51 protein-coding genes and 1 tRNA gene (1 of these 52 only partly in view) are annotated in these 51,387 nt (G+C 71.3%); 29 read left to right on the top strand and 23 right to left on the bottom strand.

What is annotated here, in order from left to right; all coding sequences use genetic code 11:
• The coding region (locus ACIGXP_RS36505) for a homocysteine S-methyltransferase family protein (protein ID WP_399775785.1) at positions 1-942 on the bottom strand (942 nt) is incomplete at its 3' end.
• Between the two features lie 328 nt (positions 943-1,270).
• Here ACIGXP_RS36505 and ACIGXP_RS36500 point away from each other — a divergent pair.
• The 6 genes from ACIGXP_RS36500 to ACIGXP_RS36475 all read left to right on the top strand — a co-directional run bounded on the left by ACIGXP_RS36500 (position 1,271) and on the right by ACIGXP_RS36475 (position 8,548).
• A complete protein-coding gene (locus ACIGXP_RS36500) occupies positions 1,271-2,035 on the top strand; it encodes an IclR family transcriptional regulator (RefSeq protein WP_363219358.1) in 765 nt (254 codons plus the stop codon).
• Between the two features lie 347 nt (positions 2,036-2,382).
• On the top strand, positions 2,383-3,177 hold the full coding sequence (locus ACIGXP_RS36495) for an MIP/aquaporin family protein (protein WP_363219357.1): 795 nt from the start codon (positions 2,383-2,385) through the stop codon (positions 3,175-3,177).
• A 64-nt stretch (positions 3,178-3,241) separates the two neighbouring features.
• Entirely contained in the window at positions 3,242-4,780 is a 1,539-nt protein-coding gene (glpK, locus tag ACIGXP_RS36490; RefSeq protein WP_399775783.1) for a glycerol kinase GlpK, read from the top strand.
• Between the two features lie 47 nt (positions 4,781-4,827).
• The gene (locus ACIGXP_RS36485; protein WP_399775781.1) at positions 4,828-6,444 is read left to right on the top strand and encodes an FAD-dependent oxidoreductase; all 1,617 of its coding nucleotides are present in this window, start codon (positions 4,828-4,830) and stop codon (positions 6,442-6,444) included.
• A 347-nt stretch (positions 6,445-6,791) separates the two neighbouring features.
• Positions 6,792-7,463, top strand: a complete 672-nt coding sequence (locus ACIGXP_RS36480) for a FadR/GntR family transcriptional regulator (protein ID WP_399775779.1) — start codon at positions 6,792-6,794, stop codon at positions 7,461-7,463.
• A 164-nt stretch (positions 7,464-7,627) separates the two neighbouring features.
• A complete protein-coding gene (locus ACIGXP_RS36475) occupies positions 7,628-8,548 on the top strand; it encodes a PAC2 family protein (RefSeq protein ID WP_363219353.1) in 921 nt (306 codons plus the stop codon).
• 244 nt (positions 8,549-8,792) lie between these two features.
• Here ACIGXP_RS36475 and mshC read toward each other — a convergent pair whose 3' ends face one another.
• From mshC to ACIGXP_RS36455, 4 genes are all read right to left on the bottom strand, one after another.
• On the bottom strand, positions 8,793-10,022 hold the full coding sequence (gene mshC / locus ACIGXP_RS36470; protein ID WP_399775777.1) for a cysteine--1-D-myo-inosityl 2-amino-2-deoxy-alpha-D-glucopyranoside ligase: 1,230 nt from the start codon (positions 10,020-10,022) through the stop codon (positions 8,793-8,795).
• Between the two features lie 93 nt (positions 10,023-10,115).
• Positions 10,116-10,955: an SCO1664 family protein gene (locus ACIGXP_RS36465; protein WP_363219351.1), complete on the bottom strand. Its 840-nt coding sequence runs from the start codon at positions 10,953-10,955 to the stop codon at positions 10,116-10,118.
• On the bottom strand, positions 10,919-11,509 hold the full coding sequence (locus ACIGXP_RS36460; RefSeq protein WP_351242613.1) for a DUF3090 domain-containing protein: 591 nt from the start codon (positions 11,507-11,509) through the stop codon (positions 10,919-10,921). Before ACIGXP_RS36460 ends, ACIGXP_RS36465 begins: the two co-directional genes overlap by 37 nt.
• Positions 11,510-11,635: 126 nt before the next feature.
• A complete protein-coding gene (locus tag ACIGXP_RS36455; protein WP_399775774.1) occupies positions 11,636-12,322 on the bottom strand; it encodes a histidine phosphatase family protein in 687 nt (228 codons plus the stop codon).
• Positions 12,323-12,384: 62 nt separating this feature from the next.
• Between ACIGXP_RS36455 and corA the strand changes: the two genes are divergently transcribed.
• The gene (corA, locus tag ACIGXP_RS36450) at positions 12,385-13,380 is read left to right on the top strand and encodes a magnesium/cobalt transporter CorA (RefSeq protein WP_363219349.1); all 996 of its coding nucleotides are present in this window, start codon (positions 12,385-12,387) and stop codon (positions 13,378-13,380) included.
• Positions 13,381-13,473: 93 nt separating this feature from the next.
• Here corA and ACIGXP_RS36445 read toward each other — a convergent pair whose 3' ends face one another.
• The gene (locus tag ACIGXP_RS36445) at positions 13,474-14,262 is read right to left on the bottom strand and encodes a ferritin-like domain-containing protein (RefSeq protein WP_399775772.1); all 789 of its coding nucleotides are present in this window, start codon (positions 14,260-14,262) and stop codon (positions 13,474-13,476) included.
• 179 nt (positions 14,263-14,441) lie between these two features.
• Positions 14,442-15,497, bottom strand: coding sequence for an LLM class F420-dependent oxidoreductase (locus ACIGXP_RS36440; protein ID WP_363219347.1), 1,056 nt, complete (start codon positions 15,495-15,497; stop codon positions 14,442-14,444).
• A 162-nt stretch (positions 15,498-15,659) separates the two neighbouring features.
• Between ACIGXP_RS36440 and ACIGXP_RS36435 the strand changes: the two genes are divergently transcribed.
• Together ACIGXP_RS36435 and ACIGXP_RS36430 are read left to right on the top strand one after the other, a co-directional pair.
• A complete protein-coding gene (locus ACIGXP_RS36435) occupies positions 15,660-16,643 on the top strand; it encodes an aldo/keto reductase (RefSeq protein WP_363219346.1) in 984 nt (327 codons plus the stop codon).
• Positions 16,640-18,976 (top strand): helix-hairpin-helix domain-containing protein, encoded by a 2,337-nt coding sequence (locus tag ACIGXP_RS36430; protein WP_399775769.1) that lies wholly within the window; start codon positions 16,640-16,642, stop codon positions 18,974-18,976. The genes ACIGXP_RS36435 and ACIGXP_RS36430 overlap by 4 nt, the downstream gene beginning before the upstream one ends.
• A gap of 129 nt (positions 18,977-19,105) precedes the next feature.
• Here ACIGXP_RS36430 and ACIGXP_RS36425 read toward each other — a convergent pair whose 3' ends face one another.
• Complete coding sequence (locus tag ACIGXP_RS36425; protein ID WP_399775767.1) at positions 19,106-19,807, bottom strand: hypothetical protein; 702 nt, start codon at positions 19,805-19,807, stop codon at positions 19,106-19,108.
• 47 nt (positions 19,808-19,854) lie between these two features.
• Here ACIGXP_RS36425 and ACIGXP_RS36420 point away from each other — a divergent pair, with 47 nt between their 5' ends.
• On the top strand, positions 19,855-20,043 hold the full coding sequence (locus tag ACIGXP_RS36420; RefSeq protein ID WP_014671721.1) for a DUF5703 family protein: 189 nt from the start codon (positions 19,855-19,857) through the stop codon (positions 20,041-20,043).
• A gap of 84 nt (positions 20,044-20,127) precedes the next feature.
• On the opposite strand, the gene ACIGXP_RS36415 is transcribed toward ACIGXP_RS36420, so the two are convergent.
• The 3 genes from ACIGXP_RS36415 to ACIGXP_RS36405 all read right to left on the bottom strand — a co-directional run bounded on the left by ACIGXP_RS36415 (position 20,128) and on the right by ACIGXP_RS36405 (position 22,947).
• Positions 20,128-21,090 (bottom strand): chaplin, encoded by a 963-nt coding sequence (locus tag ACIGXP_RS36415; protein ID WP_399775765.1) that lies wholly within the window; start codon positions 21,088-21,090, stop codon positions 20,128-20,130.
• A gap of 151 nt (positions 21,091-21,241) precedes the next feature.
• Positions 21,242-21,475 (bottom strand): chaplin ChpH, encoded by a 234-nt coding sequence (gene chpH / locus ACIGXP_RS36410; protein WP_363220488.1) that lies wholly within the window; start codon positions 21,473-21,475, stop codon positions 21,242-21,244.
• Positions 21,476-21,621: 146 nt separating this feature from the next.
• On the bottom strand, positions 21,622-22,947 hold the full coding sequence (locus ACIGXP_RS36405) for a M20/M25/M40 family metallo-hydrolase (RefSeq protein WP_399775763.1): 1,326 nt from the start codon (positions 22,945-22,947) through the stop codon (positions 21,622-21,624).
• A gap of 215 nt (positions 22,948-23,162) precedes the next feature.
• On the opposite strand from ACIGXP_RS36405, the gene ACIGXP_RS36400 reads away from it, so the two are divergent.
• The 3 genes from ACIGXP_RS36400 to polX all read left to right on the top strand — a co-directional run bounded on the left by ACIGXP_RS36400 (position 23,163) and on the right by polX (position 25,808).
• Positions 23,163-23,247 (top strand) — tRNA-Leu (locus ACIGXP_RS36400).
• 113 nt (positions 23,248-23,360) lie between these two features.
• Entirely contained in the window at positions 23,361-24,002 is a 642-nt protein-coding gene (locus ACIGXP_RS36395) for a TetR/AcrR family transcriptional regulator (RefSeq protein WP_399775761.1), read from the top strand.
• Positions 24,003-24,086: 84 nt separating this feature from the next.
• Positions 24,087-25,808, top strand: coding sequence for a DNA polymerase/3'-5' exonuclease PolX (polX, locus tag ACIGXP_RS36390; protein ID WP_399775760.1), 1,722 nt, complete (start codon positions 24,087-24,089; stop codon positions 25,806-25,808).
• A gap of 6 nt (positions 25,809-25,814) precedes the next feature.
• Here polX and ACIGXP_RS36385 read toward each other — a convergent pair whose 3' ends face one another.
• Positions 25,815-26,129 (bottom strand): dsRBD fold-containing protein, encoded by a 315-nt coding sequence (locus ACIGXP_RS36385; RefSeq protein WP_363214957.1) that lies wholly within the window; start codon positions 26,127-26,129, stop codon positions 25,815-25,817.
• Between the two features lie 85 nt (positions 26,130-26,214).
• Between ACIGXP_RS36385 and ACIGXP_RS36380 the strand changes: the two genes are divergently transcribed.
• Complete coding sequence (locus ACIGXP_RS36380; protein ID WP_399775758.1) at positions 26,215-26,589, top strand: YchJ family protein; 375 nt, start codon at positions 26,215-26,217, stop codon at positions 26,587-26,589.
• Between the two features lie 34 nt (positions 26,590-26,623).
• Here the strand turns inward: ACIGXP_RS36380 and ACIGXP_RS36375 are convergent, their stop codons facing one another.
• Positions 26,624-27,325, bottom strand: coding sequence for a FadR/GntR family transcriptional regulator (locus ACIGXP_RS36375; protein ID WP_363214959.1), 702 nt, complete (start codon positions 27,323-27,325; stop codon positions 26,624-26,626).
• A gap of 140 nt (positions 27,326-27,465) precedes the next feature.
• Here ACIGXP_RS36375 and ACIGXP_RS36370 point away from each other — a divergent pair, with 140 nt between their 5' ends.
• The gene (locus ACIGXP_RS36370; RefSeq protein ID WP_363214960.1) at positions 27,466-27,984 is read left to right on the top strand and encodes a gluconokinase; all 519 of its coding nucleotides are present in this window, start codon (positions 27,466-27,468) and stop codon (positions 27,982-27,984) included.
• A 39-nt stretch (positions 27,985-28,023) separates the two neighbouring features.
• Positions 28,024-29,421, top strand: a complete 1,398-nt coding sequence (locus ACIGXP_RS36365; protein ID WP_399775755.1) for a GntP family permease — start codon at positions 28,024-28,026, stop codon at positions 29,419-29,421.
• A 52-nt stretch (positions 29,422-29,473) separates the two neighbouring features.
• On the opposite strand, the gene ACIGXP_RS36360 is transcribed toward ACIGXP_RS36365, so the two are convergent.
• From ACIGXP_RS36360 to ACIGXP_RS36350, 3 genes are all read right to left on the bottom strand, one after another.
• Positions 29,474-30,100 carry a cytochrome b/b6 domain-containing protein gene (locus ACIGXP_RS36360; protein ID WP_363214962.1) on the bottom strand — a complete coding sequence of 209 codons (627 nt, stop codon included), beginning with the start codon at positions 30,098-30,100 and terminating at the stop codon, positions 29,474-29,476.
• Positions 30,084-30,812 (bottom strand): molybdopterin-dependent oxidoreductase, encoded by a 729-nt coding sequence (locus ACIGXP_RS36355; RefSeq protein WP_399775752.1) that lies wholly within the window; start codon positions 30,810-30,812, stop codon positions 30,084-30,086. Before ACIGXP_RS36355 ends, ACIGXP_RS36360 begins: the two co-directional genes overlap by 17 nt.
• Positions 30,813-30,929: 117 nt before the next feature.
• Entirely contained in the window at positions 30,930-31,907 is a 978-nt protein-coding gene (locus ACIGXP_RS36350; RefSeq protein WP_399775750.1) for a hypothetical protein, read from the bottom strand.
• Between the two features lie 328 nt (positions 31,908-32,235).
• On the opposite strand from ACIGXP_RS36350, the gene ACIGXP_RS36345 reads away from it, so the two are divergent.
• The 4 genes from ACIGXP_RS36345 to ACIGXP_RS36330 are packed head-to-tail and all read left to right on the top strand — an operon-like array spanning position 32,236 to position 34,402.
• The gene (locus tag ACIGXP_RS36345) at positions 32,236-33,132 is read left to right on the top strand and encodes a DMT family transporter (protein WP_399775748.1); all 897 of its coding nucleotides are present in this window, start codon (positions 32,236-32,238) and stop codon (positions 33,130-33,132) included.
• A gap of 23 nt (positions 33,133-33,155) precedes the next feature.
• Entirely contained in the window at positions 33,156-33,671 is a 516-nt protein-coding gene (locus ACIGXP_RS36340) for an NUDIX hydrolase (protein WP_399775746.1), read from the top strand.
• A gap of 21 nt (positions 33,672-33,692) precedes the next feature.
• Positions 33,693-34,085, top strand: a complete 393-nt coding sequence (locus tag ACIGXP_RS36335) for a DUF202 domain-containing protein (RefSeq protein WP_363214967.1) — start codon at positions 33,693-33,695, stop codon at positions 34,083-34,085.
• Positions 34,073-34,402, top strand: a complete 330-nt coding sequence (locus ACIGXP_RS36330) for a DUF202 domain-containing protein (RefSeq protein ID WP_399775744.1) — start codon at positions 34,073-34,075, stop codon at positions 34,400-34,402. The genes ACIGXP_RS36335 and ACIGXP_RS36330 overlap by 13 nt, the downstream gene beginning before the upstream one ends.
• 63 nt (positions 34,403-34,465) lie before the next feature.
• Here the strand turns inward: ACIGXP_RS36330 and ACIGXP_RS36325 are convergent, their stop codons facing one another.
• A complete protein-coding gene (locus tag ACIGXP_RS36325) occupies positions 34,466-35,419 on the bottom strand; it encodes an NADP-dependent oxidoreductase (RefSeq protein ID WP_399775742.1) in 954 nt (317 codons plus the stop codon).
• A gap of 135 nt (positions 35,420-35,554) precedes the next feature.
• Here ACIGXP_RS36325 and ACIGXP_RS36320 point away from each other — a divergent pair, with 135 nt between their 5' ends.
• The 3 genes from ACIGXP_RS36320 (at position 35,555) to ACIGXP_RS36310 (ending at position 38,268) form a co-directional block, all read left to right on the top strand.
• Positions 35,555-35,854 (top strand): hypothetical protein, encoded by a 300-nt coding sequence (locus ACIGXP_RS36320; RefSeq protein WP_399775740.1) that lies wholly within the window; start codon positions 35,555-35,557, stop codon positions 35,852-35,854.
• A 170-nt stretch (positions 35,855-36,024) separates the two neighbouring features.
• A complete protein-coding gene (locus ACIGXP_RS36315) occupies positions 36,025-37,047 on the top strand; it encodes a phosphotransferase family protein (protein WP_363214971.1) in 1,023 nt (340 codons plus the stop codon).
• Positions 37,048-37,053: 6 nt separating this feature from the next.
• Positions 37,054-38,268: an acyl-CoA dehydrogenase family protein gene (locus ACIGXP_RS36310; protein WP_399775738.1), complete on the top strand. Its 1,215-nt coding sequence runs from the start codon at positions 37,054-37,056 to the stop codon at positions 38,266-38,268.
• Positions 38,269-38,322: 54 nt separating this feature from the next.
• Here the strand turns inward: ACIGXP_RS36310 and ACIGXP_RS36305 are convergent, their stop codons facing one another.
• The 3 genes from ACIGXP_RS36305 to ACIGXP_RS36295 are packed head-to-tail and all read right to left on the bottom strand — an operon-like array spanning position 38,323 to position 41,392.
• A complete protein-coding gene (locus ACIGXP_RS36305; RefSeq protein ID WP_363215033.1) occupies positions 38,323-38,916 on the bottom strand; it encodes a TetR/AcrR family transcriptional regulator in 594 nt (197 codons plus the stop codon).
• Between the two features lie 26 nt (positions 38,917-38,942).
• Complete coding sequence (locus ACIGXP_RS36300; RefSeq protein WP_399775736.1) at positions 38,943-40,622, bottom strand: class I adenylate-forming enzyme family protein; 1,680 nt, start codon at positions 40,620-40,622, stop codon at positions 38,943-38,945.
• Positions 40,619-41,392, bottom strand: a complete 774-nt coding sequence (locus tag ACIGXP_RS36295; protein ID WP_399775734.1) for an SDR family oxidoreductase — start codon at positions 41,390-41,392, stop codon at positions 40,619-40,621. The genes ACIGXP_RS36300 and ACIGXP_RS36295 overlap by 4 nt, the downstream gene beginning before the upstream one ends.
• A gap of 105 nt (positions 41,393-41,497) precedes the next feature.
• Between ACIGXP_RS36295 and ACIGXP_RS36290 the strand changes: the two genes are divergently transcribed.
• Positions 41,498-42,718, top strand: coding sequence for an exo-beta-N-acetylmuramidase NamZ domain-containing protein (locus tag ACIGXP_RS36290; protein WP_399775732.1), 1,221 nt, complete (start codon positions 41,498-41,500; stop codon positions 42,716-42,718).
• 83 nt (positions 42,719-42,801) lie between these two features.
• Positions 42,802-44,100 carry a serine-threonine protein kinase gene (locus ACIGXP_RS36285; protein WP_399775730.1) on the top strand — a complete coding sequence of 433 codons (1,299 nt, stop codon included), beginning with the start codon at positions 42,802-42,804 and terminating at the stop codon, positions 44,098-44,100.
• A gap of 39 nt (positions 44,101-44,139) precedes the next feature.
• On the opposite strand, the gene ACIGXP_RS36280 is transcribed toward ACIGXP_RS36285, so the two are convergent.
• On the bottom strand, positions 44,140-46,917 hold the full coding sequence (locus ACIGXP_RS36280; protein ID WP_399775728.1) for a penicillin acylase family protein: 2,778 nt from the start codon (positions 46,915-46,917) through the stop codon (positions 44,140-44,142).
• A 208-nt stretch (positions 46,918-47,125) separates the two neighbouring features.
• Between ACIGXP_RS36280 and ACIGXP_RS36275 the strand changes: the two genes are divergently transcribed.
• From ACIGXP_RS36275 to ACIGXP_RS36265, 3 genes are all read left to right on the top strand, one after another.
• Positions 47,126-47,728: a hypothetical protein gene (locus ACIGXP_RS36275; RefSeq protein WP_363214978.1), complete on the top strand. Its 603-nt coding sequence runs from the start codon at positions 47,126-47,128 to the stop codon at positions 47,726-47,728.
• Positions 47,729-47,833: 105 nt separating this feature from the next.
• Positions 47,834-48,562, top strand: a complete 729-nt coding sequence (locus tag ACIGXP_RS36270) for a 3-keto-5-aminohexanoate cleavage protein (protein ID WP_399775725.1) — start codon at positions 47,834-47,836, stop codon at positions 48,560-48,562.
• 100 nt (positions 48,563-48,662) lie between these two features.
• Positions 48,663-49,730, top strand: coding sequence for an RNA ligase (ATP) (locus ACIGXP_RS36265; RefSeq protein WP_399775800.1), 1,068 nt, complete (start codon positions 48,663-48,665; stop codon positions 49,728-49,730).
• 38 nt (positions 49,731-49,768) lie between these two features.
• Here the strand turns inward: ACIGXP_RS36265 and soxR are convergent, their stop codons facing one another.
• Positions 49,769-50,227, bottom strand: a complete 459-nt coding sequence (gene soxR, locus ACIGXP_RS36260; protein WP_363214980.1) for a redox-sensitive transcriptional activator SoxR — start codon at positions 50,225-50,227, stop codon at positions 49,769-49,771.
• Between the two features lie 127 nt (positions 50,228-50,354).
• Here soxR and ACIGXP_RS36255 point away from each other — a divergent pair, with 127 nt between their 5' ends.
• A complete protein-coding gene (locus ACIGXP_RS36255) occupies positions 50,355-50,816 on the top strand; it encodes a MaoC family dehydratase (RefSeq protein ID WP_399775723.1) in 462 nt (153 codons plus the stop codon).
• 12 nt (positions 50,817-50,828) lie between these two features.
• On the opposite strand, the gene ACIGXP_RS36250 is transcribed toward ACIGXP_RS36255, so the two are convergent.
• Positions 50,829-51,387 carry the 3' portion of a TetR/AcrR family transcriptional regulator gene (locus ACIGXP_RS36250; RefSeq protein ID WP_363214982.1) on the bottom strand. Its footprint extends 65 nt past the window's final position, so only the last 559 of its 624 coding nucleotides appear in the window; its start codon lies beyond the right edge, outside the window; its stop codon occupies positions 50,829-50,831.

Here is a 51,387-nt window from a genome sequence, read left to right as displayed (position 1 = left end):
CTGCCGCAGATGCTCGGGCGTCGTGCCGCAGCAGCCACCCACCAGGGACAGGCCGTACTCGCGAACGAAGGTCTCCTGCGCGTCGGCCAGCTCGGGTGCGGTCAGCGGGTAGTGGGCGCCGTCCTTGCCGAGGACGGGCAGGCCCGCGTTGGGCATGCAGGACAGCGGGATGCGGGCGTTGCGGGCGAGGTAGCGCAGGTGCTCGCTCATCTCGGCCGGGCCGGTGGCGCAGTTCAGGCCGATCATGTCGATGCCGAGCGGCTCCAGCGCGGTGAGGGCCGCGCCGATCTCTGAGCCGAGGAGCATGGTGCCGGTGGTCTCGACGGTGACCGACACGATGACCGGCAGGTCGAGGCCCAGGGCGTCGAGGCCACGGCGGGCGCCGAGGACGGCGGCCTTGGTCTGCAGCAGGTCCTGGGTGGTCTCCACGAGCAGCGCGTCGGCACCGCCGGTGACCAGGCCCTCGGCGTTGCGCTGGTAGGCGTCGCGCAGGGTGGTGTACGGGGCGTGGCCGAGGGTCGGCAGCTTGGTGCCGGGGCCGATCGAGCCGAGGACCCAGCGGGGCCGGCCGTCCCGCGCGGTGAAGTCGTCGGCGGCCTCGCGGGCGACCCGGGCGCCGGCCTCGGACAGCTCGAAGATCCGGTCGGCGATCTCGTACTCGCCGAGGGCGGAGTGGTTGGCCCCGAAGGTGTTGGTCTCGACGCAGTCGACGCCCACCGCGAAGTACGCCTCGTGGACGGAGCGGACGATGTCGGGGCGGGTGAGGTTGAGGATCTCGTTGCAGCCCTCCAGCTGCTGGAAGTCCTCAAGCGTGGGTTCCTGGGCCTGGAGCATGGTGCCCATGGCTCCGTCGGCGACCACCACACGGGTGGCGAGCGCCTGTCGGAGCGCGGACGCACGGGTCCGGCTGTCGGCGGAAGGGGACGGTGGCAACGAGGCCATGAAAGGGCTCCCTAGGTGCGACGGCTGTCGGCTATGCGGCTTCCCCGGCGGGCGGGGATGCCGCACGGCGTCAGAGTAACCGGGAGTGGGCTTGGATGGGCAGCGGCGTCCACGGGCCGGACGCGGATGGCCGGTGTGCCACGGCCGGGTCACGTGTGATGTAACAGGTGCTGTCCCACCATTAGCGGGACGTCGGCATGGACCGGTAGTGTTCGACATTGCCGAACGGCGGGTAACGGAACGGATGACGGTGTACGACAGGTGTCGTCACCGGCGGACGGTACGGCGACGTTCGGCGACAGTCGAAGGGGACGGAGGCAGGACGGCGATGGCACGGAACATCCAGTCGCTCGAACGGGCGGCCGCGATGCTGCGGCTGCTCGCGGGCGGCGAGCGACGGCTCGGCCTGTCGGACATCGCCTCGTCAGTGGGCCTCGCCAAGGGCACCGCACACGGCATTCTGCGCACCCTCCAGCAGGAGGGGTTCGTGGAGCAGGACGACACCTCCGGGCGCTACCAGCTGGGCGCGGAGCTGCTGCGCCTGGGCACCACCTACCTGGACGTGCACGAGCTGCGGGCGCGGGCCCTGGTGTGGACGGACGACCTCGCCCGGTCCAGCGGGGAGAGCGTGTACCTGGGGGTGCTGCACCAGCAGGGCGTGCTCATCGTGCACCACGTCTTCCGGCCGGACGACAGCCGGCAGGTGCTGGAGATCGGCGCGATGCAGCCGCTGCACTCCACCGCGCTCGGCAAGGTGCTCTCGGCCTACGATCCGGTCGCGCACAGCGAGGCGCTGGAGGCCGACCGCAAGCCCTTCACCGACCGCACGGTGTGCGACATGGACGACTTCGAGCACCTTCTCGACATGATCCGCGCGCGTGGCTACGCGGCCGACGTGGAGGAGACCTGGGAGGGCGTGGCGTCGGTCGCCGCGCCCGTCCACGACCGGCGCCGCATGCCCGTGGGCGCGGTCGGCATCACCGGCGCCGTGGAACGGCTGTGCCGGGACGGCGAGCTGCGCCCGGAGCTGATCGCCGCGGTGCGCGACTGCGCCCGGGCGGTGTCCAGGGACCTGGGCGCGGGACGGTTCTGAGCGCTGAGCGCTCCCCCTGCGGGTGCACCGGGACGCCGGGCGGCGTTCCGGTTGTCGCCATACCCTGAAATGGACATATAGGGCTAAAGCTATACGTCAGCGTGTGAAGAGTGACAACCGGAATCGATCAATAACGATCCTGTTTTCGAGAACAGAACCCTTGACGCATGCGTAACGCCGAAGCAAGACTCCCGTCCATCGGTCGGCATTGTCGAACACCTACCGGCAATACGCGCTAGAGTGTGACAACGCCAAGGGCCGGCATCGCTCTCACCCCCGAGGGCGCCAGAACCCCCGGTGGGACCCGGGGTTCGGCGAACCCTGGACGAAGGACAAAGGAGTCGCGGGTGTCCAGCTCCGACATCTTCATCGGCGAGACCATCGGTACCGCCATACTCATCCTGCTCGGCGGCGGCGTCTGCGCGGCCGTCACGCTCAAGGCCTCCAAGGCCCGTAACGCCGGTTGGCTCGCCATCACCTTCGGGTGGGGCTTCGCCGTCCTGACGGCTGTGTACATTTCCGGACCGCTCTCCGGTGCGCACCTGAACCCGGCCGTCACCGTCGCCCTGGCCATCAAGGACGGCGACTGGACCAACGTTCCGACCTATCTCGCCGGCCAGCTGCTCGGCGCGATGATCGGCGCGACGCTGGTGTGGGTCGCCTACTACGGACAGTTCCACGCCCACCTGACCGACAAGGAGATCGTCGGCGGCCCGGGCGCGCAGGCCACCGCGGCCAAGGCGGTCGAGGCCCAGGAGAAGGGCGCAGGACCGGTCCTCGGCGTCTTCTCCACCGGTCCGGAGATCCGGAACGTGGCGCAGAACCTCGCCACGGAGATCATCGGCACCGTCGTGCTGATCCTGGCGGTCCTCACGCAGGGCCTGAACGACAAGGGCAACGGCCTCGGCATCCTCGGCGGTCTGATCACCGCGTTCGTGGTGGTGTCGATCGGTCTGTCCCTGGGCGGCCCGACGGGCTACGCGATCAACCCGGCCCGTGACCTGGGCCCCCGCATCGTGCACGCCCTGCTGCCGCTGCCCAACAAGGGCGGTTCCGACTGGGCTTACGCCTGGATCCCGGTGGTCGGTCCGCTGATCGGCGGCGCGATCGCTGCAGGCATATACAACGTCGCCTTCGCTTAAGAATCACCTCGAAGCACGCGCCGTACGTACAAGCCCCTCACCACGGATCTTTCAGGAGCACACAGTGACCGACGCCCACACCGCAGGCCCGTTCATCGCCGCGATCGACCAGGGCACGACCTCCTCGCGCTGCATCGTCTTCGACCGGGACGGCCGTATCGTCTCCGTCGACCAGAAGGAGCACGAGCAGATCTTCCCGAAGCCGGGCTGGGTCGAGCACAACGCCAACGAGATCTGGACCAACGTCCAGGAAGTCGTCGCCGGAGCCGTCCAGAAGGCCGGCATCACCCGTGACGACATCAAGGCCATCGGCATCACCAACCAGCGCGAGACCACCGTGCTGTGGGACAAGAACACCGGTGAGCCCGTCTACAACGCCCTTGTCTGGCAGGACACCCGCACCGACGCCCTCTGCCGGGAGCTGGGCCGCAACGTCGGCCAGGACCGCTTCCGCCGCGAGACCGGCCTGCCGCTGGCCTCGTACTTCTCCGGCCCCAAGGCCCGCTGGCTGCTCGACAACGTCGACGGCCTGCGGGAGCGCGCCGAGGCGGGCGACATCCTCTTCGGCACCATGGACACCTGGGTCATCTGGAACCTGACCGGTGGTGTCAACGGCGGCAAGCACGTCACCGACGTGACCAACGCCTCCCGCACCCTGCTGATGAACCTGCACACCATGCAGTGGGACGACAAGATCGCCGAGTCGATCGGCGTGCCGCTGCAGATCCTGCCGGAGATCCGCTCCTCGGCCGAGGTCTACGGCGAGGTCACCGGCGGCAAGCTGGGCGACCTGCTCGGCGGCATCCCGGTCGCCTCCGCGCTCGGCGACCAGCAGGCGGCCCTGTTCGGCCAGACCTGTTTCTCCGAGGGCGAGACCAAGTCCACCTACGGCACCGGCACCTTCATGGTGATGAACACCGGTGACAAGATCATCAACTCCTACGCCGGTCTGCTGACCACGGTCGGTTACAAGATCGGCGACCAGCCGACGGTCTACGCCCTGGAGGGCTCGATCGCCGTCACGGGCTCCCTGGTGCAGTGGATGCGCGACCAGATGGGCCTCATCTCCACCGCCGCCGAGATCGAGACGCTCGCGCTCTCGGTCGAGGACAACGGCGGCGCCTACTTCGTACCGGCGTTCTCCGGTCTGTTCGCCCCGCACTGGCGTTCCGACGCCCGCGGTGTGATCGCCGGTCTGACCCGGTACGTCACCAAGGCGCACCTTGCGCGCGCCGTCCTTGAGGCCACCGCCTGGCAGACGCGGGAGATCGCCGACGCCATGGTCAAGGACTCCGGCGACGAGCTGGTGACCCTCAAGGTCGACGGCGGCATGACCGCCAACAACCTGCTGATGCAGACCCTCGCCGACGTCCTGGACGCACCCGTGGTGCGCCCGATGGTCGCCGAGACCACCTGCCTCGGCGCCGCCTACGCCGCCGGCCTCGCCGTCGGCTTCTGGTCCAGCACCGACGAACTGCGCGCCAACTGGCGCCGGGCCGCCGAATGGACCCCCCGCATGGACGCGGACACCCGCGACCGTGAGTACAAGAACTGGCTCAAGGCCGTCGACCGGACCATGGGCTGGATCGAGGACGAGAGCTGAGCGGCTCCCCCAGCTCAGCCATCTCTGACGAGGAGTAAGTACCCGACATGACCAGTCAGTCCACCCTGCAGACCGTGCCTGCCCTGGGGACGCACCCGGCCTCCGGCTCCAACCCGAGCCGGGCCGAGACCAGGGAGCAGCTCTCCAAGGCGTCGTACGACCTTCTGGTGATCGGCGGCGGCATCCTGGGCATCTCCACCGCCTGGCACGCCGCGCAGTCCGGCCTGAGGGTGGCTCTGGTCGACGCCGGCGACTTCGCCGGCGCCACCTCCTCCGCCTCCTCCAAGCTGCTCCACGGCGGTCTGCGCTACCTGCAGACCGGCGCGGTGAAGCTGGTGGCGGAGAACCACTTCGAGCGCCGTGCGGTCTCCCGCCAGGTGGCCCCCCACCTGGCGAACCCGCTCACCTTCTACCTCCCCGTGTACAAGGGGGGCCCGCACGGCGCGGCGAAGCTCGGCGCGGGCGTCTTCGCCTACTCCGCGCTCTCCGCGTTCGGTGACGGCGTCGGCCACCTGCTCTCGCCCGCCAAGGCGGCGCAGGACGTGCCCGAGCTGCGCACCGAGAACCTCAAGGCCGTGGCCGTGTACGGCGACGACCAGATGAACGACGCCCGCATGGCGCTGATGACGGTCCGCGCGGCCGTCGAGGCGGGCGCGGTCGTCCTCAACCACGCCGAGGTCACCGGCCTGCGCTTCACCAACGGCCGGGTCACCGGCGCCGACCTTAAGGACCGCACGTCCGGTGACGAGTTCGGGGTCACCGCCCGTCTGGTGCTGAACGCGACCGGCCCCTGGGTCGACCACCTGCGCAGGATGGAGGACCCGAACGCGGCGCCGTCCATCCGCCTGTCCAAGGGCGCGCACCTGGTCCTGAAGCGGACGTCCCCGTGGAAGGCCGCGCTGGCGACCCCCATTGACAAGTACCGCATCACCTTCGCCCTCCCCTGGGAGGACATGCTGCTGCTCGGCACCACCGACGAGGAGTTCGAGGGCGACCCGGCGGACGTGTCCGTCAACGAGAAGGACATAGCCCAGATCCTGGACGAGGCCGCGTTCTCCGTCCGGGACCAGCAGCTCAAGCGCGACCTGATCACCTACGCCTTCGCCGGTCTGCGGGTGCTGCCGGGCGGTCCCGGTGACACCGCCAAGGCCAAGCGCGAGACGGTGGTGACCGAGGGCAAGGGCGGCATGCTGTCCGTCGCGGGCGGCAAGTGGACGACGTTCCGGCACATCGGCCGTACGGTCATGCAGAAGCTGGAGTCGCTGCCGGGCCACCCGCTCGGTGACGACTTCGAGCCGATCTCCTCGCTGCCGAAGAAGCTGCCGCTGCCCGGCGTCGCCAACCCGCGCGCGGTCGCACACCGCCTGCTGGTGGACGGCCCGGCGCCGGGTCCGCGCATGGCCGCCGACACCGCCAAGCACCTGGCCACCCACTACGGCTCCCTGGCCTTCGACATCGCCCGCCTGGCGAACGACAACCCGGAGCTGGCCGAGCGCGTCCACCCCGACGCCCCGGAGATCTGGGCGCAGGTCGTGTGGGCCCGTGACCACGAGTGGGCCGAGACGCCGGACGACGTGCTGCGCCGCCGTACCACGCTGACCATCCGCGGCCTGGCCACGGACGAGGTCCGCGCGAAGGTGCAGGACCTGCTGGACAAGAAGTAGCCGTCGGTGTGGCCGGTCCGCCGTCCCGACCGGGACCGGCCACACCGCAGCGCCGGACCGCCGCACCGGGTCCGGACAACCGAGAGGGGCGACCCCACGCCGATGGGGCCGCCCCTCTCTCCTGCCCGGGGGGCGTTGTCAGTGCCGGGTGCCTCCATGGGGGCATGAACAACGATCAAGCGCGCTGCCGGAGCCGGGGCGGCGGGAAGCAGCACCTGACGAAGCCCTTCCTGGCATCTGATCGTCACCGGCCCTCACCGGGGCCACATATGGTTCGACGCGCCGCCCGCATAATGTGCTGAGACATCCGATGTCTGACGCATGGGGCGGGCGACAGGAGGCCTGGGATGGCAGTCACCGACGAGGCGATCGAGAAGATCAAAGGCATGATCGTCTCCGGTGCGCTGCGGCCCGGGGACCGGTTGCCCAAGGAGAGCGAGCTGGCCGCCGAGCTGGGCCTGTCCCGGAACTCGCTGCGGGAGGCCGTACGGGCGCTGTCGCTGATCCGGATCCTGGACGTGCGCCAGGGCGACGGCACGTACGTCACCAGCCTCGATCCCCAACTGCTGCTGGAGGCGCTGGGTTTCGTCGTGGACTTCCACCGCGACGACACCGTGCTGGAGTTCCTGGCGGTGCGCCGGATCCTGGAGCCGGCCGCGACGGCGATGGCGGCCGTGCGGATCGGCGAGCAGCAACTGGACGCCCTCACCGCCCAGCTGGACGCGCTGGGCGACGACCCCTCGGTGGAGGAACTGGTCGCCGCCGACCTGGAGTTCCATCGCGGCATCGTGCGCGGCGCCGGCAACTCGGTGCTGTGCTCACTGCTGGACGGACTGTCGGGTCCGACCACGCGGGCGCGGATCTGGCGGGGCCTCACCCAGGAGGACGCCGTCGGCCCCACCCTGCGCGAGCACCGGGCGATCCTCGCCGCGCTGCGCGACCGGGACGCGGAGGCCGCCCGCTCCTGGGCGACGGTGCACATCGCGAGCGTGGAGCAGTGGTTGCGCAGCACACTGTGAAACGCCTGCGCGCAGCGGTCCCCGCTCCCTGGCCGCAGGGGTGTTCCACGGCGGCGAACGGGGCAGTGATCCGTTCACTCCCCCACGCAGGGGGCTGCGGGCGCCCCCGCCGGACGCCGTAAGGTTGGTGAGTCAAGCGAGGGCACGTCGGAAGGAGGCACTGGGTGATCGAGCTGGAGGGGGTTCCCGAGCTGATCGACCCAGTCATGGTGGCCGCGTTCGAGGGCTGGAACGATGCCGGCGACGCCGCCTCCACGGCGGTCGCGCATCTGGAACGCGAGTGGAAGGGCGAGGTGTTCGCGGCGCTGGACGCCGAGGACTACTACGACTTCCAGGTGAACCGGCCCACGGTGTTCATGGACGGCGGAGTGCGGAAGATCACTTGGCCGACGACCCGGCTGTCGGTGGTCCGCGTCGGCGGTGCGAAGCCGCGCGACCTGGTGCTGGTCCGCGGTATCGAACCGTCCATGCGCTGGCGCTCGTTCTGCAACGAGCTGCTCGGCTTCGCGCACGAGCTGGGCGTGGAGCTGGTGGTCATCCTGGGCGCCCTGCTCGGTGACACCCCGCACACGCGTCCGGTGCCGGTCAGCGGGGTGACGTCGGACCCGGACCTGGCGCAGCGCATGGACCTGGAGGAGACCAAGTACGAGGGTCCGACGGGCATCGTCGGCGTCCTGCAGGAGGCGTGCACGCACGCCGGCGTCCCGGCGGTGTCGCTGTGGGCGGCCGTGCCGCACTACGTCTCCCAGCCGCCCAACCCGAAGGCCACGCTGGCGCTGCTGAACCGGCTGGAGGATCTGCTGGACCTGCGGATCCCGCAGGGCGAGCTGCCCGAGGACGCGCGGGCGTGGCAGGTCGGGGTGGACCAGCTGGCCGCGGAGGACAGCGAGGTCGCCGAGTACGTCCAGACGCTGGAGGAGGCCCGGGACACCGCGGAGCTGCCGGAGGCGTCGGGTGAGGCGATCGCCCGCGAGTTCGAGCGGTATCTGCGGCGCCGGGACGTGGGCCCTCCGGGCGGTAAGCAGAGGCCTCCGGCCGGGGGCGGGGCGTCCCGGGAGGATGACGAGGACGGTTCGGAGGACTGAGGCTCCGACGGCTGAGGTACGACGAAGGGGCGGTTCCCGTGTTCGGGAACCGCCCCTTCACTGTGTCACCTTCTCTGTGTCACCTTCTCTGTGTCACCGACGCGCCATGGGCTGCCGCGACAGACCGTCGGGCGTATGACGGCCCGTCGTGGCCTGTCGCGCCCACGCGGCGGTAGCCGCATGTCACACACAGCCCCGCGCCCCTTGAGGGGCGCTCGCGGTGTCTACAGGGCCACCCCGAGGTCTACAGGGCCACCCCGAGCAGCGCGTCCACCGCTCGCGTCACCACGCCGGGCGCGCCGGTGTCCGTGCCGTCCTCCTGCTCCTGACGGGCCGCCCAGCGGTCCACCGCCGCGAGTGCGGCGGGGGCGTCCAGGTCGTTGGACAGGGCCTCGCGGATCTCCTCGACCAGGGCGTCGGCGGAGGGACCGTCGGGGCGGGAGACGGCCGCGCGCCAGCGGCCGAGGCGGGTGACGGCGTTCTGGAGGACCTGGTCGGTCCACTCCCAGTCGGCGCGGTAGTGGTGGGCGAGCAGGGCGAGGCGGATGGCGGCCGGGTCGACGCCCTCGCGGCGCAGCTGGGAGACGAAGACGAGATTGCCCTTGGACTTGGACATCTTCTCGCCGTGCAGGGCGACCATGCCGGCGTGGACGTACGCCTTGGCCATGGGGAACTCTCCGGTGAGCACCTGGGCGTGCGAGGCGCCCATCTCGTGGTGCGGGAAGGCGAGGTCGGAGCCGCCGCCCTGGACGTCGAAGCCCATGCCGAAGTGGTCCAGGGCGATGGCCACGCACTCGATGTGCCAGCCGGGGCGGCCGGGGCCGAGGGAGGCGCCGTCCCAGCTGGGCTCGCCCTCACGGGCCGCCATCCACAGCATCGGGTCGAGCGGGTTCTTCTTGCCCGGGCGGTCCGGGTCGCCGCCGCGCTCGGCGGACAGCAGCCGCATCGCGGCCGCGTCGAGGTTCGAGACCTTGCCGAAGTTCGGGTCGGACTCGACGGAGAAGTAGATGTCGCCCTCCAGCTCGTAGGCGGCGCCGAGGTCGCGCAGCCGCTCCACGAGCGGGACGATGCCGGGTATCGCCTCGACGGCGCCTATGTAGTGCTGGGGCGGGAGCAGCCGCAGGGCGGTCATGTCCTCACGGAAGAGTGCCGTCTGCTGCTCGGCGAGGGCGACCCAGTCGACGCCGTCCCGCTCCGCGCGCTCCAGCAGCGGATCGTCGACGTCGGTGACGTTCTGGACGTAATGAACCTGCCGCTTGGTGTCGAGCCACACGCGCTGAACGAGGTCGAACGCGTTGTAGGTCGCCGCGTGACCCATGTGGGTCGCGTCGTACGGGGTGATGCCGCAGACGTAGATACGGGCGACGGGACCGGGGTCGAGGGTGACGAGGCCGCCGGTCGCGGTGTCGTGGATCCTCAGGTCGCGGCCCTGACCAGGCAGGGCGGGGACCTCGGAAGCGGGCCAGGCATGCATGTACATGAGCCTAACCGGCCAGGAGCTGCGGATACGAATGGGATCGCGCTGGATGGCCGGTTGTGCGCTCTTGTACATGCGCGGCAGATGTGCTTACACGGGCGGCCAGGGGATGGCCGGCCATTCCCCGCCGGGTTCCGGGTGCACTCCCGTGGTGAGCAGTGCGTCGACACGCGCGCGTGTGGCGTCGATCTCGGCGGGGGTGATCAGTCCGGTCAGCCGCTCGCCCAGCGGGCCGCCGAGGGTTTCCCGCAGCCCTTCGAGGACGTCGACGGCCTCGGCGGTCAAAGGCTCCCCCGCCCAGCCCCACAGGAGGGTGCGCAGCTTGTTCTCGCGGTTGAAGGTGACGCCGTGGTCGATGCCGTAGAGCCGGCCGTCGGGGGTGGGCAGCAGATGGCCGCCCTTGCGGTCGGCGTTGTTGATCACCGCGTCGAGGACGGCGAGCCGGCGCAGCCGCTCGTCGTCGGCGTGCACGAGGAGGGCGGTGCGGCCCTCGCCGACCTCGGCGAGGCCGATCGCCTTCCAGCCCGGCTCCGGTTCCTCCGCGTCGACGAGGGCGAGCAGTTCCGCGTCGGCCTGGACGTCGATCCACAGCTGGCACATGCCCTCGCCGTACGGCCCGTCGCGCAGCACGGTCGGCGGGACGAGACCCCAGCCGGTGGCCTCGGAGATCTCGTAGGCGGCGACCTCGCGGCCTGCCAGGGTGCCGTCGGGGAAGTCCCACAGCGGGCGTTCCCCGGCCACCGGTTTGTAGATGCAGTTGGCTTCCCGGCCGTCGAGGGCCACGCTGCAGAACAGCGCGGCGTTGGACGCCTCGCGGATCCGGCCGCGCACGGTCAGCTCGCCCCCGGCGAGCAGCTCGGCGGCGGCTGCGTCGGCCTCCGCGTCGGCAGCCGTCACGCTCCGCGGCGGTATCCGTTCTGGCGCGGACATACGTGTCCTTCCGGATCGAGCGGGAGGCTGCACAGCGGGCACGGCGGCCGCCCGGCGTTGACGACGTCGAGGGCGCGCTTGGCGAAGGCCCGGGCCTGCGCGCCGGTCAGCCGGACCCGCAGCATCGGGGGCCCGTTCTCCTCGTCCTGGAGCAGCCGCTCCTCGGCCTCGGCGAGGTCTTCCTCGGTGTCGGCGTCCAGCTCCACGAGAGCCTGCGCCTCGACGATCATGCGCTGTTCCTCGCCGTCCCAGGCCAGGGCCATCGTACCGACGCGGAACTCCTCCTCGATGGGGGTTTCCAGCGGGGCGGTGTCGGCAATTTCCGTGGGCGCCACGGCGGGGACGGCGGCGCTGCCGCCACTGCGCCGTACGACCTCGTCGAGCAGTTCGTCCATGCGCTCGGCGAGCGCGGCCACCTGGGTCTTCTCCAGAGCCACGCTGGTCACCCGGGAGCCTGCGGTGGCCTGGAGGAAGAACGTACGGCGCCCGGGCAGTCCGACCGTGCCGGCCACGAAGCGGTCCGGCGGGTCGTAGAGGAACACCTGACGGGACACGTCCTGTCTCCATTGAGAGTGAGTTCGGCTGAGAGTGGGTTCGGCGAAGGGGTTCGAGCGTTTCGGCGGTGCGGGCCGTTGCGGATGGCGACTGTGCGGATCACTTCACCCTACTGCGGCCGACGATCACGGTGCGCCCGCACCACCCCCGACCGGTGCGTCGCCCTCACCAGGTTCCTCGCGCGGGGCGAGCGAAGCGAAATCGCCGGTGTCGCCGAGGCGAACGAGAAACGGCCGCAGGCGGGTGTAGCGGATCGCGGTGACGGAACACGGTTCCACGGAGATCCGCTGGAAGAGGTCGAGATGGAGTCCGAGGGCGTCGGCGACCAGGGATTTGATGATGTCACCGTGGGAGCACATGAGGTAGACGGCGTCGGCGCCGTGGTCGCGCTCCACGCGCGCGTTCCACTCGCGTACCGCCTCGGCTGCGCGGGTCTGCATGGCGCGCAGGGACTCACCGCCGGGGAAGGCGGCGGCCGACGGGTGGGCCTGGACGACCTCCATCAGCGGCTCGTCCTTCAGCTCGGCCAGCTTGCGGCCGGACCAGTCGCCGTAGTGGCACTCCCCGATCCGCTCGTCGGTGTGGGCGCGCAGGCCCGGGCGGGCCTGGATCAGGGGCCGTACGGTCTCCTGGCAGCGCTGGAGGGGACTGGTGACGACCTCGGAGATCGGCAGCGCGGCGAGCCGTTCGGGCAGCGCGGCGGCCTGAGCGGCGCCGCGCTCGTCCAGGGTGACGCCTGGCGTCCACCCGGCGAGCACCCCGGAAGTGTTGGCGGTGGAACGTCCGTGCCTGACGAGGATCAGCGTGGGCATGCGGCCCAGGGTAGGCGTATGGACACCGGCACCGGTGACCGGGCGAAGGGAGAATGCGCTCCGTGATCGTGGACTGCGCCATCTACCGGCACGGGCTCCGTAGCGAGGGCCCGGAGGACCTGTCCGACGCGCTCGGCGAGGCGCGGGCGGCGGGAGGGTTCGTCTGGATCGGCCTGTACGAGCCGTCCGAGCGGGAGTTCGACCTGGTCACGCAGGAGTTCGGGCTGCATCCGCTTGCGGTCGAGGACGCTCTGAAAGCGCATCAGCGGCCCAAGCTGGAGGTGTACGACGACTCGCTGTTCATGGTCCTGAAGCCGGTCGTGTACGAGCCGGAGAGCGACACCGTCTCAGCGGGCGAGATCATGCTCTTCATCGGCGACTGCTTCGTGGTCACCGTCCGCCACGGCGAGGGCTCGCCGCTGGCCGCCGTGCGGCGTCGGCTGGAGGAGGAGCCGGAGATGCTCGACAAGGGCCCGACCGCCGTGCTGTACGCGGTCTCCGACGCCGTCGTCGACCACTATCTGGAGGTGGCGACGGAGCTGGGGACCGATCTGGAGGAGCTGGAGGCGGAGGTGTTCCAGCCGGAGGGCGGCGGCTCGCGCCACACCGCGTCCCGGATCTACGGCTTCAAACGGCAGGTCCTGGAGTTCCGCCGGGCCACCGGCCCGCTGGCGCTGCCGCTGGCCCGGCTGGCGGGCACGGGACAGTACGGCGGCGGGGTGCCCTTCGTGCACGACAAGGCCCGCCCGTTCTTCCGGGACGTGGGCGACCACCTCATGCGGGTGAACGAGTCCGTGGAGGCCCTGGACCGGCTGGTGTCGGACGTCCTGTCGGCGCATCTGGCGCAGATGAGCGTGCGGCAGAACGACGACATGCGGAAGATCTCCGCGTGGGCGGCGATGGCCGCGGTCCCCACGATGATCGCGGGCATCTACGGCATGAACTTCGACCACATGCCGGAACTGCACTGGCTGTGGTCGTATCCGGCGGTGATCCTGGCGATGGCCGCGCTGGAGGTGCTGCTGTACCGGCTGTTCAAACGGCGCGGCTGGCTGTGAGGCTCGCTCCGGGGCTCGATTCCCGGGCTCTGTTCCGGGGCTCGACTCCTGGGCTCGACTCCTGGGTTCGGCTCCTGGGTTCGGCTCCGAGGCTCAGGCGAACTCGGGGGCGGTGGTGGCGGGGCCGCCGAGGGCGTCGCGGCGCTCGGGCATGCGGAGGCTGACCATGCGCCGCCAGCCGCCGAGGCGCTCATAGGCGTACGCCGCCCGGATGCCTGCCGCGAGCAGCGCGCGCTTGGCCCCGGACCAGCCCAGGATGCGGCCCATGTGGGCCATCACGGCGAGGCTGACGTCCCGGTGGACGCGGATCTCGGCGAGGGCGCACGCGCGCAGGACGCGCTGGATCAGCCGGGCGTGCCCGGCGGCTGCGAACCGCAGCAGTTCCTCGTGGGTGTAGGCGAGGTGGTTGTCCTCGTCGTGGGAGATCACGCGTACGGCCCTGCCGATCTCCGGGTGCTCGGCGAAGTCCCGGAGGAGCATCACCATCTGGTCGGCGGCGCGCTGCTCGGTGACCCGGCTGTGGGCGAGGTAGACGATGATGTCCCGCACGGTGAGCGGCTCGTCCCGCCTGAGCCTGTCGTGGGCGAGGCCGATGCCGTGCCGCTCCAGGAGCATCGTGTAGTCGGTCTCGGGCGGTACGGCGACGGGGGTGAGCCCGCGCTTCTTGAGCAGGGCGGTGAAGATGCGTCCGTGCTTGTCCTCGTCGGCGCCGTGCCGGGCGATCTTCGGGGCGAGCGCGCGTTCGCTCTGCGGTACCAGCGCGGCGATCCGGCCGTTCTCCCAGCCGCCCTGGGCCTCCCCGCCGGCGGCGATGGAACAGAAGAGGCGGAACGACTCGTCGTTGTCGACGATCTCCTGGAACAGACTCTTGGCCGAAAGCATGAAATGAGTCAAATGCGAACGAAAGAGGGCCGCAACAGCTGTCGGCCCCCCACTCGGCCGGAAGAAGGAACACGAGCGTCGTAACCGCGCGGGGCCGGGCGCGTTGTTCCCGGTGACGGCCGTGGCGGGGAAGACCCCCCGAGCCCCCACCACGGCCGCTGAAGCCCCCTGGAAAGGGCCTAGGCCAGACCGGCGCGCTCCAGGGCCTCACTGCCGGCCCGCAGGGAGGCGATCCGTTCCTCCAGCGTGAAGCCGGCCGGGGAGAGGCTGAGCGTGGTGACACCCGCGGCGGCGTAGGCCTTCATCCGGTCGGCGATACGGTCCACGGAACCCAGCAGCGTCGTCTTGTCGATGAGGTCCTGCGGGATCGCGGCCGCGGCGCCCTGCTTGTCGCCGGACAGGTACTTCTGCTGGATCTCGGCGGCTTCCTTCTCGTACCCCATGCGCTGGGCGAGCTGGTTGTAGAAGTTCTGCTTGGCGCTGCCCATGCCGCCGACGTACAGCGCGGTGTAGGGGCGGAAGGTGTCCGCGAGGCGGGCCACGTCCTTGTCGTCGCCGACGGCGATCGGCAGGGTCGGGCACACGTCGAACCCGTCGAGGGTCTTGCCGGCCTTCTCGCGCCCCGCGCGCAGGTACTGGAGGGTGGTCTCCTCCAGGTGGTCGGCGGCCGGGAAGATCAGCAGGGCGCCGTCGGCGATCTCGCCGGTCTGCTCCAGGTTCTTCGGGCCGATCGCGGCGATGTACAGCGGGATGTACTCACGCTGCGGGTGCACGGTCAGCTTGATCGGCTTGCCCGGGCCGCCGGGCAGCGGCAGCGTCCAGTGCTCGCCCTCGTACGTCAGCCGCTCGCGTGTCATGGCCCGCCGGACGATCTCCACGTACTCGCGGGTGCGGGCCAGCGGCTTGTCGAACTTGACGCCGTACCAGCCCTCGGAGACCTGTGGTCCGGACACCCCGAGCCCGAGCCGGAAGCGCCCGCCGGACAGCGAGTCGAGCGTCGCGGCCGTCATCGCGGTCATCGCGGGCTGGCGGGCCGGGATCTGGAAGATGGCCGAGCCGACGTCGATGCGGTCGGTCTGGGCGGCGACCCAGGAGAGCACCGTCGCGGCGTCGGAGCCGTAGGCCTCGGCGGCCCAGCAGACGGAGAAGCCCAGCCGGTCGGCCTCCTGGGCCACGGCCAGATTGTCCGCGTCCATTCCGGCACCCCAGTAGCCGAGGTTGATCCCGAGCTCCATGACCGATTCCCCTTACCCGCGAGTAACGTCGTTGTCGGGGTGACCTTAGCGCGGGGTGGAGTTCCCCGCGCCCCCTCGGGGCGCTCCGGCACGGAGAACCTGGGCGGACCGGTTGTCCACAGGCAACCCACCGCACCGCCTCTGGCCAGTAATCTCGCGCTCATGGAGCAGAGGCATCTCGGCCGTACCGGCCTGCGCGTGTCCCGCATCGGACTCGGCACCCTCACCTGGGGCCGGGACACCGACGAGCACGACGCCGCGGACATGCTGAAGGCGTTCTGGGAAGCCGGCGGAACCCTTGTCGACACCGCGGACGTGTACGGCGACGGAGAGGCGGAGTATCTGCTCGGGCAGCTGATGGACGGCCTGGTGCCACGCCGGGACCTGGTGATCTCCACCAAGGCGGGCAGCGTCCCCGACCCCGACCGCCGCTTCGACGGCTCCCGCGGCCATCTGCTCGCCGCACTCGACGCGTCCCTGGCCCGCCTGGGCACGGACTACGTCGACCTCTGGAACATCCACGCCTACGACCCCGACACCCCGCTGGAGGAGACGCTCCAGGCCCTCGACATAGCGGTCGGCAGCGGTCGCGCCCGCTATGCCGGCGTCTCCAACTTCTGCGGCTGGCAGCTGGCGAAGGCGGCCACCTGGCAGCTCGCGGCGCCCGGCACAAGGACCCGGCTGGCCAGCACGCAGATGGAGTACTCGCTGCTGCAGCGGGGCGTGGAGCGCGAGGTGCTGCCCGCCGCACTGGACCTCGGCGTGGGTCTGCTGCCCTCCTCCCCGCTCGGCCGTGGCGTGCTCACCGGCAAGTACCGGCACACCACTCCCCCGGACTCGCGCGGTGCCTCCGAGCACCTGGCCCCCTTCGTGGAGCCGTATCTGGACGACACGGCGACCCGCATCGTGGACGCGGTGACGACCGCCGCCGACGGGCTCGCCGTCACCCCGCTCCAGGTGGCACTCGCCTGGGTCCGGGACCGGCCCGGCGTGGCCGCGCCGATCGTCGGCGCGCGCACCGCGCAGCAGCTCACGGCGGCATTGTCAGTGGAGGCCCTTAGTCTTCCTGACGAGATCTGCAGGGCGCTGGACGATGTGTCGGCGCCCGTGCACCGCTATCCCGATCACGACTGGAGCACGCTGTGAGCACGGAGCCGGAGACCACGGAGGAAGCCGGGCCGGGGACGCCGGACACACCCGGAACCCCGGACCGGGACACCGCGGCGCCGGGGGAAAACGGTGCCGGCGGTGCCGACGGCGGGGTCAGCGGGGAGCACAAGGGCGTCGGCGGGACCGGGAGCGCGGACCACGTGACCGATGCGGACGGCACGGACGGCCTGAGCGGTGCGGCGGACACGGACGGCGACGGCGCCGCCGCGGGCGGCGAAGTCACCGACGAGAGCGATGCGGAGGGAACCGACAGCTCACGCGACGGCAGCGGCGCCGACGGTGATGGCGAGGGCACGGGACAGTTGTCCGAGGCCGAGGCCGAGTTGGCCGCGCAGCGGATCGAACGGGAGCGGATCGAACGGCGCAAGGCCGAGAAGAGGACCCCGATCCAGAGCGGCACGAAGCTCAGCGGCAAGGCTGCCGACCTGCTCGCGGCGGTGCGGGCCGTGGAGAGCGGCGAGAAGCCGGCGGCCACGGTGTTCGCCGAGCCCGCGCCGGCGCCGCGCCGCCCGGCCCCCGAGCCCGTACTCCGGCCGCAGCCCGCGCCCGCCCCGGCCGCCGCCGCGCCCGCCGCTCCGGCACCGCACACGGTGGAGGGCGTCCGCCGGGTGCTGGCCGAGGGCGGCGCGCCCGAGGCTCTCGCCGCCCAGGTGGCCGCGGCACTCGGCGAGGGCGCCGACGCGGTGCTCCGCGAGGATCCCTGGCAATTGCTGCGGATCAGCGGGGTACGGCCCGACCAGGCCGACGGCTTCGCACGCGCCCTGCTCGGCGCCGCCTGCGGCCCGGACGACGAGCGGCGGGGCCGTGCGGTCACGGTGTGGCTGCTGGAGCAGGCGGCCCTGGCCGGGCACACCGCGCTGGACCTGCCCACGCTCACCGCGGCGTTGGGCCGGCAGAGCGTGCCGGACCCGGACGCGGCGGTACAGGGCACGCTCGCGGAGGGCGAGGCCCTGGCGTTCCAGGACGCCCTGGAGGAGACCGGCGCCCCGACGCCCCAGGAGACCGAGGAGGAGCAGGAACGGCCGGTGCGGGTCCTCGTCGGCCTGGAGCGGTACGCGCTGGCCGAGGAGAGCCTCGCCGACGGTCTGGCCCGGCTGGTCAACTCCCTGGCCAAGGAGACCGAACAGGCCTGGCGCACGGCCGCCGAGTCGGTCTCGGGCGGCGCTGCCGAGCTGGTCCGCGCGGTCGCCGGGCACGGCCTGGTGCTGCACACCGGCGGAGAGGCGGCTCGCGCCGAACCGGCCGCGCTGCTCGGAGCCGCCCGCGCCGCGGGCCTGCGGGCGTTCGCCGTCTGCCACACGCCCGACGGCCGCCGGCGCCTCGCCGCCGCCCTGCCCGGCGCGGACCCGGCGGAGCGGAGCGTGGGCACGGTCGCCGGTCTGCTGTCCGGCGCCGAGGGTCCGGGCCGGGACGCGGACGGCGCGCTGGAACTGGACCTGCTGATCGTGCTGGACGCCCCGCAACTGGACGTGGAGAGCGCCGCGATGCTGGTGGAGTCGCTGCCCGACGGGGCCCGGCTGCTGCTCAGCGGCGACCCGGCGGTGCTGTGGTCGGCCGGTCCGGGGCGGATCTTCGCGGATCTGCTCGCCGCCCGTGTCTGCCCGCAGATCGTCTCCCGCGTCCCCGATCCCGGACCGATCGGCGAGCTGGTCTCCGGTATCGGCATCGGTGAGCTGAACCAGGTGGCCGCTCCGGGCAAGGAGATCGTCATCGTCCCGGTGCGGGACGCGGGGGAGGCCGTGCACCGGACGGTTCAGCTGGTCGCGGACTCGGTGCCGCGGGCGATCGGTGTCCCGGCCGAGCAGACCGTGGTGATCACTCCGGGGCACGGCGGCGCCGCGGGCACCCGGGCCCTCAACTCCGCTTTGAAGGAACGCCTCAACCCCGGACCCGGCCGCTTCGGCGGCTTCGACCCCGGCGACCGGATCGCCTACAGCCCCGCTCCGGGCCGTACGGTGCCGGGCGTGGTGGTGAAGGCCGACGCGGCCGGGCTGCACCTGTCGTGCGCGGGAGCCCCGGTGGTCGTACCCCGCGAGCGGGTGGAGGCCGCCGTACGGCACGGCTGGGCACTGACCGCGCACCAGGCGGTGGGCATCCGCTGGCCCGCGGCGGTCGTGGTGCTGCCCGGCGACGCGGCGCAGGCCCTCAGCAGACCCTGGGTGTACACGGCGTTCGGCCGGGCGGAGCGGCATCTGTCCGTGGTCCACGGCGTGGAACAGGCCCTGCCGAAGGCAGTGGCGCAAACCCCGGCCAAGCCCCGCACCACCCGCCTGCAGACACTGCTGCGCACGCAGGTGCCGACGGGCTGAGCACCCTGTCTCCGCGTCTCCGCCGCGACGGCCCGGCCCCGACGGCGGAGTCGGGGATCCCCCACGCCCCTCAGGCGGTGGGGGAGGTGCCGTACCGGCCCCAGGCGCTCACGGCACCGCCGGCTCCGCTCACTTCTCGGTGTCCAGCGGCTCCAGACCCTCGTCCCGGTCCTCGACGAACTCGAGCTCGTCGTCCTCGTCCGCCTCCTCGTCGTCCTCGTCGTCCTCGTCGAAGACGGCGCTGACATCGAAACGGCACACGACCTGCTGCGGATCGATGTGCTCGAACGGCGTCTCCAGCCACTCCCCGGCCTCGGGCGTCTCGTCCGTGGCCGTGACCCAGAGCGTGGAGTCGCCCTCCTCCAGGCCGAACTCCTTGTGCCGGGACGCGATCTCGTCCGGTTCGAACTCGCCGAACAGGATGCCGAGCGCCCCCGGAACCGTACCGGCGGCGTCCTCGGGCAGACCACCGGCGGCCGAGTACTCCGCCGCTTCGACCCGCTGGGCCTGCGCCAGCAGCCGCTGGGGTTCCGCCACGGCGTAGTCGCGGCGGATCAGCACGCTGATCGCGTGAGGTTCCTCGGGGCCTGCGTACGGCGGCAGCTCCTCCGCGCCGGGGATCTCGAAGGGCGTGACCTCGTCGTAGCGGTCGTAGAGCAGCTCGTCGTACACCTCGGCGGCCGCGGCCAGCTGGTTGAACGCCTCCAGGACGGCCGGGTCGTCGTCTCCCGACCTGCGTTCGACCGCGGCCAGATGACGGTCGAGCGCGGTCTTGACCGCTTCGGCGGCGGCGCGTACCTCGGCAGCGGTGGGCTGCGCAGCATCAGACATAGTGCAGACGCTATCCGTACCGAGCCCCAGCCCGCACAATAGATGCGATGCCGGAATACGAATTTGTCGACGTGTACGTGCCTCGCGGGGTCTCCCGCAAGGAGGCGACACGTCTGCTGACGGACCATGCCGAGTACGGACACTGGGAGTTGGACCGACTGAGCCTGCTGCGCGACGGCAGCCGCAGGGTGCGGTTGCGCCGGCGGATCATCCGCCAGGTGCGTGCCACGTGGTGATGCCGGCGACCTGAACCGGAGCGGGCCCCGTCTGACACGGCGGGGCCCGCTCCGTTCACTGCGCTCCCCGGTCGGGGCTTCCGGTTACGCCGTCGCCCGCGCCTTGCGGTAGAGCACCGCACCGGCGAGCAGCGCGCCCGCGCCGACCGGCAGCACGAGGTCCAGCGGCAGCTCGCTGCCGGTGTGCGCGAGCTGGGCGTCGGTCAGCGGCTGCCCGGAGCGGCCCCCGTGCTGCGTGACCTGGCTGGACCCGTGGGATCCCTGGGGCGTGTGACCGCCCTGGCCGGGCGGGGTCGTCGGGTTTCCCGGGTGGCCCGGCTGACCGGGGTGACCGGGCTGACCCGGGTGACCGGGGTGCCCCGGGTGACCGGGATGTCCCGGCTGGCCCGGCTGTCCGGGCGGGTTGCCGTGGCCGCCGCCCGGCGGCTGGGTGTGGTCGCCACCGCCTCCGTTGGCACAGTCGTTGCCCTCGGCGGCGTTGCCGGCTCCGATGACGTTCACGCTGTTGCCGCAGACGTTCACCGGCGCGTCGATCGGCACCTGCACCGTGTTGCCGGAACCCACGCCCGGCGACCCGCCGGTGTGGCCGCCCGCGTGCGAGCCGCCGTGTCCCCCGGAAGAGCCGCCCTCGTTGACGCACGTGTTGCCCGCGGCCGGGTTGTGCAGCCCGACGACGTTCACGCTGTTGCCGCAGACGTTCACCGGGGCGTCGATCGGCGCCTGCACGGTGTTGCCGGAACCCACGCCGGGCGAGCCGCCGGTGTGGCCGCTCGCGTGCGAGCCGCCGTGTCCGCCCGAAGCGCCGCCGTGGTTGGCGCATGTGTTACCCGCGGCCGGGTTGAGCAGCCCGACGACGTTCACGGTGTTGCCGCAGACGTTCACCGGCGCGTGCACCGGCACCTGCACCGTGTTGCCGGACAGTACGCCGGGCGAGCCGGTGGCGGCGCCGGCCGCGCCCGCGGCGGCGTGGGCATAGCCGCTCGCGGCGGCGATCACACCGGTGGCCGCAGCCATCGTCATCAGGCCCTTGCGGGTGCCCTGTCGCATTCTGATTTTCCCCTGCCTTCGATCCTGCTGTGCCTCGCGATTGCGACCCTCGCGGATCATGACTCCGCGCAAGAGGCCGGTCGGCCCCGGAGCGCATGGCGCGCGCCGGGGCCGACGGCTCGAAAATGACGCCCCCCTCAGGAGGTCGTCGTCACTTGTTGACGCAGGTGTTGCCGAAGGCAGGGTTCAGGAGCCCGATCACGTTGACCGTGTTGCCGCAGACGTTCACCGGGACGTGCACGGGGACCTGAACGACGTTGCCGGAAACGACACCCGGGGAGTTCACGGCGGCACCCTGCGCTCCGGCGTCGGCAACAGCGAGGCCCGCGCCCGCGAGAACCAGCCCACCGGTGGCAGCCGCAGCAGCGACGACCTTCTTGATCATTATTCCTCCTTGTTGGCAATGCGACTCCAAGGTGCGGAGTCACATCACCTGTAACGAGGAGGAACTAATGAAGCTACGAACCGATCGTCGCATTCACCCGTTCCAGTCGATCTCGTACGGGCGGCCGATTACCTCGGCCCAGGACCTCACGACGCGTCGATGAACCGGTCCAGCACGCGCACCCCGAAACGCAGCCCGTCCACCGGCACCCGCTCGTCCACGCCGTGGAACATCCCGGCGAAGTCCAGCTCCGGCGGCAGCTTCAGCGGGGCGAAGCCGAAGCCGCGGATGCCGAGGTCGTCGAAGGACTTGGCGTCGGTGCCGCCGGAGAGCATGTAGGGGATCGCCTTGGCCGTCGGGTCCTCGGCCAGCAGCGCGGACTGCATGGCCTCCACCAGCGCCCCGTCGAAGCCGGTCTCGACCGCCTTGTCGGCGTGCACGTCCTCACGGCGGATGTTCGGTCCGAGGAGCCGGTCGAGGTCGGCGAGGAACTCCTCCTCGTGGCCCGGCAGGAACCGTCCGTCGATGTGCGCGGTGGCCTCACCCGGGATGACGTTGACCTTGTAGCCGGCGTTCAGCTGGGTGGGGTTGGCGGTGTTGCTCAGCGTCGCGCCGATCAGCTTGGCGATGCCACCGAGCCGGGCGAGGGTGGACTCCATGTCCTCCGGGTCCAGCTCGGTGCCGAGCGCGTCGCCCAGTTCGTCGAGGAAGGCCCGGGTGGTCTTGGTGACCCGTACCGGGAACTTGTGCCGGCCGACGCGGGCCACGGCCTCGGACAGCTCGGTGATGGCGTTGTCCCGGTGGATCATGGAACCGTGCCCGGCGGTGCCGGCCACGGTCAGCTTCATCCAGTGCATGCCCTTCTCGGCCGTCTGGATCAGGTAGAGCCGGCGCTGCTCGTTCACCGTGAAGGAGAAGCCGCCGACCTCGCTGATCGCCTCGGTGACGCCCTCGAACAGGCCGGGGTGACGGTCGACCAGATGGCGGGCACCGTACGTACCGCCGGCCTCCTCGTCGGCGAGGAAGGCGACCACGATGTCCCGCGGGGGCCGCCGCCCGCTCCTGAGCCGGTCCCGGACGACCGCCAGGGTCATGGCGTCCATGTCCTTCATGTCGACGGCCCCGCGCCCCCACACGCACCCGTCGGCCACCTCACCGGAGAAGGGGTGGTGGGTCCAGTCGTCGGCGTTGGCCGGTACGACGTCCAGGTGGCCGTGGATCAGCAGCGCGGGCCGGGACGGGTCCTCCCCCTCGATACGGGCCACCGTCGAGGCGCGACCCGGGTGCGACTCGAAGATCTCCGGCTCGAGCCCGACCTCGGCGAGCTTCTCGGCGACCCACTCGGCCGCCTGCCGCTCGCCGGGGCCGGAGTGGTCGCCGTAGTTGCTGGTGTCGAACCGGATCAGCTCGCGGCAGAGGTCCACGACCTCGTCCTCACCGGTGACGCCCCTGGCCGTGTCCGTCTCGCTCACGTGCTTCCTCCCACGCCGTCGCTGCTGGTGGTCCTCCTCATCCTGCCTCTCCCCCGCCCGCGGCCCAAGACCGGTCCCGGCCCGTCACACACCGTTCACGCGCGACCGGCCAGGGGACCGGGGGTGATCAGCCACCCCGGAAAGCCTGGTAATGTTTCCTTCGTCGCCGCGAGGGAAACCCCGCCGAAAGGGCTCCCCCGCACGACAGACACCTTGTCCGGGTGGCGGAATGGCAGACGCGCTAGCTTGAGGTGCTAGTGCCCTTTATCGGGCGTGGGGGTTCAAGTCCCCCCTCGGACACTGGAGATACGCAGCGGGGCCCCGATCTTGAGGTCGGGGCCCCGCTGCGTATCCGTACGTCTGGACGTGGCGGACAGGCCCGAAGGAGATCCACAAGAGGTACGATCGACCGTATGGGCACTGAGGAGCGCGTCTTCGCCCCGCGTACGGAGAAGATGTCGATCACTGACAAGCGCCTGCTCAGAGGTGCGCGGGCGCGTGAGATCGTCCTGCGGCGCGCCGTCGACATCGCCTCTCTCGACGGGCTGGACGACGTGAGTTTCGGCCGTCTCGCGACCGATACGGGCATGAGCAAGGCGGGCATCCAGACGCTCTTCAAGTCCAAGGAAGTGCTCCAGCTCGGGACCATCGACCAGGCGCGCGACATGTTCGTCGACGCGGTCGTCCGCCCGGCATGGGCGGCGGCCCCCGGAGTCGAACGGCTGCGTTCCCTGGTCGAGCACTGGATCGAGTACGCCACGGCCCCGCTGTTCGAAGGCGGCTGCTTCCGAGTCGCCAACATCGCCCGTTTCGACAGCAAGCCGGGAGTGATCCGGGACGCCCTCTTCCGCGATCAGCAGGAATGGCTCGGCACCATCGAGAAGGAGCTGCGCAACGCCGTCGACGCCCGCGAAATCGCGGAACTCGACATCGACCTCGCGGTCTTCCAGATCGATTCCGCCCTCTGCGCGGCCAACACGGCACTGCGCCTGGGCGACGAGGACGTGGTCGCCAAGGTCCGCCGTACCGTCGGGGACCTCCTGAAAACGCCCTGACCGCCGCCCTGGGTGTCCGTGTACGTGTGGGCGGCTTGTCTGCCGCCGCTGCCGGTGCTCCGGGCGACTCCCTAGACTTGAGGGGTGGCCCGGCCCAATGAGGAGGTCGAGGCGCTCCTTCAGGAGTACGCGGACCTCATCGCGATCACGGGAGGCGACGCCTTCAAGGCGCGCGCCTACGAGAAGGCGGCGCGTGCCATCGGCGGGTATCCGGCCGATGTCGCGAAGCTGGACGAGAGCGGGCTGAGGGAGATCCCGAACGTGGGCCGGTCGATCGCCGACAAGGTGATCGAGTATCTGCGCACGGGGAAGATGGCGGTGGTCGAGGAGCGCCGGGCGCAGATCCCCGCCGGGGTCCGGGAGCTGATCACGATCCCCACCCTGGGCCCCAAGAAGGCGCTGCGCCTCTATGAGGACCTGCACATCTCGTCGGTGAGCGAGCTGGCCGCGGCGATCGAGGCGGATGCGCTGGCCGATCTGAAGGGCTTCGGCGAGAAGACGCAGGAGAACATCCGGCACGGCATCGACCTGCTGCAGCGGGCGGGCTCCCGGGTGCCGCTGTCGCTGGCCCTGGACACCGCCGAGCAGATCGTCGCCGAGCTGTCCGGGGTGACCGGCTGCAAGCGCTGCGGTTACGCCGGTTCGCTGCGCCGGATGCGGGAGACCGTCGGTGATCTGGACGTCCTGGTCGCGGCCGAGCGGTCGGAGCCGTTCATGGCGGCGCTGTGCGAGCTGCCGGCCACCGCGGAGGTCGTCGCACGGGGCTCGAAGAAGACCTCGGTGCGCACGGGCAAGGGGCTCCAGGTGGATCTGCGGGTGGTGCCGCCGCAGTCGTGGGGTGCCGCGATGCAGTACTTCACCGGCTCCAAGGCGCACAACATCCGCACCCGCACCCTCGCCGTGCACCAGGGACTGAAGCTCTCCGAGTACGGCCTGTTCGACGCGGAGAGCGGGGACTCGCTGGCCTCGCGCACCGAGGAGGAGGTGTACGCCCGGCTCGGGCTGCCGTGGATCGTGCCGACGCTGCGGGAGGACCGCGGGGAGATCGAGGCGGCCGTGCACGGCGAGCTGCCCGAGGTGGTGACCGAGAAGGACATCCGCGGCGACCTGCACACCCACACCGACCTCACGGACGGCCTGGCCCCGCTGGAGGAGATGGTGGCGGCCGCCGCCGAGCGCGGTTACGCGTACTGCGCCGTGACCGACCATGCGCCCAACCTGTACATGCAGCGCATGACCGACGAGAAGATCCTCGCCCAGCGGGAACGGCTGCGGGAGCTGGACGGCGCCCACCACCGGATGCGGCTGCTGCACGGCACGGAACTCAACATCGACCCGGACGGCGGGGTGGACTGGCCCAGGGAGTTCCTGGCCGGCTTCGACCTGTGCGTGGCCTCGCTGCACTCGCACTTCGACCTGGACCGCAAGGCGATGACCCGGCGGCTGGTGCGGGCCTGCGAGAACCCGTACGTCAACGTCATCGGGCACCCGACGACCCGGCTGATCGGCAAGCGGCCGGGCGTCGACGCCGACTGGGACGAGGTGTTCGCGGCATGCGCGCGCACCGGCACCGCGCTGGAGGTCAACGCGCAGCCGGACCGTCTCGACCTGCGCGACGAGGACATCCTGCGCGCCAAGGAGCACGGGGTGAAGTTCGCGGTGAACACCGACGCGCACTCCATCCCGCACCTGGCGCAGCTGCGCTACGGGGTGGGCACCGCGCAGCGCGGCTGGCTCACCCGGGACGACGTGATCAACGCCTGGCCGCTGACGAGGCTGCGCCGCTTCCTGCGCAAGGGGCGGTGAGGGGTGTCATTCCCGGTCCAGCCACAGGGGTGACAGGTCCTCCTCCGTATCGGCCGCTCCCACCGCCTTGATGTCCCCGTCGGCGGCGCGCAGCAGCATCCGGCCCATGGCGATGAGCGCCCGGCCGGCGGCGAGTTCGTCGCCGATGTCCGGCACATCCGGGTCGTACGGGTTCCTGCGGGCCTCCGCGTGGCTCTCCAGGACGTTGTCGCCGGTGTCCAGGATGATCCGGGCGGTGGTGTCCGGGTCGTGCTCGGAGAGGTACAGGTTCAGCCGCCATTCCTTGATGGCCGGGGGATGGCTGGTCCTGGGTCGGGTCATCATGCGCCTCCCTGGGCTGCGCTGCCCTTCCACTGTGCACCCGGCCGCACGCCGACGCCTCCCTGGTACGGGCAGAATGTGCCCCATGACCTCGCGCACCTGCCCCTGCGGACTCTCCCAGCCCTACGACGCCTGCTGTGGCCGTTTCCATGCGGGGGCCGCGGCCGCGCCGACCGCCGAGTTGCTCATGCGCTCCCGGTACTGCGCGTTCGTCGAGGGAGACGCGGGGTATCTGCTGCGTACCTGGCATCCACGGACCCGGCCCGGGCGGCTGGACCTGGACCCCCGGATGAAGTGGACGGGCCTGGAGATCCTGGACGCCACCGACGGGTCGGCCTTCCACACCACGGGCACGGTGACCTTCCGGGCGTCCTACCGGGGCGGTTCGCTGCACGAGCGGAGCCGGTTCGAGCGGGTCGACGGGGCGTGGGTGTACGTGGACGGGGACTTCCTGGACTGAGGCTGCCGGCTGCGCTTTCCCAGGCGGGCGGGAACTAGGGCGCGAGGATGTCCAGTTCCTGGAGGGCGCCCACGGTGATCTCCCTGGTCAGCTGTTCGGCGCGGGTGGCGTCGCCCGCGCGGACCGCCTCGGCCACCTGCACGTGCAGGGTGACGGCCGCCGGGTCGGGGTCCTCGAACATGACCTCGTGGTGGGTGCGTCCGGCCAGGACCTCCGCGACGACGTCACCGAGCCGGGCGAACATCTCGTTGCCCGAGGCGGCGAGGACGACCCTGTGGAAGGCGATGTCGTGGACCAGGTACTGCTCCAGCCGGTGGCCGCGTGAGTTGGCCACCATGCCGAGCGCGCACTCGGTGAGTTCGGCGCACTGCTCCGCCGTGGCGTGCCGGGCGGCGAGGCCGGCCGCGACCGGTTCGACGGCCGAGCGCAGCACGGTGAGCGAGCGCAGCTGGTGCGGACGGTCTGCGCCGGCGAGGCGCCAGCGGATGACCTGCGGGTCGTAGACGTTCCACTCGGCCTTCGGGCGGACGGTCACACCGACCCTGCGCCGGGACTCGACCAGGTGCATGGACTCCAGTACGCGGACGGCCTCGCGCATCACGGAGCGTGACACCTCGAAGTGGTGTGCGAGTTCGTCCGTGCGCAGCACGCTGCCCGGCGGGTACTCGCCCGCAGTGATCGCGGGGCCGAGGGTGTCTAGTACATGGCCGTGCAGCCCCCGGCCCGGTGTGGTCATGCACTCAGCGTACGGCGTGGATCACGGAGCTAAAAAGTCAGACTTATACGTCACACACTCTTGAATTCGTCGTACCTAATGGGTTTCAGTGTGGCGACGCCGCCGTGGCGTCGGATGTCGAGGAAGACAGCGAGGCAGTAATGCGAACCCCCCAGGTCGTCGTCGTGATGGGCGTCGCGGGGACGGGCAAGACCACGATCGGTCCCCTGCTCGCCGCGCGGCTGGGCGTCCCGTACGCCGAGGGCGACGACTTCCACCCGCAGGCCAGCATCGACAAGATGTCGGCCGGCATCCCGCTCGACGACGCCGACCGGTGGCCGTGGCTGGACGCCATCGGCCACTGGGCGCACGGGCGGGCCGGACTGGGCGGGGTGGTCAGCAGCTCGGCGCTGAAGCGGTCGTACCGCGACCGGCTCAGGGCCGCCGCTCCCGGAGTCGTGTTCGTGCACCTCACGGGCGACCGGAAGCTGATCGAGGACCGGATGACGCAGCGCCGGGGGCACTTCATGCCGACCGCGCTGCTGGACTCCCAGTTCGCCACGCTCCAGCCGCTGGAGCCGGACGAGGCGGGCGTCGCCGTGGACGTCAGCGGCAGTCCTCAGGAGATCACCGAGCGCGCCGTACGGGCTCTGGACGCGCTTCCCCTCGCATCCGAGTAACACCCCACCCCCGTCCCCCGTAACCGCAAGGGAACCCCCGTGACCAGACTCAACGTCGAGATGCTGGCAGCGGACGCACCTCCGCCGATCACCTCCGCCGGACACGCCCAGCTGGGCATCGCCGTCCTGGTGGGCATCGCCGTGATCGTCCTGCTCATCACCAAGTTCAAGCTCCACGCCTTCCTGGCGCTGACCATCGGGTCACTGGTGCTCGGGGCGGTCGCCGGAGCACCGCTCGACAAGGCCATCACCAGCTTCACCACGGGGCTCGGCGCCACTGTCGCCGGCGTGGGTGTCCTGATCGCGCTCGGGGCGATCCTGGGCAAGCTGCTCGCCGACTCCGGTGGTGCCGACCAGATAGTCGACACGATCCTCGCCAGGGCCGGGGGCCGTGCGATGCCGTGGGCGATGGTGCTGATCGCCTCCGTGATCGGTCTGCCGCTGTTCTTCGAGGTCGGCATCGTGCTGCTGATCCCGGTCGTGCTGATGGTCGCCAAGCGTGGCCACTACTCCCTGATGCGCATCGGCGTTCCGGCCCTCGCCGGTCTGTCCGTGATGCACGGCCTGATCCCGCCGCACCCCGGCCCGCTGGTCGCGATCGACGCGGTCAAGGCCAACCTGGGCGTGACCCTGGCGCTCGGCATCCTGGTCGCCGTCCCGACGGTGATCATCGCCGGTCCGCTGTTCTCGAAGGTCGCCGCCCGCTGGGTGGACGTCCCGGCGCCCGACCGGATGCTGCCGCAGCGCGCCTCGGACGAGCTGGAGCGCCGCCCCGGCTTCGGCGCGACGCTCGCCACCGTGCTGCTGCCGGTGGTGCTGATGCTGGCCAAGGCGCTCGTGGACATCGTCGTCGACGACCCGGCGAACAGGACCCAGCGGGTCTTCGACGTCATCGGCTCGCCGCTGATCGCGCTGCTCGCCGCCGTCATCGTCGGTTTCTTCACGCTGGGCCGGCCCGCCGGGTTCGGCAAGGAGCGACTCCAGCAGACCGTCGAGAAGGGTCTGATGCCGATCGCCGGCATCCTGCTGATCGTCGGCGCGGGCGGCGGCTTCAAGCAGACGCTGATCGACTCCGGCGTGGGCCAGATGATCCTGGACGTCTCCAGACACTGGTCGATCCCGGCGCTGCTGCTGGCCTGGCTGATCGCGGTCGCGATCCGGCTGGCGACGGGCTCTGCGACGGTGGCGACGGTCTCTGCGGCGGGCCTGGTCGCACCGCTCGCCGCCGACATGTCGACCACGCACGCCGCCCTCCTGGTCCTCGCGATCGGTGCCGGCTCGCTCTTCTTCAGCCATGTCAACGACGCCGGTTTCTGGCTGGTGAAGGAGTACTTCGGGCTGAGTGTCGGGCAGACGATCAAGACCTGGTCGGTCATGGAGACGATCATCTCGGTGGTCGCCGGCGGGCTGGTCCTGCTCCTGTCACTGATCATCTAGGCCTTGTGCCGGCCCGGGGCGGTCCGCACGGTGTTGCCGGAGTTCTGCGGGGTCACCCACGCCACAAGGGGTGTTCCCGTTCCGCCCATTCCCTGCTCACCGTGCCCGTCCGCAGGCCCCGTCTCGCCTCCGGGTCGCCGAGGGCCATGCCGATGTGGCCGGCCAGGACCACGCCGATGGTCAGGGCGAGCCAGTCGTGCACGAAGGTCGCCGAGGTGCGCCACATCAGGGGCGTGAGGTGGGTGAACCACATCATCAGGCCGGTGCCGAGCATGACCAGCGTGGCACCGGCGATCCACGCGGCGTAGATCTTCTGGCCTGCGTTGAACTTGCCTGCCGGACGGGAGGAGCGGCGCTTGTCCCGGCTCAGCGCCGCCCACAGCCAGACCCGGTCGTGCGGGCCGAAGCGGTTGAGGAAGCGCAGGTCGGCGCGGAAGGCGCGGGAGGCGAGGCCGAGCAGCACCGGGCCGGGGAGGGCGAGCCCGGCGCACTCGTGGATGCGGACGACCAGTTCACGGCGGCCGACCATGACCGCCAGCTGCGGGATGTAGAGGACGGCCGCCGTGACCACGCAGACGCCCATCAGCGCGGCCGTCGCACGGTGCACCCAGCGCTGGACCGGGCCGAAGCGGCGGATGCGGGCGTCGGGCGGGGCCGGGGTGTCAGCTCGTAGGCTCATCTGTCCGTCCGTTCGACCGGCCCACCCAGGCGTCGACGTCATAGCCGAGGTTCTCCCAGTAGCCGGGTTCGACCCGGTCGGTGACGGTGATGCCGGAGAGCCACTTGGCCGACTTGTAGAAGTACATGGGGGCGACGTAGAGACGGACCGGGCCCCCGTGGTCGTGGGAGATGTCCTTGTCCTGCATGCGCAGGGCGACCAGGATGTCGGGGCGGCGGGCCTGGGCGAGGGTGAGGCTCTCGGAGTAGGTGCCGTCGAAGCAGGTGAAGCGGATCGCCTTCGCGGTGGAGCCGACTCCGGCCGCGTCCAGGAGGTGGGAGAGGCGTACGCCCTCGAAGGGCGTGCCGGGCACCCGCCAGCCGGTGACGCACTGGACGTCCTTGACCAGCCGGGTCTGCGGCAGGGCGCGCAGGTCGGCGAGGGTGTAGGTGCGGGGGCGGTCCACCAGTCCGCCGATCCTCAGCCGGTAGTCCGCGGCGTTCTTGTGGGGCACGGAGGCGGCGACGGAGTAGTAGCGGAAGCCGCCGCCGTTGGGCAGCAGGCCGGTCAGGCCCGTGGGGTCCTTGCCGGCGACGGAGCCCAGGAAACCCTCCAGGCCGCGCTGCAGCCCGGGCGCGGCGACGACACCGAGCGCGCCCAGGCCGAGGGTGCCGAGGAAGACCCGCCGGCCGATGGGTTTGCCGTGCTGTTCCTCGGATTGTTCAGGGTTCACGTTTTCATTCGAGCACTCGGGGCCCTGCCGGGCCAGGGAACGTGGGCAGTGGTCAGACTTCCGTAACCACTTCTTGCATACCGCTGTACGGCTGTACGGCTCGGCAGGCCGTACGTCTCAATGCCCCAGTGCGCGGGCGCGGGCCGCCCGGAAGGCCGCCAGAGGGTCGCTGTGCACGAAGGACCAGGGGGCCGGGGTGGCGTGCCGGCCGATGCGCTGGAAGAGGGCCGCCGCCTCGGCCGGGCGGCCGGCGCAGGACAGCGCGAAGGCGAGGTGGTTGAGGTCGACGTGACGGCGGGGATGTTCGTCGTGCTCCCACTCCAGCCACCAGTCGAAGCCGGCGCGCAGAATCCGGCGGGCCCGCGGACCCGACCAGTGTCCGCAGGCGGCGGGGTCGGCGGGGGCCGGGCCGGCGCCGACGAGCACCCGGTAGCGCTCGGCGAGGGCGACGACCGGCAGGACGGCGAGCGGGGAGTCGGCCGGGGCTTGTGCGGCGGCCAGCTCGGCGAGCTCGTACACCTCGTGGTCCTCGGCCGCCCGGCCGCCGGAGGGCCGTTCGGCCAGGCGGGCGAGGAGCAGATGGTGGGCGTGGTGGTGTTCGGGGTGGCGGCGGCGCAGCTCGGCGAAGGCACCGAGCACCTCGTGCTCCGGGCCGAGGGTACGGGCCAACTGGAGCAACCCCAGCCAGGGGGTGGGATCGGCGGGGGCCAGCGCGGCGGCGTCGGTGCAGGCCTCGCGGGCCCCGTCGGGGTCCTCCTTGCCGCGCAGCGCCCGCTGGACCTGTGCGAGGGCGTACAGCGTGGCGGCGTCGGCGGAACCGGGCTCGGTGTGCAGCCAGTCGCCGGCCCAGGCCACGGCGTACGGCTCCTGGGCGAGCACGGTCAGGCGGTGGCCGCGGCGGTCCCAGTCGTCACCGGTGTGCAGCAGCAGGGAGCGGGCGGCCTGGCGTCTGCCCTGGGCCAAGGCGGCGCGTGCGGTGTGCAGCTCGGCGTCGGCGAGGGCGCCGTCGAAGGCGCCGGAGCCGTCCGGGGCGGTGTCGGCGGCCTGGTCCGAGCGGGTACGGCGAGCGCCGAGCAGGGGTGGGAGAGGGGGCACCGCGGGACTTCCTGTTTCTCGGGCTGCCATCGACCGATCACGCACAGCAAACCCGCAGCCAAGGGTTGCGTCAAGCGGAACCAGGCTATTGCTGCCTTCAACTACCCTTGATCACAAGGAATTTGGAGAACTTCACGCAGGTGGACCGCTGCACCGCGGAGTGCGGGGCGGATTGCTGTGGCGTACGCCATGGCGCGGGGCCGCCCGCCCACGGACCATGGCGAGTCAACCGCCCGGTTCCGGGTACTTCCGGGTGCATGGAGTCCCGGGAGCGCTACAGTCGGCCACTACGCACCCGTGGTCCGGCCGGATGATCGAGGTACGCAGCGTGTCCGTTCTGGTTCTCCTTCTCGCCGTGAGTGCGGCCTGCTGTCTGGGCTTCGGATTCGTGCTCCAGCAGAACGCCGCGGAGAAGGCGCCGCTCAGCGACTTCCTGTCCTTCCGGCTGCTGCTCGACCTGATGCGGGTGCCGCGCTGGCTGGGCGGGCTCGGCCTGATGGTGGCCGGCATGGTGCTCGGCGCGATCGCCCTCGGCAAGGGCGAGATCTCCCTGGTCGAACCGCTGCTCGCGACCAACCTGCTGTTCGCGCTGGCCCTCTCCCGGCACCAGACCAGGCAGCCCCTGGGCCGCCAGGGCTGGGCGGGGCTGCTGCTGCTCGCGGGCGGGGTGAGCGCGTTCATCATGGCGGGCGAGCCGCGCGGCGGCAGCGCGATCGCCGATCCGCTGCGGCACTGGCTGATCATCGGCGCGATGGTGGGCGCGGCCCTGGTGCTCACGACGTACGGCAAGCGCTCGCGGCTGAGCTGGGGGCCGGTGCTGCTGGCCACCGCCGCCGGACTGCTGTACGGCGTCCAGGACGCGTTGACCCGGGTGAGCGGCACCCGCTTCTCCGAGGGCGGCTTCGGCGAGCTGTTCACCGGCTGGCAGCCGTACGGCGTGCTGGCGTGCGGGGTCACCGGGCTGGTCCTGGTGCAGAGCGCGTTCGAGACGGCCCCGCTGCGCATGTCGCTGCCCGCGCTGACCGCAGCCGAGCCGCTCGCCGGGATCCTGTGCGGCGTCGGTTTCCTCGGCGACCGGCTGCGCACCGACACGGGGGCGCTGGCCTGGGAGGCGGCCGGGCTCGCGGCGGTGGTGACGGGCATCATGCTGCTCGGGCTGCACCCGGCGATGCCGTGCGGCACGGCGGAGGCGGAGCCGTCGGCGCGGGACCTCCAGCGGCGCTGAACGGCCCCTGCTTGGATGGGGCCATGAACCCCGCAGACGAAATCCTCGACATCGTCGACGAGAACGACCAGGTCATCGGCCAGTACCCGCGCGGTGAGGCGTATGCGAAGGGCCTGCGCCACCGCTGTGTGTTCATCCAGGCCCGGGACGCGGCCGACCGGCTCTTCGTGCACCGGCGCACGGCCACCAAGCTGGTCTTCCCGGGTCTGTACGACATGTTCGTCGGCGGGGTCGTCGGAGCGGGCGAGTCCTACGACGAGGCGGCGCTGCGGGAGGCGGAGGAGGAGCTGGGCGTGCAGGGGCTGCCGCAGCCGGCCTTCCTCTTCAAGTTCCTGTACGAGGACGGGGCCGGGAACGGCTGGTGGTCGGCGGTGTACGAGGTGCGCTGCGAGCTGCCCGTGCATCCCCAGGCGGAGGAGGTCCAGTGGCACGGCTTCCTGCCCGAGGAGGAGGTCGAGCGGCGGCTCGGCGCGTGGGAGTGGGTGCCGGACGGGCTGGCGGCGTACGAGAGGCTGAAGGCGTTCCGGGCGGGCCGATGACCGCCCGGTAGGGTCGGCCGCGTGAGCGAATTCGTACGGAACATCCGGCTGTGGTTCGCGCCGGAACAGGTGCGGGACGAGGGTGGCACGCCCGACTACCGGTTCTCGCTGGCCAACGAGCGCACCTTCCTGGCCTGGCTGCGCACGGCGCTCGCACTGATCGGTGGCGGATTCGCGGTGGACCAGTTCCTGCCGGACCTGCGCTGGGGGTGGCGGGTCGGCCTCGCGCTCGCGCTGCTCGGGGCCGGTGTGCTGTGCTCGCTGCGCGCGGTGAACCACTGGGTGCGCTGCGAGCGGGCGATCCGGCGCGGCGAGGACCTGCCCGCCTCCCGGTTCCCGGCGCTGCTGAGCCTGGTCGTCGCGGTGGTGGCCGTGGCGATGGTCGTGGTGGTGCTGGTCGGATGGGAGGGGTGAGCGCGGCCGGGCGCGACCCGGGGCTGCAACCGGAGCGGACCCGGCTGGCCTGGCGGCGTACGACCCTGTCCGCCGCCGTGGCCGCCGTGCTCGCCGTGCGGAGCGCGCTGCACGGCGGACCCTCGGCCGGCCGGGTCGTCGCGTGCGCGGTGTGCTGCGCCCTGTGGCTGGGCTTCCTCCGCGTGGCCCACCTGCGCATCCGCGCCCTGGCCGCCGGAACCCGTCCGCCCGCCCTCGCCCCCCGGCACGCGACGGCGGCGGCCCTGTACGCGGTGGCACTGGCGGCCTGCGCCGCCGTACTCGTCGTACAGGCCTAGGGGGTGTCGTTTGGATCACCCCGGCATCGCTCGGCACGACCGGCCTGATCCAACCGACACCCCCTAGCCTGCCGCGCCTTCCTCGGTCTCCCAGGCCACCGTGACCACGATCTTCCCCCGGGTACGGCCCTCCTGGCTCAACCGGTGCGCGTCCGCCGTGCGTTCCAGCGGGAAGGCCTCCTGGACGTGCACGGAGACCGCCCCGGCCTCCGCCAGACGGGTCAGTTCGGTGAGGTCCTCGGCGTCGGGGCGCACGAAGCAGTAGCGGCCGCCGTGGCCGACCACCTCCGGGTCGGCGATCGAGGCCAGCCGGCCCCCCGGGGCGAGCAGGTCGGCCGAGGTCTTCAGGGTGTCGGCGCCGATCGTGTCGAAGGCCGCGTCCACGCCCTCGGGGACCAGCCCGCGCACCCGTTCCGCCAGGCCCTGACCGTAGGTCACCGGCTCGCCGCCGAGGCCGCGCACGTACTCGTGGTTCGGCTCGCTCGCCGTACCGATGACGCGGGCGCCGAGGTGGGCGGCGAGCTGCACGGCGAGGGAGCCGACCCCGCCGGCCGCCGCGTGCACCAGCACGGTCTCACCGCGTTTGACCTCCAGTGCCTTGACGAGCACCTGGTAGGCGGTGAGCCCGGCGAGCGGGAGTCCGGCGGCCTCCTCGAAGGACAGGTTGCGCGGCTTGCGGGCCAGTGTGCGCACGGGCGCGGCGACGTACTCGGCGAAGGTGCCGCGGGAGAGGAAGTCCTCGCGGCAGTAGCCGATGACCTCGTCGCCGACGGCGAACTCCGTCACCGCGGCGCCGGGCTGGACGACCACCCCGCTGACGTCCCAGCCCGGGGTCACCGGGAACACGGCGTCGAGGAGTGCGTCGAGACGGCCCTCGCGGCACTTCCAGTCGACCGGATTGACGGCCGCCGCACGGACCTTGACCAGCACCTGGTCGGGGCCGACCTTCGGATCGCGCACCTCGCCGTACTCCAGCACCTCGGGTCCGCCGTAGTGGCTGTAGCTGATGCCCTTCATGTCCTAGACCCTCCGGGGTACTCGTGCGCCACGCAACCGATATGCACCGATATGCGCCGTTCGCGCGCGTAACCTGTCCGTCGCCACACCCCCCGTACCCCCGAATTGACGCCGCGCACTCCGAAGGCGAGCACCATGACCATCCTTCACCAGGAACACACCGAACACGGCACGCACAGCCACGGTCCGGGCTGCGGGCACAACGCCGTGCCGCACGGCGACCATCTGGACTACGCGCACGACGGACATCTGCACCGCGAACACGACGGCCACTGGGACGAGTGCGAGCCGGACGGACACACCGTCCACGAGGGCCACGAGCACGTGCACTACGACGAGTGCGGGCACGCCCAGGTGCCGCACGGCGACCATGTCGACTATCTGCACGACGGGCACCGGCACGCCGAGCACGACGGCCACTGGGACGACCACTGACCGGACGCGCAGCAGGGGCCGACGGCTCCCCGGGCAGCGCGCCGGGGAGCCGTCGGCCTTATCGTGGCTCCGGTCACGTTTGACCTCCTGTTGAGCGGACGCACTGGACGACATACCGACCGGTCGGCATCATGAGTCGGGTCCTGTTCATCCGTTCGTAGGAGTGATGTATGAGCGCCGACCACCCGCCCGGACTCGACCTGGACCGGCTGCGCGGCCTCCTCGACCGCGAGCACCCCGGTCTGGTGACCGGCCCCCTGACCGGCCGACTGATCGAGGGCGGACGGTCGAACCTCACCTACGCGCTCTCCGACGGCACCTCGAAGTGGGTCGTCCGCCGGCCCCCGCTCGGCCATGTCCTGGCCACCGCGCACGACATGAAGCGCGAGCACCGAGTGATCAGCGCCCTGCACCCGACGTCCGTACCGGTCCCGCGCCCGGTGCTGCTGTGCGAGGACGAGGAGGTGCTCGGGGCGCCGTTCTACGTCATGGACTTCGTCGAGGGCACCCCGTACCGCACCGCCGAGCAGCTCGCCCCGCTGGGCGCCGAGCGCACCCGGAACGCGGTGCTGTCCCTGGTGGACACGCTGGTCGAGCTGCACGCGGTGGATCCCGCCGAGGTGGGCCTGGAGGACTTCGGGCGGCCCGAGGGCTTCCTGGACCGGCAGCTGCGCCGCTGGGGCAAGCAGCTGGACGCCTCCCGCAACCGTGAGCTGGCCGGCATCGACGAACTGCACGCGACCCTCGGCCGCTCCCTGCCCGTCTCTCCCGCACCGGCCGTCGTGCACGGCGACTACCGGCTCGACAACGTCCTGATCGGGGACGACGACCGGATCAAGGCGATCCTCGACTGGGAGATGTCGACGCTCGGCGATCCGCTCACCGACCTGGGCCTGCTGGTGATGTACAGCCGGCCGCTCGACATGCCCGACTCCCCCGTCTCGACGACCGCCGAGGCCCCGGGGCACCCGTCCCCGCAGGAGCTGATCGAACGGTACGCCGAGCGCTCCGGGCGGGACGTGTCGGCCGTCTCCTGGTACACGGCGTTCGCCTGGTTCAAGCTCGCCGTGATCCTGGAGGGCATCCACTACCGGTACACGCTGGGCCAGACGGTCGGCCGCGGCTTCGACCGGATCGGCGCTCTCGTGCCCGTCTTCATCGACCACGGACTGACCACTCTTCAGGAAGGCTGACCGGCCATGGACTTCGCGTTCGACGCACGCACCGAGGAACTCCGGGCCAGGCTCCTGGCCTTCATGGACGAGTACGTGTACCCGGCGGAGGCGGTGGCGGAGGAGCAGCGGGCCGCGCTGGCCTCCCCGTGGGACACCCCGGCCGTGGTCGGGGAGCTGAAGGCCGAGGCCCGCAGGCAGGGCCTGTGGAACCTCTTCCTCCCCGACGCCGAGCACGGTGCCGGGCTGACGAACCTCCAGTACGCGCCGCTCGCCGAGATCACCGGCCGCTCCCCGCATCTGGCGCCCACGGCGACGAACTGCGCGGCGCCCGACACCGGGAACATGGAGGTGCTGGCACAGTTCGGCAACGAGCAGCAGCAGAAGCAGTGGCTGGAGCCGCTGCTCGCCGGTGAGATCCGCTCGGCGTTCGCGATGACCGAGCCGGAGGTGGCCTCCTCGGACGCCACCAACATCACCACGCTCATCGAGCGCGACGGCGACGAGTACGTCATCACCGGCCGCAAGTGGTACATCTCCGGCGCGATGAACCCGGACTGCAAGATCTTCATCGTGATGGGCAAGACGGACCCGGACGGTGCCGACATCCGCCGTCAGCAGTCGATGGTCCTGGTGCCGCGCGACACGCCGGGTGTCACCGTCAAGCGCGCGATGCAGGTCTTCGGCTACGAGGACCACTCGCACGGCGGTCACGCCGAGGTGATCTTCGACCACGCGCGCGTGCCGGTGTCGAACCTCATCGGCGAGGAGGGCGGCGGCTTCGCCATCGCGCAGGCGCGGCTCGGCCCGGGCCGGATCCACCACTGCATGCGGCTGATCGGCATGGCCGAGCGGGCGATCGAGCTGATGTGCCGCCGGGCTGTCTCCCGCACGGCCTTCGGCAAGGCGCTGGCCCAGCAGGGAGTGGTCCAGAACTGGATCGCCGACGCCCGCGTCACCGTCGAGCAGCTGCGGCTGCTGGTGCTGAAGACGGCCTGGCTGATGGACACCGTCGGCAACAAGGGCGCCCACACCGAGATCCAGGCCATCAAGATCGCCACTCCGCGCGCGGTGGTCGGCATCCTCGACCGGGCCATCCAGCTGCACGGCGCGGGCGGTGTGAGCCAGGACTTCCCGCTGGCCGAGCTGTACGCGAGCGCCCGCACGCTGATGCTCGCCGACGGCCCGGACGAGGTCCACCAGCGGTCGCTGGCGCGGCGGGAGCTGAAGCAGTACCTGTGAGGAAGCGCGTGTAAGGGGCGGTCGCCTTGGCGACCGCCTCTTACACGGTGGCTTTCAGGGACGCAGTGCCCGCAGCAGCAGGTCGGCGAGGTGGTCGGCGACCTGCTGGGGGGTGAGGGAGCCGTCGGGGCGGTACCAGGTGGACAGGTGGTGGACGGAGCCGAAGTGGTAGTCCACCACCAGGTCGGCCGGCGTCGCCGTGGAGAAGACGCCCGCCTTCTGTCCCTCCTCGATGAGCGCGCGGAACCGTTCGTGGTAGCGCCGGCGCTCCGCGCGGACCTGCTTGTTCTTCTCCGGGCTCAGGTGGTGCATGGACCGGAAGAAGATCATCGCGTCGTCGAGGTTGTCGATCGTCGTGACGACCACGTCCGCCGCGGCGGCTCTGAGCCGCTCCTCCACCGGCGCATCCAGGCCGGCGAAGTGGTCGAGCCGCTCCTGCTGGACGCGCAGCACCCGCGCGTACACCTCGTGCAGGAGGTCGTCCTTGGAGCCGAAGTAGTGGTACAGCGCCCCCTTGGTGACGCCGGCCGCCTCCACGATCTCCTGCACGGAAGTACGGTCGTACCCCTGCTCGGCGAAGAGCCGGGTGGCGGCGGCCAGCAGCCGCTGCGGAACGGGCGTCCCGTCTCCGTCCGTCGTCCTGGGCACTGCCGCCACCTGCCTTTCCTCGTCGCCTACTGACCGGCGTTGCTGTTGTCGTGCGCGCGGGAACGCAGTTCCCGACGGAGGATCTTCCCACTCGCCGTCTTGGGCAGGTCGGGCAGGATCTCCACCTGGCGCGGGTATTTGTACGCGGCCAGTCTCTCCTTGCAGTACACCGCGAGTTCGTCCGGGGCCGCCTCGGCGCCCGGACGCAGGCTGATATAGGCCTTGACGGTCTCGCCACGATAGCCGTCGGGAACGCCGACGACGGCCGCCTCGCGCACCGCCGGGTGGGTGTACAGCACGTCTTCGACCTCGCGGGGCCACACCTTGAAGCCGGACGCGTTGATCATGTCCTTCTTGCGGTCGACGACGTACAGCCAGCCCTGTGGGTCCATGAAGCCGATGTCGCCGGTGCGCAGCTCGCCGGCCGGGAAGGACTCGGCGGTGGCGTCCGGGCGCCGCCAGTAGCCGGGGACCACCTGGGGCCCTCGTACGACGATCTCGCCCTGCTCCCCGAAGGGCACCTCCTGCCCCTGCTCGTCCACGATCCTGACGACCGTGTCGGCGCCGGGCACGCCCACCGACAGCGTCCCGGAGACCGGGTCCACGGGGGCCTCCAGGCCGGGCGGCACGGCGGCGCAGGGGCCGGAGCACTCGGTCAGCCCGTAGCCGACGCGGATGTACGGCCCGAAGCGCGCGCGGAACTTCTCCACCAGGGCCGGGGGCACGGGCGCACCGCCGGAGGAGATGTTCACGAAGGAGGCGAAGTGCTCGCGGGTGGCGTCCGGGTGGGCGGCCAGCGCCATGAACGCGGTGGACGGACCGACCGTGTAGTGCGGGCGGTGCTCGGCGAAGGCCTCCAGGACGAGTCCGGGCTCGAAGCGGTAGGTGAGCACCAGGGTGCCGGCGCTGTTCAGGCAGGCGGCGAACTGGCAGACCATGCCGGTGATGTGGAACAGCGGCGCGAGCGCGTAGTAGACGGGCGCCTCGGGCAGCGCGAGCCCGGTCCGCTGCCGCTCGGCGTTGTGCATGATGTTGCCGTGCGCGTTGGTGGCGCCCTTGGGGGTGCCGCTGGTGCCGGAGGTGTAGCTGATCAGTGCGATGCCGTCCGGGCGTGGCTCACGGCCCTCGGGTGCCTTGCCGCCCTGCCGGGCGACGGCGAGGAGGTCGTCGGCGTCCGGTGCCTGGGGCAGCCGCTCGAACCCGAGCACGCGCGCGTCGTTACGGGTCTGGAAATCCAACTCGCACGCGGTGAGCACGATCCGTACCGGTGACCCGGCCGCTGTCTGCCGCAGATACGCCTCCCAGGCGCGGTCCGAGCAGACCAGCGCGGTCACCTCGCCGTCCCGCAGGATGTGCTCCATCTCGGCCGACTTGTACATCGGGTTGACCGGGACGACGGTCGCACCGGCCTTCCAGGCGCCGAGGACGGCGAGCACGAAGTGCGGGGAGTTCTGCAGCAGCACGGCCACCCGGTCGCCGCGTTCCAGGCCGCGCGCGGCGAGGTGGGCGGCGACGGAGTCGCTCAGTTCGTCCACCTCGCGGTAGCTCAGCCGGGCGTCGAAGTAGGCGAGGAAGGTGCGCTCGGGTGCCTCGGCCACGGCCGCCCGCAGGGCGTGCACCAACGAGTCGGCCGGGTCGACCGGGCCGCGCTGGGCGTCGTCGAGCAGGGCCAGCCAGGGCCGGTCCGCGTACCGGGAGGCGGTCACCGGGCCTCCTCCCACCTGCGCTGGAGGTGGTTCATGCCGCTCAGCCAGCGATCCGGTTCGGCGGCCCGCGCCTGGTAGTACTCGGCCACCTCGGGATGCGGCAGGATCAGGAAGCGGTCCTCCTCGATGCCGCGGAACAGGGCGTCGGCGACGGCCTCCGGTTCGATCGCGGTCGGCTGCAGCACCAGGTCCCCGGCGCTGCCGGTGGCGGCCAGCATGTCCGTGCGCACGCCCTGCGGACAGATCGCGTGCACCTTCAGACCCCGGTGGCGGTACGTCAGCGACAGCCACTCGGCGAAGGCGTAGGCGCCGTGCTTGGTGACGCTGTAGGAGGGGGCGCCGATCATGGTGAGGAGCCCGGCGGCCGACACGGTGGACACGAACCGCCCGGCGCCCCGCTCCAGCCATCCGGGCAGCAGCTCGTGCGCCGCGCGGACATGTGCCATGACGTTCACGTCCCAGGACACCGCCCAGGACCGCTCGTCGAGCGGCCCGCCCGTGCCGCTGTCCTCGAAGGCCACACCGGCGTTCGCGCAGTAGACGTCGACGGTGCCGCCGAGCGCGTCCCGGGCGTCGCCGACGACCGCGGAGGCGTCGCCCGGCACGGCGATACCGCCGATCTCCTCGGCCACCGCCTTGGCCCTGTCGCCATCCAGGTCGTTCACGACCACCCGGGCCCCTTCGGCGGCGAACCGCCGGGCCAGCGCGGCCCCGATCCCACCGCCGGCCCCGGTGACGACCACTCCCGCATCCTGCACGGCTTCCACCATCGGTCTCCTTCGACACGACTTCGCGCGGCGCGCATCGGCTCCTGACCGGTTCAGACTAACCGGTCGGTATGTGTGAAGGAAGGGTCATTGCACCAACCTCTAGCCATGCGTCTGTCCCGACGGAACCTGCTTGCATCGGCAACCATGGCAGCCCTCCCACCCACCCCCGCACACCGTGCAGAACTGCACACCGGGTTCGAAAGAATCGCGGCCGACGGTTACTCCCTGCTGAAGGGCCGGCGCGTCGGCATCGTCACCAATCCCACCGGCGTCACCAGAGACGCCGCCCACCTCGTCGACGTCATGCACAAGGACCCCCGCGTCAGGCTGACGGCGGTCTTCGGCCCGGAGCACGGCTTCCGCGGCACCGCGCAGGCGGGCGGATCCGAGGGCCGCTACAACGACCCGGCGACGGGCCTGCCCGTGTACGACACCTACCTCAAGAGCGGCAAGCCCCTCGCCGACATCTTCACCACCGCCAATGTCGACACGATCGTCTTCGACATCCAGGACGTGGGCGCCCGCTTCTACACCTACATCTGGACGCTCTACGACTGCATGGAGGCCGCCCAGCTCGCGGGCAAGCGGTTCGTCGTCCTCGACCGGCCCAACCCGGTGACCGGCCGCGAGGCCCAAGGCCCGGTCCTGCACAAGGAGTTCGCCACCTTCGTCGGGCGGCAGCCGATCGCGCAGGCGCACGGGATGACCGTCGCGGAGCTGGCACGGCTGTTCAACGGACAGTTCCTTAGCAAGCCGGTCGCGCTGGACACCGTACTGATGACGGGCTGGAAACGGACGCAGTTCTACGACGCGTCCGGACTGCCCTGGGTCCCGCCGAGCCCGAACATGCCGACCCCGGACACGGCTCTCGTCTACTCCGGCACCTGCATGTTCGAGGGCACCAACGTCTCGGAGGGCCGGGGCACGACCAGGCCCTTCGAACTGCTCGGCGCCGAGGGCATCGACGGCCGCTGGGCCGCCGCCGCGAACGCACTCGGGCTGCCCGGGGTGCGGTTCAGGGAGGCGTACTTCACGCCCACCTTCTCCAAGTTCCAGGGCAGGACGGTCGGCGGCGTGCAGATCCATGTCCACGACCGGGCCGCCTACGACCCCGTGCGCACCGGAGTCGCGCTGCTGGTGACCGTCAGGAAGGTCTGGGCCGGCTTCGCGTGGCGCCCGGACAACTGGATCGACAAGCTCACGGGCTCCGCGCGGGTGCGCACGATGATCGACGCGGGGGCGGGCGCCGACGAGGTGGCCGGTGCCTGGCAGGAGGAGCTGGCCGCGTTCCGGCGGGTCCGACAGGAATATCTCCTCTACAGGTGAGGCGCGGTGTATGGCCAACTCTGCCCCGGAGCAGGACGATACGTCAGCGACGCATCGTTTCAGGGGGGACGAGGGAGCCTGACATGGCGGATCCTGGGATGAGCGTGACTCCCTACTGGGAGCTGACCTTCGACGCGGACGGGGACGTGGAGGGCCCCGAATGTGATCGGCTGCTGGCGCAGGTCACGGAGCACGGCGTCCGTGACCTGATCGTCTTCGCGCACGGCTGGAACAACGACCGCTCGGGCGCGACCGCGCTGTACCGCCGTTTCTACGCACCGGTCCCGGCGCTCGCCCCACGGGCCCGCCTCGGCTACGTGGGTGTGATCTGGCCGTCGATGCGGTTCAGCGACGAGCCGATCCCGGACTTCCCGAAGCCGGTGGCGGCCGTGGCGGCGGAGACTGCACCGGGCCCGGCGCTGGACAAGGACACCCGGCGCGCACTGCTGGAGACCTTCCCGGGCCGCGCGCCCGTGATCGACCAGCTGGTCCGGATGCTGGATGAACCGTCCCGCGGGGCCGGGGGGTTGCCGGAGTTCGGGCGGCTGGTGCGGCTGCTGGTGGACGCGGAGCCGCCCGGGGTGGCCGACACCGGCGAGGAGGGCGAGCCCGCCGTGTTCACCGAGGACCCGGCGACCGCCTGCGACGCGTTCGCCGACGCGCTCACCGCGGTCCGGTCGCCCGGCGCACCGGCCGGGTTCAGTGTCCCGAACCCCTGGGAGGGCGCCAAGGAACTGCTGCGGCAGGCGACGTACTACACGATGAAACGGCGTGCCGGAACGGTCGGCGAACACGGACTCGGGCCGGTGCTCGGACAGTTGGCGCACGCGGCACCCGGGGTGCGGGTGCATCTGGCCGGGCACAGCTTCGGCGGGCGGCTGGTGTCGTTCGCGCTGCGCGGGCTGCCCGACGGGGTGCGCGCGGTGAAGTCCGTGACCCTCCTCCAGGGCGCCTTCTCGCACTACGCGTTCGCGGACGGGCTGCCCCAGGACCCGGGCAGGGCGGGCGCGCTCAAGGGCCGCCAGCGGCTGATCGACGGCCCGCTGGTGTGCTGCTACTCGCACTTCGACTCGGCCCTCGGCACGTTCTATCCGCTGGCCTCCCGGCTGGCCGGGGACGACCGTTCGTGTGCGGGCAGCGAGATCGCGGCCGTGCTGGGCCCGCGGTGGGGCGCGATGGGCCATGACGGGGTGCAGGCGGTGCCGGGGACCGCCCGGCTGGATCTCGCGGCGGCCCTGGCCGGAGGGCTGCCGGCGTCGGGGTGCGTGAACGTCGACGCGGCGGCCGTGGTCCGGCGCGGGGGCCCGCCGACCGGGGCGCACAGCGACATCGTGCACCCGGAACTGGCCCGGCTGGTGCTGGCGGCGGGCCGTATCACCTGACCCGCCGCCCGTGTCACCGCGCCCGCCCCGTCGATCGGTTCACCGGTGCGAGGTGTACTCCACCACCTGCTGGAACGTCGGCCGGTTCTGCCAGCTGATCCTGCCGTGCTTGATCCCGCCCAGGGTGCGCTGGACGATGGAGTCGGCGCACCACTGGTCGCCGGCCGAGCACTGGTCGTCGCCCGGGTAGACCTGGGCGGCAGTCGTCCCGGCCGCCTGCTTGAGGGTGCTGATCAGGATGTCCCGGCAGGCGCCGAGGCTGCCGCCGCCGCAGTACTTCTCGGCGAGCCCGCCCCGCACGTTCTCACCGAGCACGGCCCGGATGTCCTTGTCGACATAGCTCCACCAGCCGTACTGGAAGGCGCTTCCGGCGTGCGAGCCGGTCGGGCCGTGGCCGGCGGAAGGGGTCTCGTCGATGGGCGCGTTGCCCGTGAAGGCGGTGTACAGGTCGCTGCCGAGGCCCGGTTCGAACTCCGCCTTGACCAGCAGCGGCCACCAGGCGTCCAGGATGCGGATCGCGTCGGCGTCGGCGTAGGCCTTCGAACCGGCGGAGCTCTCCGTGCGCTTGGCGCCCGCGGTCACCCATGTCTGGAGCTTGCTCACCGCGTCGGCGGCCGTGGGGTCGGTCACCGGCGACGAATTGATCACCTTGATCAGCTTGGGCAGCACGTCCTCGGCGCGCAGGTCGGCGACGGCCGCGTCCGCCATGGCCTGCACCAGTTCGGTGCGGGTCACCCCGCCGGCCGCGACCAGCTTCTTCACCCGGTCGTCGAGCAGGTTGCCGCGGTGCACGGAGCCGTCGGCCCAGCCCGCTGCCGTGTAGTCCTTGGCCTGCTTGTTGTTCCAGGAGACGTAGTAGTCCTGGTCGACGGAGTTGGGATGGGCCGAGGCCGGGGTGTAGTCGGCCGTGTTGGTGGCCGGGTCCCAGTTCCGCCACTCGTACGCCGGCTGCGCCCAGACCGGGAGGTCGGCGTCGGCTCCGTCGGCCCGGACGGGGTTGTCGCCGCTGTTGTAGTAGGCGGTGTGCTGGGAATCGGCGTAGAACCAGTTGAAGGTGTAGTTGATGTGCTGGGCCGCGCTCTGGAAGTCCTTCGGGCCCTTGACGTAGTCGGGGTCGTTCAGCATCTGGAAGCCGATGATCGAGTCGGCCTCGTGCAGGTAGGAGGAGCGCAGCGAGGTGTAGGCGACCTTCTTGCCGCCGACGGTCGCGCGGTACTCCACGGGGCCGTACTTCGTCCGCCAGACCCGCATCGTGTACGACCCCGCCGGCGTGCTGTCGGCCGTGGTCGGTGACCAGGAGTTCTTCTGCTCGACCTGGTCCATGGCCGTACAGGTGCCGTGGTACAGGTAGTGGTGGTCGTCCTGGCACAGTTCGACGGCGTAGGTGTCGATGATGTCCTGGCCGGACGTGGTCGCACTCCAGGAGTAGTCCTGGCCGCGGCCGAGCTCGACGTACATGCTCAGGCCCGCGAAGGAGGCGCCGCGGGCGCTGATTCCCGGGCCCTGGATCTCCTGCAGCATGAGCAGCTGAGGGGCGAAGTAGCCGGTCTGCGGTCCGAAGACGGCGATCGGGTGGCCGCTCGCGGTGTACTTGCCGCTGACCACGAGGGCGTTGGACATTCCCCGCTTGGCCGAGCTGAGCGCGGCCTTCGCGGCGCCGGCCGAGGTGCTCCTGGCGGCCGTGGTGGCGGCGCTGCCCGTGCGGTCGTGGACCAGCGGTTCCTGGGTGACCGAACCGGGGTCGGGCAGGGCCTCGCCCTTGGCGTCGGCGGGCTTGCCGCCGTACGGGAAGCTCTCGCCGTTGTGGACGGTCAGGACCGCCTCGGGGTCGTTGCGCTCGCGGAAGGACTCCCAGACCTTGGTGCCCTCCTCGATGCCGTACTTGGACTGTGCGGCGATCAGCGAGAGGGCGTTGTTGACCTCGCCGCCTCCCCCGGAGCCGAACAGCGAGCCGATCACGGAGGCCAGTGCCACGAGGTCGGTGACCTTGAAGTGCTCGATGGTGCCGGCGTTGGTGATCGGGTCCTTGTGGCCGGTCAGGTCGTACTCGCCGGGGAAGTAACGTCCGCTGTCGGAGGCGTCGATGTAGGCGTTGATGCCGTCGAGGTAGGCCTTGACGTCGGCGAGGGCCTGCTGCCCGCGGGCGCCGTTCCTGGCCACGGCGGTGTCGATCTGCGCCTGCAGGTCGGTCTCGGTGTAGGGCGCGTTGCGGTAGAACTCCTGCTCCAGGCCCTGGTTGGCGGCCGCGCCGCCGGCGAAGGAGGTCAGCCGGCCGCGGCCGACGTGCCGGAAGACGTCCATCAGCCACAGCCGGTCCTCGGCCGCCGCGTAGCCCGCACCGTACTCGGTGCCGTACCGGGTGGTGCCGGTGATGTGCGGCACACCGGTCTTCTTGTCCCGGACGATCGTCACATCGCTGCGTCCGCCCGGCTTCTCGGTGGAGGCGGTCTGGTCGGACGGGACGCCGAAGGAGGAGTCGTTGAAGAAGTTGTTGATCGTGGCGTCCGTGAGGCCCTTGTAGCCGGTCGCGAGGTTTGCGTACGGCCCGAGTTGGTCCTCGGCGTGCGGGGGCTGGGTGCCGAAGGCCTGGTTGAGCAGGATCTGCGCGAGCGTCGCGTTGCCGTTCTCACCGGGCGGCAGGATGTCCGAGCACCGCCCGCCGCAGTAGTCGTTCGAGGCGGCGGCGGCCGGCGTCTGGGTGAGGGGGGAGAGAAGTCCCGCGACGAGGACGCATATCGACGCGGACTTCAGGAACCCGGTGAAGCGGCGGGACGTTCTCAGTCTGACGAGGGCGGTACGTGGGGTTCGCCGTGGCATGGCAGCTCCTAGCGACAGGGGTGGCCGAAGGTTACCGCCGGTATCCCCAGCTTTAAAGATGAACATGCGTCACTTTCCGGAGTGCACAAGCAGGATCACGAGAAGAGATGGAGCCGAATCGCCTGTCGATACGTCTATTCGGCGACGTCCGTGCGACGACGCCGAAGTGACCGAAGTACAGGTGCAGGTGTGACGGAGGTGCAGGGCGATGGCCGGTTTCCGGAGTCTGGCGAGACAGGTACGCGATCCGGACTGCGATCTGGCACTGCGGCGGTACTCGCTGCGCAAGTGCCTTGAGAAGTTCGCCCCTTACGGGCATCGGGCGACCTGGGACCATCTGTGTTCCCGGGCGGGCTTCGGCCCCGAGGACCGCTCCCCCGACCCGGCGCGGCTCGTGGCCGCACTGGAGGAACTGGAGGAGGCACGGTCCGTCTGGCTCGCCTACGAGACGGAATTCACCGAGCGGCGCAGGAAGGAGAAGCACGACGGGCTGCGCAGGCCGGGCAGCGTGGACGACTGGCACCGGCTGACCTGGGGCGGCTTCGGGGTCGCCTGGTGCGACGACCCGCGGATCCACCCCGTCGAGCCGCTGGCGGAGGTACTGCGCAGGCTGATAGCCGCCCTGGAGCGGGAACCGGGCACGGGCTGCCCGGTGTGCGGCGGTGACCGCCTGGTCTGGCGGTACGGCCTGGACCACGAGCCGTCGTCCGGCCCGGTCTGCACGGACTGCGGCATCCTCGTGCCGCGCCCGGTGCTCACCCCGCAGGCACTGGAGTTCGCACGGCGGGAGCGGCTGCTGATGTCGGCCTGAGTGGTGTTCTCAACGGGGGGTGTTCCGGGGGGTGCGTAGGGGATGCCGCGCCCCCTGTTGTGCGGCGGCGGGGCCGTTGTCCGTGTGGCCCGGCACCATCGAGGCATGGTGCAGGTGTGTCTGAACGGAAGCCGTTCCGCGGCGGACGGTGTGAGCGTGCCGATGTCACCGCAGGACCTGGCCGAGTCCGCGGCTCGCGCCGTGGCGGCCGGAGCCACCTCCGTCCATGTCCACCCGAAGACACCGTGCGGGCACGACAGCCTCTCCCCGCGCGTCCTCGCGCCCACCCTGGCGGCGATCCGGTCGCGGGTGTCGGTGCCGGTCGGGGTGACGACCGGCGCCTGGGCCGAGCCCGACCCGATGGCACGGCTCGCCCGGGTGCGCAGCTGGTCCGTGCTGCCCGACTTCGCCTCGGTCAACTGGCATGAGCCGGGCGCCGAAGCGGTCGCCGGGCAGCTGCTCGCGCTGGGCGTGGGCGTGGAGGCGGGCATCCGGTCCGGCACCGACGCTGCGGCCAGGTTCGCCGCCTCGCCGCTCGGGCCGCGCGTGCTGCGGGTACTGGCCGAGGTGACCGACCCGGACCCGGCGACCGCCGGGGCATCGGCGCGGGCCCTGCTGGCCGAGCTGGGCACCGCCCACGGCCGGCCGGTGCTCCTGCACGGCGAGGAGGGCGGCACCTGGCCGGTGCTGCGGCTGGCCGGACGGCTGGGCCTCGCCACCCGGATCGGGCTGGAGGACACCCTGTTCCTGCCGGACGGCGGGCGCGCGGCGTCCAATGCCCAACTGGTCGCCCAGGGGCTGGTCCAGTACGGGTCGTTCCAGCGCTCGCCGTAGGAAGGGGCCGACGCTACCAGCCCCGAATCCGCTCGCTCCAGCCGATTCCCGTGTGGACAGTGGAGACGAGGAAACCGAACCGATGAACACGGGGAGTCCCATGTCCACCCTGCGGGTCACCGCCGAAGTGCTGACCGTCCACGAGCACCCGAACGCCGATGCGCTCGAACTGGCCCAGGTGGGCCTGTACCGGGCCGTCGTCGCCAAGGGCGCGTACCGCACCGGTGAGGCCGCCGTGTACATCCCCGAGCAGTCCGTGCTCCCGCCCGGGCTGATCGAGGAGCTGGGCCTGACCGGGCGGCTGGCGGGCGGTGAGGCCAACCGGGTCAAGGCGGTTCGGCTGCGCGGCGAGCTGTCGCAGGGCATCGTGTGCCGGCCGAGGGCGCTGGCGGACATCGACCTGGCGCGGGCGGCGGCCGAGGGGACGGACTTCGCCGAGCGGCTGGGTGTCACCAAGTGGGTGCCGCCGATCCCGCCGACCATGAACGGCGAGGTGGAGTCGGCACCGGACCTGCTGCCCTGGGTCGACATCGAGAACGTCCAGCGCTACCCGGACGTCTTCACGCCGGGCGAGCCGGTCGTCCTGACGGAGAAACTGCACGGTTCGGCGTGCCTGCTGACGTATGTCGCCGGCGAGGGACGGGTGTACGTGTCCTCCAAGGGCTTCGGCGCCAAGTCCCTTGCCCTGAAGGAGGATCCGCGGAACCTGTACTGGCGGGCGGTGCGCGGGCACGGCGTCGCCGAGGTCGCGGCGCGGCTGTGCGAGCGGCTGGGCGCGCGACGGGTCGGGATCTTCGGCGAGGTGTACGGCGCGGGGGTGCAGGACCTGTCGTACGGCGCGGACGGACGGCGGGACACGCTGGGGTACGCGGTGTTCGACGTCTCGGCGGAGCTGGACGGCGCCGTGCGGTGGCTGGACGCGGCAGCGTTGCTGGAGGGCGAGCTGCCGGTGGTGCCCCGGCTGTACACGGGGCCGTACGACATCGACCGGGTCCTGGAGTTCGCGAGCGGCCGGGAGACGGTGTCCGGGCGGGGGCTGCATCTGCGGGAGGGGGTGGTGATACGTCCCGCGGTCGAGCGCTACAGCGAGGTCACCGGGGGCCGGGCGATCGCCAAGGCGGTGAGCCCTGCGTACCTGACGCGGAAGGGCGGGACCGAGTTCGAGTGAGGCGCCGTCCGCGGGAGCGCCCCGTGAGGGGCGCGTGGTCAGCGCCCCTCGGCCAGCAGCCGGGACCCGGTGAGGCGTTCGCCGAACACGTCGTCCGGGTTGGACAGGACGCAGTTCTCCAGGGACAGGCACCCGCAGCCGATGCAGTCGGTCAGGTGGTCGCGCAGACGGTTCAGCTGCTTGATGCGTTCGTCGAGCTCCGAGCGCCACTTCTCCGACAACCGCGTCCAGTCCTCCCGGGTCGGCGTCCGTTCCTCGGGAAGCTCCGCCAGGGCGTCCCGGATCGTGGCCAGCGGGATGCCGACCCGCTGGGCCGCACGGACGAACGCGACCCGGCGCAGGGTGTCCCGGCTGTAGCGGCGCTGGTTGCCGGACGTGCGGCGGCTGCTGATCAGGCCCTTGGACTCGTAGAAGTGCAACGCGGAGACGGCGGCACCGCTGCGCGCGGACAACTGGCCTACGGTCAGTTCATGGACATTCTCGGGAATCTGCGGCACTCCTCAGAGCCTAGCGGCCCGGTCCATGTCGCGGTCCGTTGACAGGCGCCTCTCACCCGACCATGCTAAGCAGTCGCTTAGACACGCGAGTGAGACGCGAGTGAGACGCGAGCGAGAGGCCGGGAAGATGGCAGAACCGAGGATTTTCACCTCCCCCGACGAGCTGCGGGCGGCCGTCGGCGAGCAGCTGGGGTACACCGACTGGCTTGAGGTCGACCAGAAGCGCATCGACCTGTTCGCCGAGGCCACCGGCGACCACCAGTGGATCCACGTGGATCCGGAAAGGGCCGCCGCGGGGCCGTTCAGGACGACCATCGCGCACGGTTACCTGACCCTCTCGCTGCTTCCGCTCTTCGGCCCGCAGCTGATCCGGGTCGAGGGCGTGAAGATGGGCGTGAACTACGGCACGAACAAGGTCCGCTTCCCCTCCCCCGTGCCCGTCGGCTCCCGGCTGCGCGCCACCGCGAAGATCAGCGGCGTCGAGGACGTCACCGGCGGCGTCCAGGTGACCGTCGCCTTCACCGTGGAGCGCGAGGGCGGCGACAAGCCGGTGTGCGTCGCGGAGTCGGTGGCCCGGTACTACCTCTGAGCCCGGGGACCGCTACTTCACCCCGACCATCCGGAGCACGAGGTCGGCGTAGAGCGCGCCGACCTCCTCCGGGGTGCGGGGGCCGTTCACGGTGAACCAGCGGGCCACGTCGATGCACAGCGACAGCACGGCGAGGGTGGTGCCGTGCACGTCCGGCACGTCGAACTCGCCCGAGGCCACGCCGTCCTCGATGATCCCGCGCACCTGGGCGTCGACCTGGCGGCGCAGGGCGACGATCTCGGCGCGCGCCTCGGGGCCGAGGGCGTCGAGTTCGTACTGCACGACCCGCGCGGTGGTGCGCCGGCCCGCGTGCCAGCGGACGAAGGAGCTGACCGCGTCGGCCAGCCGCTCGGCCGCGGTGCCCTCCCGCTGCGAAGCCGTGCGCAGGATGTCGAGGGCCTTGTCGTGACCGATCCGGCTGATCCGGTGGAGCAGCTCTTCCTTGGTCTTGTAGTGGATGTAGAGCGCGGCCGGGCTCATGCCGGCGCGGCCCGCGATGTCGCGGGTCGTCGTCGCGTGGTAGCCGCGCTCGGCGAAGGCCTCCACGGCGGCGACGAGCAGCCGCCGGGCC

The organism is Streptomyces sp. NPDC053069 (genome assembly GCF_044546895.1).
Lineage (GTDB): Bacteria > Actinomycetota > Actinomycetes > Streptomycetales > Streptomycetaceae > Streptomyces.
The sequence above is the reverse complement of the archived record's forward strand: the minus strand, read 5'-3'. Positions and strand labels throughout refer to the sequence as shown.

Bases quoted from the DNA above. Each gene is read 5' to 3' on its own strand.
- ACIGXP_RS36500 (WP_363219358.1), top strand. From the start codon at position 1,271: ATGGCACGGAACATCCAGTCGCTCGAACGGGCGGCCGCGATGCTGCGG.
- ACIGXP_RS36485 (WP_399775781.1), top strand. From the start codon at position 4,828: ATGACCAGTCAGTCCACCCTGCAGACCGTGCCTGCCCTGGGGACGCAC.
- ACIGXP_RS36480 (WP_399775779.1), top strand. From the start codon at position 6,792: ATGGCAGTCACCGACGAGGCGATCGAGAAGATCAAAGGCATGATCGTC.
- mshC (WP_399775777.1), bottom strand. From the start codon at position 10,022: ATGCATGCCTGGCCCGCTTCCGAGGTCCCCGCCCTGCCTGGTCAGGGC.
- ACIGXP_RS36465 (WP_363219351.1), bottom strand. From the start codon at position 10,955: ATGTCCGCGCCAGAACGGATACCGCCGCGGAGCGTGACGGCTGCCGAC.
- ACIGXP_RS36455 (WP_399775774.1), bottom strand. From the start codon at position 12,322: ATGCCCACGCTGATCCTCGTCAGGCACGGACGTTCCACCGCCAACACT.
- ACIGXP_RS36445 (WP_399775772.1), bottom strand. From the start codon at position 14,262: ATGCTTTCGGCCAAGAGTCTGTTCCAGGAGATCGTCGACAACGACGAG.
- ACIGXP_RS36440 (WP_363219347.1), bottom strand. From the start codon at position 15,497: ATGGAGCTCGGGATCAACCTCGGCTACTGGGGTGCCGGAATGGACGCG.
- ACIGXP_RS36435 (WP_363219346.1), top strand. From the start codon at position 15,660: ATGGAGCAGAGGCATCTCGGCCGTACCGGCCTGCGCGTGTCCCGCATC.
- ACIGXP_RS36425 (WP_399775767.1), bottom strand. From the start codon at position 19,807: ATGTCTGATGCTGCGCAGCCCACCGCTGCCGAGGTACGCGCCGCCGCC.
- ACIGXP_RS36420 (WP_014671721.1), top strand. From the start codon at position 19,855: ATGCCGGAATACGAATTTGTCGACGTGTACGTGCCTCGCGGGGTCTCC.
- ACIGXP_RS36415 (WP_399775765.1), bottom strand. From the start codon at position 21,090: ATGCGACAGGGCACCCGCAAGGGCCTGATGACGATGGCTGCGGCCACC.
- chpH (WP_363220488.1), bottom strand. From the start codon at position 21,475: ATGATCAAGAAGGTCGTCGCTGCTGCGGCTGCCACCGGTGGGCTGGTT.
- ACIGXP_RS36395 (WP_399775761.1), top strand. From the start codon at position 23,361: ATGGGCACTGAGGAGCGCGTCTTCGCCCCGCGTACGGAGAAGATGTCG.
- ACIGXP_RS36385 (WP_363214957.1), bottom strand. From the start codon at position 26,129: ATGACCCGACCCAGGACCAGCCATCCCCCGGCCATCAAGGAATGGCGG.
- ACIGXP_RS36380 (WP_399775758.1), top strand. From the start codon at position 26,215: ATGACCTCGCGCACCTGCCCCTGCGGACTCTCCCAGCCCTACGACGCC.
- ACIGXP_RS36375 (WP_363214959.1), bottom strand. From the start codon at position 27,325: ATGACCACACCGGGCCGGGGGCTGCACGGCCATGTACTAGACACCCTC.
- ACIGXP_RS36370 (WP_363214960.1), top strand. From the start codon at position 27,466: ATGCGAACCCCCCAGGTCGTCGTCGTGATGGGCGTCGCGGGGACGGGC.
- ACIGXP_RS36360 (WP_363214962.1), bottom strand. From the start codon at position 30,100: ATGAGCCTACGAGCTGACACCCCGGCCCCGCCCGACGCCCGCATCCGC.
- ACIGXP_RS36340 (WP_399775746.1), top strand. From the start codon at position 33,156: ATGAACCCCGCAGACGAAATCCTCGACATCGTCGACGAGAACGACCAG.
- ACIGXP_RS36330 (WP_399775744.1), top strand. From the start codon at position 34,073: ATGGGAGGGGTGAGCGCGGCCGGGCGCGACCCGGGGCTGCAACCGGAG.
- ACIGXP_RS36325 (WP_399775742.1), bottom strand. From the start codon at position 35,419: ATGAAGGGCATCAGCTACAGCCACTACGGCGGACCCGAGGTGCTGGAG.
- ACIGXP_RS36320 (WP_399775740.1), top strand. From the start codon at position 35,555: ATGACCATCCTTCACCAGGAACACACCGAACACGGCACGCACAGCCAC.
- ACIGXP_RS36315 (WP_363214971.1), top strand. From the start codon at position 36,025: ATGAGCGCCGACCACCCGCCCGGACTCGACCTGGACCGGCTGCGCGGC.
- ACIGXP_RS36310 (WP_399775738.1), top strand. From the start codon at position 37,054: ATGGACTTCGCGTTCGACGCACGCACCGAGGAACTCCGGGCCAGGCTC.
- ACIGXP_RS36295 (WP_399775734.1), bottom strand. From the start codon at position 41,392: ATGGTGGAAGCCGTGCAGGATGCGGGAGTGGTCGTCACCGGGGCCGGC.
- ACIGXP_RS36290 (WP_399775732.1), top strand. From the start codon at position 41,498: ATGCGTCTGTCCCGACGGAACCTGCTTGCATCGGCAACCATGGCAGCC.
- ACIGXP_RS36285 (WP_399775730.1), top strand. From the start codon at position 42,802: ATGGCGGATCCTGGGATGAGCGTGACTCCCTACTGGGAGCTGACCTTC.
- ACIGXP_RS36280 (WP_399775728.1), bottom strand. From the start codon at position 46,917: ATGCCACGGCGAACCCCACGTACCGCCCTCGTCAGACTGAGAACGTCC.
- ACIGXP_RS36275 (WP_363214978.1), top strand. From the start codon at position 47,126: ATGGCCGGTTTCCGGAGTCTGGCGAGACAGGTACGCGATCCGGACTGC.
- ACIGXP_RS36270 (WP_399775725.1), top strand. From the start codon at position 47,834: ATGGTGCAGGTGTGTCTGAACGGAAGCCGTTCCGCGGCGGACGGTGTG.
- ACIGXP_RS36265 (WP_399775800.1), top strand. From the start codon at position 48,663: ATGTCCACCCTGCGGGTCACCGCCGAAGTGCTGACCGTCCACGAGCAC.
- ACIGXP_RS36255 (WP_399775723.1), top strand. From the start codon at position 50,355: ATGGCAGAACCGAGGATTTTCACCTCCCCCGACGAGCTGCGGGCGGCC.